The sequence below is a fragment of the Streptomyces sp. NPDC088766 genome (genome assembly GCF_044750845.1).
GTDB lineage: Bacteria > Actinomycetota > Actinomycetes > Streptomycetales > Streptomycetaceae > Streptomyces.
On record NZ_JBIVKQ010000018.1, the window covers coordinates 57,672 to 115,145 of the forward strand.

The 57,474-nt window shown below is 73.3% G+C and carries 45 protein-coding genes (2 of these 45 running past the window's edge); 26 read left to right on the top strand and 19 right to left on the bottom strand.

What is annotated here, in order from left to right:
• From ACIP5W_RS23910 to ACIP5W_RS23925, 4 genes are all read right to left on the bottom strand, one after another.
• Positions 1–56, bottom strand: partial view of a PP2C family protein-serine/threonine phosphatase gene (locus ACIP5W_RS23910; RefSeq protein WP_401477037.1) — the 5' portion only. It extends 1,174 nt beyond the left edge of the window; only the first 56 of its 1,230 coding nucleotides appear in the window; the start codon lies at positions 54–56; its stop codon lies off the left edge, out of view.
• A gap of 444 nt (positions 57–500) precedes the next feature.
• Positions 501–2,249 (bottom strand): cellulase family glycosylhydrolase, encoded by a 1,749-nt coding sequence (locus ACIP5W_RS23915; protein WP_401477040.1) that lies wholly within the window; start codon positions 2,247–2,249, stop codon positions 501–503.
• 260 nt (positions 2,250–2,509) lie between these two features.
• Positions 2,510–3,982, bottom strand: coding sequence for a glycoside hydrolase family 43 protein (locus ACIP5W_RS23920; RefSeq protein WP_401477255.1), 1,473 nt, complete (start codon positions 3,980–3,982; stop codon positions 2,510–2,512).
• A 356-nt stretch (positions 3,983–4,338) separates the two neighbouring features.
• Positions 4,339–4,671, bottom strand: a complete 333-nt coding sequence (locus ACIP5W_RS23925; protein ID WP_401477043.1) for a helix-turn-helix transcriptional regulator — start codon at positions 4,669–4,671, stop codon at positions 4,339–4,341.
• 172 nt (positions 4,672–4,843) lie between these two features.
• Here ACIP5W_RS23925 and ACIP5W_RS23930 point away from each other — a divergent pair, with 172 nt between their 5' ends.
• Together ACIP5W_RS23930 and ACIP5W_RS23935 are read left to right on the top strand one after the other, a co-directional pair.
• The gene (locus ACIP5W_RS23930; protein WP_401477045.1) at positions 4,844–5,869 is read left to right on the top strand and encodes a TerC family protein; all 1,026 of its coding nucleotides are present in this window, start codon (positions 4,844–4,846) and stop codon (positions 5,867–5,869) included.
• A 338-nt stretch (positions 5,870–6,207) separates the two neighbouring features.
• Positions 6,208–6,363: a hypothetical protein gene (locus tag ACIP5W_RS23935; RefSeq protein ID WP_401477048.1), complete on the top strand. Its 156-nt coding sequence runs from the start codon at positions 6,208–6,210 to the stop codon at positions 6,361–6,363.
• Between the two features lie 15 nt (positions 6,364–6,378).
• Here the strand turns inward: ACIP5W_RS23935 and ACIP5W_RS23940 are convergent, their stop codons facing one another.
• The 3 genes from ACIP5W_RS23940 to ACIP5W_RS23950 are packed head-to-tail and all read right to left on the bottom strand — an operon-like array spanning position 6,379 to position 7,927.
• Complete coding sequence (locus ACIP5W_RS23940; RefSeq protein WP_401477051.1) at positions 6,379–6,732, bottom strand: hypothetical protein; 354 nt, start codon at positions 6,730–6,732, stop codon at positions 6,379–6,381.
• Complete coding sequence (locus ACIP5W_RS23945) at positions 6,729–7,346, bottom strand: Asp23/Gls24 family envelope stress response protein (protein ID WP_401477054.1); 618 nt, start codon at positions 7,344–7,346, stop codon at positions 6,729–6,731. Before ACIP5W_RS23945 ends, ACIP5W_RS23940 begins: the two co-directional genes overlap by 4 nt.
• Positions 7,343–7,927: an RNA polymerase sigma factor gene (locus ACIP5W_RS23950; protein ID WP_401477057.1), complete on the bottom strand. Its 585-nt coding sequence runs from the start codon at positions 7,925–7,927 to the stop codon at positions 7,343–7,345. The genes ACIP5W_RS23945 and ACIP5W_RS23950 overlap by 4 nt, the downstream gene beginning before the upstream one ends.
• 337 nt (positions 7,928–8,264) lie before the next feature.
• On the opposite strand from ACIP5W_RS23950, the gene ACIP5W_RS23955 reads away from it, so the two are divergent.
• From ACIP5W_RS23955 to ACIP5W_RS23970, 4 genes are read left to right on the top strand one after another with little or no spacing between them, the layout of a single operon-like run.
• On the top strand, positions 8,265–8,774 hold the full coding sequence (locus tag ACIP5W_RS23955; protein WP_401477060.1) for an Asp23/Gls24 family envelope stress response protein: 510 nt from the start codon (positions 8,265–8,267) through the stop codon (positions 8,772–8,774).
• 53 nt (positions 8,775–8,827) lie between these two features.
• Complete coding sequence (locus ACIP5W_RS23960) at positions 8,828–9,013, top strand: hypothetical protein (protein ID WP_401477063.1); 186 nt, start codon at positions 8,828–8,830, stop codon at positions 9,011–9,013.
• On the top strand, positions 9,010–10,146 hold the full coding sequence (locus tag ACIP5W_RS23965) for a DUF6286 domain-containing Asp23/Gls24 family envelope stress response protein (protein ID WP_401477066.1): 1,137 nt from the start codon (positions 9,010–9,012) through the stop codon (positions 10,144–10,146). The genes ACIP5W_RS23960 and ACIP5W_RS23965 overlap by 4 nt, the downstream gene beginning before the upstream one ends.
• Positions 10,143–10,733 (top strand): hypothetical protein, encoded by a 591-nt coding sequence (locus ACIP5W_RS23970; protein ID WP_401477069.1) that lies wholly within the window; start codon positions 10,143–10,145, stop codon positions 10,731–10,733. The genes ACIP5W_RS23965 and ACIP5W_RS23970 overlap by 4 nt, the downstream gene beginning before the upstream one ends.
• 138 nt (positions 10,734–10,871) lie before the next feature.
• Here the strand turns inward: ACIP5W_RS23970 and ACIP5W_RS23975 are convergent, their stop codons facing one another.
• A complete protein-coding gene (locus ACIP5W_RS23975) occupies positions 10,872–11,597 on the bottom strand; it encodes a TetR/AcrR family transcriptional regulator (protein WP_401477072.1) in 726 nt (241 codons plus the stop codon).
• Positions 11,598–11,736: 139 nt separating this feature from the next.
• Here ACIP5W_RS23975 and ACIP5W_RS23980 point away from each other — a divergent pair, with 139 nt between their 5' ends.
• Positions 11,737–12,960, top strand: a complete 1,224-nt coding sequence (locus tag ACIP5W_RS23980) for a saccharopine dehydrogenase family protein (RefSeq protein WP_401477075.1) — start codon at positions 11,737–11,739, stop codon at positions 12,958–12,960.
• 94 nt (positions 12,961–13,054) lie between these two features.
• Here the strand turns inward: ACIP5W_RS23980 and ACIP5W_RS23985 are convergent, their stop codons facing one another.
• Positions 13,055–15,115 carry a PA14 domain-containing protein gene (locus ACIP5W_RS23985; RefSeq protein WP_401477078.1) on the bottom strand — a complete coding sequence of 687 codons (2,061 nt, stop codon included), beginning with the start codon at positions 15,113–15,115 and terminating at the stop codon, positions 13,055–13,057.
• A 310-nt stretch (positions 15,116–15,425) separates the two neighbouring features.
• On the bottom strand, positions 15,426–16,436 hold the full coding sequence (locus ACIP5W_RS23990) for a helix-turn-helix transcriptional regulator (protein WP_401477081.1): 1,011 nt from the start codon (positions 16,434–16,436) through the stop codon (positions 15,426–15,428).
• A 326-nt stretch (positions 16,437–16,762) separates the two neighbouring features.
• Here ACIP5W_RS23990 and ACIP5W_RS23995 point away from each other — a divergent pair, with 326 nt between their 5' ends.
• The 10 genes from ACIP5W_RS23995 to ACIP5W_RS24040 all read left to right on the top strand — a co-directional run bounded on the left by ACIP5W_RS23995 (position 16,763) and on the right by ACIP5W_RS24040 (position 27,400).
• Positions 16,763–17,326 carry an RICIN domain-containing protein gene (locus tag ACIP5W_RS23995; RefSeq protein WP_401477084.1) on the top strand — a complete coding sequence of 188 codons (564 nt, stop codon included), beginning with the start codon at positions 16,763–16,765 and terminating at the stop codon, positions 17,324–17,326.
• A 313-nt stretch (positions 17,327–17,639) separates the two neighbouring features.
• Entirely contained in the window at positions 17,640–18,143 is a 504-nt protein-coding gene (locus ACIP5W_RS24000) for a radical SAM protein (protein ID WP_401477087.1), read from the top strand.
• A 261-nt stretch (positions 18,144–18,404) separates the two neighbouring features.
• A complete protein-coding gene (locus ACIP5W_RS24005) occupies positions 18,405–19,427 on the top strand; it encodes a LacI family DNA-binding transcriptional regulator (RefSeq protein WP_401477090.1) in 1,023 nt (340 codons plus the stop codon).
• 416 nt (positions 19,428–19,843) lie between these two features.
• A complete protein-coding gene (locus tag ACIP5W_RS24010) occupies positions 19,844–20,971 on the top strand; it encodes a cellulose binding domain-containing protein (RefSeq protein ID WP_401477093.1) in 1,128 nt (375 codons plus the stop codon).
• Positions 20,972–21,126: 155 nt separating this feature from the next.
• Positions 21,127–23,334, top strand: a complete 2,208-nt coding sequence (locus ACIP5W_RS24015) for a glycoside hydrolase family 3 N-terminal domain-containing protein (protein WP_401477096.1) — start codon at positions 21,127–21,129, stop codon at positions 23,332–23,334.
• A 34-nt stretch (positions 23,335–23,368) separates the two neighbouring features.
• A complete protein-coding gene (locus tag ACIP5W_RS24020) occupies positions 23,369–23,638 on the top strand; it encodes a hypothetical protein (protein ID WP_401477099.1) in 270 nt (89 codons plus the stop codon).
• A gap of 141 nt (positions 23,639–23,779) precedes the next feature.
• On the top strand, positions 23,780–24,925 hold the full coding sequence (locus ACIP5W_RS24025; RefSeq protein WP_401477258.1) for a lytic polysaccharide monooxygenase: 1,146 nt from the start codon (positions 23,780–23,782) through the stop codon (positions 24,923–24,925).
• 591 nt (positions 24,926–25,516) lie between these two features.
• The gene (locus tag ACIP5W_RS24030; RefSeq protein WP_401477102.1) at positions 25,517–26,143 is read left to right on the top strand and encodes an HdeD family acid-resistance protein; all 627 of its coding nucleotides are present in this window, start codon (positions 25,517–25,519) and stop codon (positions 26,141–26,143) included.
• Between the two features lie 317 nt (positions 26,144–26,460).
• Entirely contained in the window at positions 26,461–26,925 is a 465-nt protein-coding gene (locus ACIP5W_RS24035) for an SHOCT domain-containing protein (protein WP_401477105.1), read from the top strand.
• Between the two features lie 25 nt (positions 26,926–26,950).
• Positions 26,951–27,400, top strand: a complete 450-nt coding sequence (locus ACIP5W_RS24040) for a hypothetical protein (RefSeq protein WP_401477108.1) — start codon at positions 26,951–26,953, stop codon at positions 27,398–27,400.
• Between the two features lie 106 nt (positions 27,401–27,506).
• Here the strand turns inward: ACIP5W_RS24040 and ACIP5W_RS24045 are convergent, their stop codons facing one another.
• The 4 genes from ACIP5W_RS24045 to ACIP5W_RS24060 all read right to left on the bottom strand — a co-directional run bounded on the left by ACIP5W_RS24045 (position 27,507) and on the right by ACIP5W_RS24060 (position 31,408).
• Positions 27,507–28,835: an MFS transporter gene (locus tag ACIP5W_RS24045; RefSeq protein ID WP_401477111.1), complete on the bottom strand. Its 1,329-nt coding sequence runs from the start codon at positions 28,833–28,835 to the stop codon at positions 27,507–27,509.
• Positions 28,836–29,178: 343 nt separating this feature from the next.
• Positions 29,179–30,186 (bottom strand): HEAT repeat domain-containing protein, encoded by a 1,008-nt coding sequence (locus ACIP5W_RS24050; protein ID WP_401477114.1) that lies wholly within the window; start codon positions 30,184–30,186, stop codon positions 29,179–29,181.
• A 3-nt stretch (positions 30,187–30,189) separates the two neighbouring features.
• A complete protein-coding gene (locus ACIP5W_RS24055; protein WP_401477117.1) occupies positions 30,190–30,861 on the bottom strand; it encodes a HEAT repeat domain-containing protein in 672 nt (223 codons plus the stop codon).
• 166 nt (positions 30,862–31,027) lie between these two features.
• A complete protein-coding gene (locus tag ACIP5W_RS24060) occupies positions 31,028–31,408 on the bottom strand; it encodes a hypothetical protein (RefSeq protein WP_401477120.1) in 381 nt (126 codons plus the stop codon).
• A gap of 434 nt (positions 31,409–31,842) precedes the next feature.
• On the opposite strand from ACIP5W_RS24060, the gene ACIP5W_RS24065 reads away from it, so the two are divergent.
• The 3 genes from ACIP5W_RS24065 (at position 31,843) to ACIP5W_RS24075 (ending at position 33,749) form a co-directional block, all read left to right on the top strand.
• Positions 31,843–32,247 (top strand): ATP-binding protein, encoded by a 405-nt coding sequence (locus tag ACIP5W_RS24065; protein WP_401477123.1) that lies wholly within the window; start codon positions 31,843–31,845, stop codon positions 32,245–32,247.
• A 180-nt stretch (positions 32,248–32,427) separates the two neighbouring features.
• Positions 32,428–32,994 (top strand): ECF RNA polymerase sigma factor SigK, encoded by a 567-nt coding sequence (gene sigK, locus ACIP5W_RS24070; protein ID WP_401477126.1) that lies wholly within the window; start codon positions 32,428–32,430, stop codon positions 32,992–32,994.
• Positions 32,991–33,749, top strand: a complete 759-nt coding sequence (locus tag ACIP5W_RS24075) for an anti-sigma factor domain-containing protein (RefSeq protein WP_401477129.1) — start codon at positions 32,991–32,993, stop codon at positions 33,747–33,749. Before sigK ends, ACIP5W_RS24075 begins: the two co-directional genes overlap by 4 nt.
• 538 nt (positions 33,750–34,287) lie before the next feature.
• On the opposite strand, the gene ACIP5W_RS24080 is transcribed toward ACIP5W_RS24075, so the two are convergent.
• Positions 34,288–35,577 (bottom strand): helix-turn-helix domain-containing protein, encoded by a 1,290-nt coding sequence (locus tag ACIP5W_RS24080; RefSeq protein ID WP_401477132.1) that lies wholly within the window; start codon positions 35,575–35,577, stop codon positions 34,288–34,290.
• A 919-nt stretch (positions 35,578–36,496) separates the two neighbouring features.
• Between ACIP5W_RS24080 and ACIP5W_RS24085 the strand changes: the two genes are divergently transcribed.
• Positions 36,497–37,063: a PAS domain-containing protein gene (locus tag ACIP5W_RS24085; protein WP_401477135.1), complete on the top strand. Its 567-nt coding sequence runs from the start codon at positions 36,497–36,499 to the stop codon at positions 37,061–37,063.
• Between the two features lie 183 nt (positions 37,064–37,246).
• Here ACIP5W_RS24085 and ACIP5W_RS24090 read toward each other — a convergent pair whose 3' ends face one another.
• Positions 37,247–37,765 (bottom strand): RNA polymerase sigma factor, encoded by a 519-nt coding sequence (locus ACIP5W_RS24090; protein ID WP_401477138.1) that lies wholly within the window; start codon positions 37,763–37,765, stop codon positions 37,247–37,249.
• 60 nt (positions 37,766–37,825) lie between these two features.
• Positions 37,826–39,175 carry a protein kinase gene (locus ACIP5W_RS24095; protein ID WP_401477141.1) on the bottom strand — a complete coding sequence of 450 codons (1,350 nt, stop codon included), beginning with the start codon at positions 39,173–39,175 and terminating at the stop codon, positions 37,826–37,828.
• 512 nt (positions 39,176–39,687) lie between these two features.
• Here ACIP5W_RS24095 and ACIP5W_RS24100 point away from each other — a divergent pair.
• The 4 genes from ACIP5W_RS24100 (at position 39,688) to ACIP5W_RS24115 (ending at position 53,935) form a co-directional block, all read left to right on the top strand.
• The gene (locus ACIP5W_RS24100) at positions 39,688–48,483 is read left to right on the top strand and encodes an amino acid adenylation domain-containing protein (protein ID WP_401477144.1); all 8,796 of its coding nucleotides are present in this window, start codon (positions 39,688–39,690) and stop codon (positions 48,481–48,483) included.
• A complete protein-coding gene (locus tag ACIP5W_RS24105) occupies positions 48,476–52,306 on the top strand; it encodes a type I polyketide synthase (RefSeq protein WP_401477147.1) in 3,831 nt (1,276 codons plus the stop codon). Before ACIP5W_RS24100 ends, ACIP5W_RS24105 begins: the two co-directional genes overlap by 8 nt.
• A gap of 70 nt (positions 52,307–52,376) precedes the next feature.
• Positions 52,377–53,606, top strand: coding sequence for a crotonyl-CoA carboxylase/reductase (ccrA, locus tag ACIP5W_RS24110; protein ID WP_401477150.1), 1,230 nt, complete (start codon positions 52,377–52,379; stop codon positions 53,604–53,606).
• 134 nt (positions 53,607–53,740) lie between these two features.
• Complete coding sequence (locus tag ACIP5W_RS24115; RefSeq protein ID WP_401477153.1) at positions 53,741–53,935, top strand: antitoxin; 195 nt, start codon at positions 53,741–53,743, stop codon at positions 53,933–53,935.
• A 277-nt stretch (positions 53,936–54,212) separates the two neighbouring features.
• Here ACIP5W_RS24115 and ACIP5W_RS24120 read toward each other — a convergent pair whose 3' ends face one another.
• Complete coding sequence (locus ACIP5W_RS24120; protein WP_401477261.1) at positions 54,213–55,697, bottom strand: class I adenylate-forming enzyme family protein; 1,485 nt, start codon at positions 55,695–55,697, stop codon at positions 54,213–54,215.
• Positions 55,697–55,957 (bottom strand): acyl carrier protein, encoded by a 261-nt coding sequence (locus ACIP5W_RS24125; RefSeq protein WP_401477156.1) that lies wholly within the window; start codon positions 55,955–55,957, stop codon positions 55,697–55,699. The genes ACIP5W_RS24120 and ACIP5W_RS24125 overlap by 1 nt, the downstream gene beginning before the upstream one ends.
• Before the next feature lie 520 nt (positions 55,958–56,477).
• On the opposite strand from ACIP5W_RS24125, the gene paaA reads away from it, so the two are divergent.
• Positions 56,478–57,474, top strand: the 5' portion of a protein-coding gene (gene paaA / locus ACIP5W_RS24130) for a 1,2-phenylacetyl-CoA epoxidase subunit PaaA (RefSeq protein WP_401477264.1). It continues 41 nt past the right edge of the window; the window shows 997 of its 1,038 coding nt (coding positions 1–997); the start codon lies at positions 56,478–56,480; its stop codon lies off the right edge, out of view.

Genomic DNA, 57,474 nt, shown 5'->3' on the forward strand with positions numbered 1-57,474 from the left:
ACCATGCCGGGAAGGGCCCGGAACACCGCCGCGTAGTCGATCCGCGGTCCATTCATGCGCTGCCGCCTCGACGCCGCCCGTCACCACGTGTGCGGTTCCACGATAGTTCGCGCCTGCCGTCCGAGCTCGGGCACTGCTCCGTCCGGGGTCGGCAGGCACCTGCCCCGCACGATCACCGAGGCTCTCGACGTCGCCTGACGGATCGGACCGGGGTGCGCCCGCAGTACGCCCCCCGGTCCCGCGGGTCAGCGGTACGCGCGTCACCGGACGGGCCGTCCGCACCGGCCCTGCCGTGCCCCGATCGTGACCGGCACCGCGGCACCGCGGCACCGCGGCACCGGGCGGCACTGCGGCCCTGTGCCACGCCGCCTGACCGCCGCGCCTGACCGCCGCGCCGGGCCGGCGGTCGTGCCGCCCGGCGCCTCACCCGTCGGCGGGCCGCCCCCTGCCCGGCACCGGGTCGGCCGGGGAGGGGGCGGCCAGGTCGAGGAGCCGGTCGGTCAGGACGCCGAACCGGTGACCGAGCCTGCGGACTTCGTGACGTGGTAGGTGACCGTGGTGCCGCTCCAGAAGTGGAAGGTCAGCGTCACCGGTGCGCCGTCGCGCAACGCGTTCAGGAAGTCGGCGGTCAGGACGATCCTGCCGCCGGGGTAGTCCGGGGAGAAGGCCCGGTTGAACTCCTGGAACGGGGTCCAGTCGGTCTGGCCGGCGTTGCCGCCGTCGGCGTACCTGGCCTCCATGGTCGCCAGACTGTCACCGCGGAACCGGGCGGGGACGGCGAAGGAGCCGGTGGTGCCGGTCGCGCCCGACAGCACCGGGGTGTCGTGGGTGATGACGTCTATCTGCCAGGGGACGCCGCGGGAGAACCTGGCCCGCAGCGTCGCGTTGACCCCGTGCGCCCGATCACCGACCAGCCGGGTGAGCGCGGTCGCGGTCAGCGTGAGCCGGCTGCCGGAGACGGTGTAGTCCCTGCCGTACGACAGCGGGGTGCCGCCCTGCCACAGGCCCTGGAAGCCGGTGCCGTTCAGGTTCAGGGTGAGCGTCCGCGCCGTGATCGGGGCGGACTTCGGCACGTACACCGTGTCGGAGGAGGCGGTGCCCGAGCGTGTGGTCCAGCTGGACTTGATCAGCTCCATCATGCCCGGGTCCCGCCACTGCAGCGTGTTGCGGTTCACGAACGAACCGGCGTCCCACAGAGCGGTGGTGATCCCGCCGAGGCGTGCCTGGTGGCCCAGGTCCTCGAAGTACTTCAACGCCTCACCGCGCTCGACGGCGTCGGGGCGGGTGTAGTCGGGGTAGCTGAGCAGGCCGTACTCGCCGAGGTAGACCGGAATGCCCTTGGCGACGAACAGGTCGCGCATGCGGGTGAAGGCGTCCGTCATGTCCTTCTGGGCGGTGGCGTCGTACCGGGTGCCGCCGGCGATGTTCACGCTGAACGGCCAGTAGCCGTAGTAGTGCACGGTGGCGACCAGGTTGCTGTCGTGCAGCGCGCTCATCGTGGTGGACAGGTCGTCCATGAGGTTCTGGGAGGGTGTGCAGCCCTCCGTGGGCAGCACGAGCAGGCGGTCGCCGTTCCCGCCGCCCGAGGAGCGGACGACGGTGTGGAAGGAGGTGTTCAGCTCGCGCAGGAGCTGGGCCTTCTGCGCCTCGGTCGCGTTGTTGAAGACGGGTTCGTTCACGCTCTCGAAGAGCAGGGTGCGCGGCGCGTCCCGGAACGTGGCGGAGATCTGGGCCCAGGTCGCGTCGAAGCGGGCGAGCACCCCGTCGTGGTCGGCGGGCATGTCCGCGATCCACTGCCACGAGTCGTGGTGGACGTTGAGCACGACGTACAGGCCGTCCGCGAGCGCCCAGTCGACCACCTGCTCGACACGGTTCATGAAGGTGGCGTCGATGGTGTAGGGCGCGGTGGCGGACTGGTGGTCCTTCCAGGTCACCGGGATGCGGACGCTGCGGAAACCCTTCGCACGGACGGTGTCGAACAGTTCCTCGGTGACGGGCGGGTTGCCCCAGGACGTCTCGTCGGGGATGGCGTCCAGGGTGTTGCCGAGGTTCCAGCTGGGCTGCATCGCGGCCACGGCGTCCACGGCGGCGGCCGCGGCCTTCGGCCGCTCCGACTGCGCCGGGTCGCCGGTCGCTGCGAGCGAGGTGCCGCCCGACAGTCCCACGATGACCAGCACCGTCAGCAGTAGTCCTGCCAGGCGTCCGGGGCCGCGGCTGCGACGGTGCGCGGCGTTCCGTATGTCCTTCACGTGTCGTCCCTTTCGGTGGATGGTGCCTTTCGGTCGAGTGCTGCCTTTCGGTCGGGCAGGGCCTCTTCGGTCGAGTGGCGCCGATCTGCAGGCGGTGCCCCGGGCCGGATGTCCGGCGATCCGGTCCGTGACGGCTGGGCGGGCGAGCAGGAGGGCGGGCAGGTGAGCCGACGGGTCGGCGGCCGGGCGGGCGGGCGGCGACAAGGTGCCGGCCGCCCGCCGCACCCGCCGGTACGGGTCCGCGGGCTGACGCGTGCGGCTCAGCGATCGAGGGGCTCGTAGTCGAACCAGTCGAAGTGGACGGTGCCTGCCGCGGCGTACATGCCGAGGACCCGGCCGCTGAAGCCGCCTGCGACCTCGGTCGACAGGTAGCGGCCGTCGAGCGTCGCGAGCACGGTGAAGGTGCCGTCGGGCTCCTCGACGCCGAGGGAGACGACGTCGGGTCCGGTGACCGGCCCGTGCGGGGGCGGCGTCTCCGTGATCGTGAGGCCGAGAACCACGGGCCCGGCGGGCACGGGGTGCGTGGCCACGACCGTGCGCAGGGAGCCGACGCGCGCGATCACCCGGACCTCGGTGCCGGACGCCTCGATCGCGTAGTGGTGCCGCTCGTCCAGCCGGACGGCGAGCCCGCCGCGCCCCTGCGCGGGGTCGGCCAGGGTGCGCGCCCGGCACGCCAGGTGCTGCTGGCGCCGGCCGGTGAACACCACGTCCGGCTCGTCCAGGGAGCCGCCCCGTGCGCGGAGCGTCAGCCATCCGGGGCGCTCCTCGGTGGTGCAGTGCTCGGCGGGCCGGTCCCGCAGGGAGATCCAGGAGGGCCGCAGTCCGCTCGGCTCGAAGTCGTCCCGGTGCTCCTCGGCGGGCCCGGGGGACAGGGGCCACGGGAGCGTGGCCGGGTCCGGTGCGACCTCGCCGACGACCGGCCAGCCGTCCACCCACGTCACGGGCGCCAGGAAGGTCTCGCGGCCGAGCACGTGCCAGCCGGGGGTGCCGCCGCGCGGTCGTACGCCGAGCAGGACCATCCACCAGGAGCCGTCGGGGCCCTGGACCAGGTCGGCGTGTCCGGTGTTCTGCACGGGGTGGTCGGTGCTCCGGTGGGTGAGGACCGGGTTGGCCGGGCACGGCTCGAACGGACCGTCTGGCGTGCGGCCCCGGGCGATCGACACGCCGTGGCCGCGCTCGGTGCCGCCCTCGGCGATGAGCAGGTACCAGTGGTCGCCGAGCCGGTACAGGTGCGGCGCCTCCGGGGCCTTCGCGCCGGGTGTGCCGGACCACAGTCCGTGCGGTGTCCCGTACGTCCGTCCGGTGGAGGGGTCGATACGGACCTGGGCGATCCCGGCGAACGTGCACCAGCAGGTGCCGTCCTCCTCCCAGGCCAGGTCGGGATCGATGCCCGGCACGCCCGGCACCCGTACGGGATCGGACCAGGGGCCGGCGGGATCGGTGGCCGTGACGATCAGGTTGCCGCCGCCTTCGCTCACATTGGTGACCATCAGCCAGAAGCGGCCGTCGTGGTGGCGCAGGGTCGGGGCGTAGACCCCGCCGGAGGACGGCATGCCGGCCGGCAGCCGCAGTTGCTCCGGCCGGTCCAGGGCGTTGCCGATCTGCGTCCAGTGCACCAGGTCGCGACTGTGGAAGACGGGTACGCCGGGGAAGTACTCGAAACTGGAGCAGGCGAGGTAGTAGTCGTCTCCGACGCGGCAGACGCTCGGGTCGGGGTGGAAGCCGGGGATCACGGGCTCGCCCGGGCGGGCGGCCGGGTGCTGGAGGGGGACCTCCGCGTCGTCGCGGCTTCCACGGTTCAACTGGTGACTCATTGCGGCGGCCCTACCCTGGGGTGAGTGTCGAAGCGCTTCACTTGATGGCAGGCGAACGTAGCGGATCTGTTTCTCGGGAAACAAGAGCCATAACGGCTAGAAACTTTCGCCGCCTGAGGCATTGCCGATCCGTCGGGACGGTGGCAGCGTCGATGCGCTTCGACAGATGGGGTGCGTTCGTCCGGACACCCCCTCGCCCGCTCCGGCCCCACCGTGGGGCCGGGACGGACGTCCTGCGTCCCGGACCCGGTGCGGCCCGGCTGTCCGGCGGCACGTCACAGGGTGTCGAGCTCCTGCCCGGCGGGGATGTCCTCGCGGTGCAGGAAGGTGGCCAGCAGGTCGCCGACGGGATGGCCGGCCTCGGCGGGGTGGCGGAGGGCGACGCTGGGGTCGATGGTGTAGCGGTTGCGGCGGCCGACGCGGGTGCGGGTGAGGTATCCGGCCGCTTCGAGGTCGGCGACGATGAACTGCACGGCGCGTTCGGTGATGCCGATGGCGTCGGCGACGTCCCGCAGGCGGGACTCGGGATCACGGGCGAGGGTGATCAGGACACGGGCGTGATTGGTCAGGAACGTCCACTGGTCACCGCGCGCGGAGGATTGAGTCATGGCCTTCATCATACGAAGCGGGCTTCGTCTGGCCAATATTTTTTCACGAAAAAACATTGACGAAAAACCGTTGACGAAAAAATTTTCGTGTAACTCTTGACCGGTGTCGGGTGGCCGGGTGACGCTGAACACACCCCCGCCATCGCTCCGGCCCGCCGAAGGGAGCCATTCGATGAATGACCTGTCGTTCACCGTCCCGCTGTGGATGTGGGCCGCAGTCACCCTCGTCATCGCCGTCATGCTCGCCGTCGACCTCCTCGCCCACCGGGACGACCACGTGATCGGCTTCAGGGAAGCGGCGATCTGGTCCGGAGTGTGGATCGCCATCGGTCTCGCCTTCGGGCTGGTCCTCCTGGCCTGGCAGGGCGGCGAGGTCTCCTCGACCTACTACGCCGGCTACCTCATCGAGAAGGCGCTGTCCATCGACAACGTCTTCGTCTTCGCGCTGGTCTTCTCCTTCTTCGCCGTCCCCGACGCCTACCAGCACAAAGTCCTGTTCTGGGGCGTCATCAGCGCCCTGATCCTCCGGCTGGCGTTCATCTTCGTCGGCGCCGAGCTGCTGCAGCTGTTCTTCTGGACCGCCTACCTGTTCGGCGCGTTCCTGATCTGGACCGGCTACAAGATGGCCGTCTCCAAGGACGCGGAAGTCCACCCGGACCGCAACATCGTCGTCCGCCTGGTCAAGAAGATCATCCCCACCGACACCCGCTACCACGGCAGCCGGTTCTTCACGAGGACCGGCGGGCGGCGGGTGGCCACCCTGCTGTTCGTGGCGCTGGTCGCGATCGAGGCCACCGACCTGATCTTCGCCGTCGACTCCGTCGCCGCCATCCTCGCGATCACCACCAACACCTTCCTGGTGTGGACCGCCAACGCCTTCGCCGTTCTGGGCCTGCGCAGCCTGTACTTCTGCCTGGCCGGACTCCTGCGCCGCTTCGCCTACCTCCACTACGGGCTCGCGGTCCTGCTCGCCTTCGCCGGCGTCAAGCTCATCCTGTCCGAGACCCCCGTCGGCAAGCTGCCCATCCCCCTCACCCTCGGCGTCATCGTCGTCACCATCACCGTCTCCATCGCCTGGTCCCTCATCGCCACCCGGGGCGACCGCGGTGACTCCGACGGCGGCACCACGGCCGGAACCGACGGGACCGCGGGCGCCGAACCCGCCACCAACCCGCACCACCCGGACACGGCGTCATGAGCACCCCGACTCCTTGACGCCGTCGGAGGAGCGCCTCCGTGCGATGCGGCCCCGCCCCGTCGCACGCGGCGCTCCCCGATCGCCGTACGGCCATGACGACCGGTCTTCCCTCCCCGCAGCCCATGCCCTCCCGTCCCGACCGACGGGACGGAACGGAACGGGAGGGTGCCGCCGCCCCGCGCCCGCGCCCGCCGCGGGCCGTTCCGGCTTCCGGCCCCCTGCGACCGGCGGCGGCTCCCGTCCCCCTGCGGTCGTTGCCGGTCCCCGACGGTCCCTGGTCGGCGTACGCCGGTTCGCCGGCGCTGCCCGGACGGGCGCCGACGGCGGCGGGACGGCCGGTGCGGGCAGGACCCGGTCAGGTCCCGCCCGCACGGCTGCGCGGGTTCCGGCTCACCGCCGCCGCCGTGGCGGTGGGGATCGTCGTCGCGCATCTGATGGCCACCGCGCCCCCGCCGCTTCTCTGGCACCCGGTGACACCGAGTGACGCCGAGTGACGCCGGGCACGGCGCTCAGACCCGGCCCGTGACCGTCACCGTGACCCGCGTGGCGGGCCGTTCGGGCGCCAGGGCGTCCAAGCGGTTCTCGACGCGGGCCCGGACGGCGCGGGCCACGTCCACGGGCCTGGCCTGCCTCAGGACGACGACCTCGATCTCGACGTGCCAGGAGCCCGCGCCGTCCTCCCGGGTCATCCGCACTCCCGCGGACGGGGTCCTGCCGGAGCGCGGCGCCGGCCGGGACAGCGCGGAGCGCAGCCGATCGGCCAGGCCCGGCCTGAGGAAGGCGACACCCGCCACGTCCTCCACGACCCGGGCGACGTCCTCCACGAGCGTCGCGTGCGGGGTGCCTGCGTGGTGCCCGGTCATGGGGTGGGGCCTTCCTGCTCGTCGTCGGAGGGGGCGAGGACGACGTCGGTGACGTGGATGTCCACCACCGTGACGACCACGCCCAGTTCCCGGTCCGCGGCCTCCCGTACCCGCTCACGCACCAGCTCGGTGATCTCCGGCAGGGGAGGGCCGGCCGGGACGCGGACGTCCAGGCGGACCTCGACGGCTCCCGCGGCGCCGTCGGTGGACAGACGGCAGGAGCCGGCCCGCACGCCGGAGACAGTCTCGGCTGCCGCACGCACCGCACGGGCTGCGACCGCCTCCATGATCCACAGGTCCTCCCCGGGCTCCCCCAGGGGCAGCGGGCGTCCCGGACGCAGCTCGAGTCGTACGACGTCCATGACGCGCCGCGTCAGCGGCTCGGCGTCATGGGCGGCAGCGTCCGCGGCCTCCGCACGCAGACCGCGCACCGCGGTCTCCAGCAGGTCGAGTCCGCGCACGGCCTCCCCGCAGTGCGGACAGGACCGCAGGTGGGCCTCGTCGGCCCGCCGTTCCCAGTCGTCCCAGGTTCGCGACAGAAGCCGCCCGCACGGCAGGAGCTCGTCTCCGGCGTCGGCGGACGTGCTGTTCGGCGGATCGGTGTGGGCGGTCATCGCCAGGCCCCCATGGCTTGTGTCAGACAACGGCGTGCGCGGAAGACGCGGGCACGGACGGCTTCCTGGCTGATGCCGACCGTGTCCGAGATGAACTCGTAGGAGCGGCCGTCGAGTTCCCGCAGCACCCAGCACGCCCGCTGTTCGGGCGACAGCAGGTCGAAGGCCTCCCGCAACTCGCGGACCGCGTCACGGGCTTCCGTGATGCGGGCGGGCGACGTGGTGTGCTCGGCCGCCGCCACGTCGCCCGCCGCCTCCAAGGGAGCCACGGGCCGACGGGCTCGCAGCACGTTCAGGCAGCGGTTGGTGACGATGCGGTACATCCAGGTGCCGAAGGAGGAGCGGCCCTGGAATTCGGGAAGCCGCCGCCAGGCGCTGATGAACGCGTCCTGCACGGCGTCCTCCGCCTCGCTGCCGGTCCCGAGGAGGCTGGTGGCCAGCCGGATCAGCGCCGGAGCATGCCGCTGCACGAGCACGGCGAACGCGTCCTCGTCCCCCTCCGCGGCACGCACGGCGAACAGGGCGTCGTCCGTGGCGTCCCTGGTGTCTGGTGGTGCGCTCTGTGTGCGGGCCCCCGCCACTGGGCGGCTCCTCTCGTCCGTCTCTCCACGAGGTTGGACAGCCCGGAGGCGTCCTTGTTACGGAGCACTTCGGGGCCTGGGCCCCGCACGGACGCCGGACCGGGAGGAAACATCCCCTTGATCTCGGTCCTCGCCGGTCCGCGCGTGCTCCGGGCCCGGACTCCCGGAGCGAGGAAGAGGAGCAGCACCGACCGCGTGACGGACGGCCGACGGCTCCCGGGCCGGGAGCCCCGGACTTTGCGCCCGGCCCTTTTTCTCCGAACCCGCGTCACGGATCCGGCCGGAGCGGGTCCACTCAAGTGAGAACGACCGGCAGCCGTAACGAGAGGGATGTGCCATGACCACGACCACGCAAGCCGCACCCACCGCCAAGGACGTCACCACGTCCCGGACCGGCGGTGCGCCGCAGACGACGACGGCCGTCTCCGGTGGCAGGGCGGGAGCCGACCAGCCGGCCGCGAACCGGGGCAGGACGTCGATCGCCGACGTCGTCGTCGTGAAGGTGGCCGGGATCGCCGCCCGGGAGATCCCCGGCGTGTACGACATGGGCGGCGGTCTGTCGCGCACCATCGGCGCCGTGCGCGACCGCGTGCCCGGCGGGCGCCCCAACGTGGGACGCGGCGTGAAGGTCGAGGTGGGCGAACGGCAGACGGCGATCGACCTGGACCTCGTCGTGGAGTACGGCGTGCCCGTCATGGACGTGGCCCGTGACGTGCGGGAGAACGTCATCTCGGCCGTGGAGCGCATCACCGGACTGGAGGTGGTCGAGGTGAACGTCACGGTCAACGACGTCCGCCTGCCCGACGACGAGGACCCGGCGGTCCCGGCCGAGGCCCGCGTGGAGTAGACGCGCCCGGCGGAGAGACCGACAGGAGCGGATCCGGTGAGAGGTGGATCGGGATGAGCACCCCGTACATGGGAATGATCGCGGGCATGGCCCTGGCGTTCGCCGGACACTTCGGCGGGTTCGGCGCCTTCCTGCTGGTCGCCGCGCTCGGCGGCCTGGGCTGGGCGCTGGGCCGGTGGGCCGACGGCGGCGGAAACGTCCGCGACGTGCGGGACGCGTTCGAACGGAGCCGTCGATGACCGCCCCCGAACAGCGGGGCGTCACCGTCGTCTCGGACCGGGCGGTGCGCAGGATCGCCCGGCAGGCGGCCCTGGAGGCTCTGCCACCGGGCCGCAGTGGTCCGCCCGCGCCCCGGGTGGCGGTGTCCGTGCGCGGTGGGAGAGCCGAGCTGTCCCTCGGGGTGACGCTGCCCTGCCGGGCTCCGCTCGCCGACACGGTGAGAGACGTCCAGGAGCACGCGACGGAGCGCACCCGTCTGCTGACGGGCCTCGACGTGCCCCTGGCGCGTGTCGACGTCGCTTCGCTGACACCGTGGACGCGTGTTCCGCCCTCTCCCGCGGGCGAGACCGGTTCCCGCTCCCGTACGCCCCGGCGGTGGTGGTCCGAGCGCCGGGTGCCCGTCGCCGTGCTCACCGGAGCCGCCGCCGTGGCCTGCGGTGCGTTCGCCGCCGACCTGGTCCGGGTGCACACCACGGGACGGCCGGCCGGCGCCTGGCGGACCTGGGCCGTGCGCTGGCTCTCGGGGCACGGGCCAGGTGACCCGGCCGTCGTCGCGGCGGGCGGCCTGACCGCTGCGCTCGGCCTGTGGATGATCCTGCTCGCCCTCACTCCCGGCCGGCGCGGGCAGCGCACCGTCCGCACCTCGGCGCCGCGTGTCGAAGCGGCGGTGGACCGGGCCGCGGTGGCACGCGTGGTCCGACACGCGGCGGCGGGCGTGGAGGGCGTCACGACGGTCCGGGTACGGCTCCGGGGCCGCCGCGTCTCGGTCCGGGCCGGACTCGCGTTCGGCGACCGGGCGAGCGCGCACACCGCCGTCACGGCCGCCGCCCGGGACGTCCTCGACGCCTGCCGCCTGCGCCGCGGCCCCCGGCTGCGCGTCACGGTGACGCCCGGGCCGGTCCTGCGCAAGCCGGTTCCGGGGCCGGGCGCAGAGGGTGGGGGAGCCGCATCGGTACCGGGGTCCGGCGCACACGGCCGGCCGGCCGTGGAGGACGCCGGAACCGCGCTGGCCACGGACGCGGAGCCGGCGGCGGCCGGGACGGCGCGGAGCGTCCCGGCCGCCACGGCGTCCGCGGTCCGCGCGGAGCCGTCCGCGCGGACCGCGCCGTCCGCGCCGTCCGCGTCCGGCGGGACCACGGGAGGCGGCCGGTGACGCCGCGCCCGCGCAAGGTCCTCAACCGCATCGGTCTCTGCGTCGTCGGCCTCGGGCTCCTGGCCTCGGGCACGTGGCTGGCCGCCACGGACCGGGGCGTCGCCCCCCGCCTGCCGTCCTGGTGGCCTGCCGCCGGCAGCGGTTCCGGCGTCCTCCTCGACCGCGACCGGCTGGCACAGCTGCGCGGCGAGGCCTGGTGGACACCGACCGTCTTCGCCGTGGCGGCCGCGCTGACGCTGTTGTTCGTCTGGTGGGCTCTGGCACAGCTCCGCTTCGGCCCCGCCCGGGCAATCGCCCTGCCCACCCCGGGCGGGTCGGTGCGCCCGCAGGCGCTGGCCGAAGCGCTGTCGACGCGTGTGGCGTCCCTGCCTGGCGTGGCCCGCTGCCGTGCTCGTGTGCTGCGCCGTGCCGGAGGCCGGCTGGAGGTCGGCCTGCGGGTCTGGCTGCAACCGGACACGCCGCCCGACGCCGTGGTGGCCGCCCTGGGCGCGGTGACGGCGGAGGCCGAGGCCCTCGCCGCGCCGTACACCGTCCGCAGCCGGGTCCGGCTGAGCGCGGCGACGCTCCGCACGCACCGTGCCCGCTGACCCGGCGCCGCGGCGGCCGGCCGGCTGCGCACCTCGGCCGTCCGCGTCACCGGCCCCGTCCGCGTCACCGGCCCCGGCTGCCCGGACGGACCGCGGGCGTCCCACCGGGCCGCCGCTGCGGTTGCCGGGCCCCCGGTTTCACCCGGTACCGCCGGCCCGGTGCCGCGCGGCGGCCAGCCGGGCCTCCGCCTGGTCCAGGAGGGTGTCCAGTACGACCGGATAGGCGCTGAGGTTCATCCGGTCCGCCAGCAGGTGTGCGGTGGCGGCGATGTGCGGGTGGGTCTCGGCGGGCAGCCGGGCGTAGGTGGAGGTCCACATCCCCTCGTCCGCCCCTCTCGCCTCGTCCTTGACGGCCAGCGCGCCCGCGTCCAGGGCGGCGAAGGCCAGAGTCAGGTCGATGAACGCGTGGTAGACGCCGACGGCGTCCACGTCGCTGAAGCCGGCGCCGCGCAGGATGCCGATGATCGTCTCGTCCACCTGGATCTCCCGCGGCCGGCCCGTGACACGGCTGGCGGTCAGCAGGGCGGCCTGGGGGTGGGCGAGGTAGGAGGTGTGGACGGCCAGGCCCAGGGCGCGCAGGTCGGGGCGCCATCTCCCGGTGGCCGTCCAGCTGTCGAGGGCGCGCCCCATCAGTTCCTCGCCGATGGCACGGGTCAGGTCGTCCAGGCCGGCGAAGTACCGGTAGAGGGTGCTCGGGTCGGCCCCGAGCGCGGCGCCGAGCCGGCGTGCGGTCAGTCCGGCGCTGCCGTGCTCGCGCAGCATCCGCAGTGCCGTCCGCACGATCTGCTTCTCCGACAGCACGGTGCCGTGGCGGGTCGGCCGTCGCCTGCGCCGTTCCGCCTCCGGAACCACCTTCTTGGGCATCGCGCGCTCCCTCGGAAACCCTCGTGCCGAACCCCTTATGCCAACGCCGTAGACCTTAACCGTCGCGGTCGTGTTGCATCGGGGCGTCCCCGGGCGTTCGCCCGGGCTGTCCCGACTCTCGACGAGAACGGTGTGTGACATGCGTGTGCTTCTCGTGGGTGCGGGCGGCGTGGGAACCGCCGCCACCCGTATCGCCGCCCGCCGCGATTTCCTGACCCACATGGTCGTCGCCGACCACGACCTCGCCCGTGCCGAGGCGGCCGTGGCCGCGCTCGGCGACCAGGGGGACCGGTTCAGCGCGCACCGCCTGGACGCCTCCGACGAGACGGCCGTCAGCCGGCTCCTCGTGGCGGAAGGCTGCGAGGTCCTGCTGAACGCGACCGACCCGCGGTTCGTGATGCCGCTGTTCAACGCGGCACTCGCCGCGGGTGCGCACTACGTCGACATGGCGATGTCGCTGTCCGTACCGCACCCGACCGCCCCCTACGAACAGTGCGGGGTGAAGCTCGGCGACGAGCAGTTCGCCCTGGCCGGGGCCTGGGAGCGCGCCGACCGCCTTGCTCTGGTCGGCATGGGCGTGGAGCCGGGCCTGTCGGACGTCTTCGCCCGGTACGCGGCCGATCAACTCTTCGACGAGATCGACGAGATCGGCGTCCGCGACGGCGCGAACCTCACCGTCGAGGGCTACGACTTCGCACCCTCCTTCAGCATCTGGACCACCATCGAGGAGTGCCTCAACCCGCCCGTCGTCTACGAGAAGGGCCGCGGCTGGTTCACCACGGCACCCTTCAGCGAGCCGGAGGTCTTCGACTTCCCCGAGGGCATCGGCCCCGTGGAGTGCGTGAACGTCGAGCACGAGGAGGTGCTCCTCATGCCCCGCTGGGTGGACGCACGCCGCGTGACCTTCAAGTACGGCCTCGGCGACGACTTCATCGCCAAGCTCAAGACCCTCCACGCCCTGGGGCTCGACTCGACCGGGAAGGTCACCGTCCCCGGCACGGACGGGCCGGTCCAGGTCTCCCCGCGGGACGTGGTGGCCGCGTGTCTGCCCGACCCGGCCACGCTGGGCGACCGCATGAAGGGCAAGACCTGCGCGGGCACCTGGGTCAGGGGAACGAAGGACGGTGTCGCGCGCGAGGTGTACCTCTACCACGTCGTCGACAACGAATGGACGATGCGCGAGTACGGCTCCCAGGCCGTCGTCTGGCAGACCGCCGTCAACCCGGTGATCGCCCTCGAACTGATCGCCGACGGCAGGTGGAGGGCGAGCGGCGTCCTCGGCCCCGAGGCCCTGCCGCCCCAGCCCTTCCTCGACCTGCTCGGCGCGTACGGGACTCCGTGGGGCCTGCGCGAGGAGAACTGAACCGCCCGTTCCCCCGGCCCCCCCCAGCCGGGCGGAGACCCGGAGCGGCACGTCCCGCTCCGGGCCCCCGCCCCGAGCTCACCGCCCGGACGCCCTAGACGCGGTCCTGGAAGACGCAGTTCCACACGTGCGTGCCCGTGACGCCGCCGTCGGCGCGCACTGCTTCCAGCGTGTAGAAGTGCGTGGTCCCCCGCGCGGCCGTGGTGTCCGTGTAGGCACGGGTACCGGCCGGCAGCAGGCCGGCGTGCAGCGGCTCGTACGCCTCCGTGGCCGCGTTCCACCGGCTGATCCGGTAGCCCACGACGGTCTCGCACGCGGCCGTCCTGTCGCACCGCCAGTTGATGGACGGCCCGTCCTGGTCGGGCCCGCCGATGATGACGCCGTAGCCCGTGCCGCCGAGGTCCCAGTCCCGGGTGACCGTCACGGACGGCCGGACGTCCAGCTCGGTGGCCTCGACGGCCGTGACCCTCGGGTCGCTCGGAGGCAGCGCGTTGCCCCAGCGGTCCCGGGCGACGACCGCGTACACGTACGTCTCCCCGTCCGGCAGGTCGCCGCACAGGACCGCGAGCGGGTCGCTCGTGCCCTCCGCGCAGGAGGCGGAACCGAGCCACTTGACCGTGCCGTCGGCCTGCCGGACGCCGCTCCAGCCCACGTACTGCTTGACATCGTCCTCGGTCGAGGCCGCCCAGCTCAGCAGTATTCCGTCGGCGCGCGGGGTGGCCAGCAGGCCGGTGACCGGGCCGGGCGCGACGCGGTCGCCGGTGCGGACGACGAGCGGGGCGGACAGCGCCGACTCGTTTCCGGCCGGGTCCACCGCGGCGACCGCGTACGTCACGTATGTGTTCGCGGGCATGTCCAGGTCGTGGCAGACGCCACCGGAGCCGGTCTCGTCGCTCTCGTCGTGGTCGCAGGTCACACGGGTGAGTGCGGCCGGGTCGAGGGTCTTGCCGGGCGAGCGGTAGACGCGGTAGGTCCCGCCGTTGGAGAAGTCCTCGTCGAAGCCGTCGGGCTGCTTCCAGTACACGTCGGTGTGGCCGACCTGGGCGATGGATTCGAGCGAGGCCGGGGACTTGGGCGGCGTCCGGTCGACGCCGTCGCCGGTGACGGTGGCGTACACCGACGGGTTGCCGAACGCGTCGAGGGCGCGGACCCGGTAGTACCGGGCGGTGTTCACGGGTGCGCCGGTGCGGTACGACGTCGTGGTCGTCGCGCCCAGCAACTCGAACGGACCGGTGGCCGCGGAGGCGGCGTACACCTCGTACGTCGCGGCGTCGGCGACCTCCTGCCAGGCCAGGGTGGCCCACCACGCGTCGCCCACGACCGAGAGGCCGGTCGGTGCCGCCGGGCCCGTGCGGTCCACGGTGACCGCGGTGACGTCGAGGCTCCCGGCCGACTCGCGGCCCGCCCTGTCGACGGCGCGGACCTCGTAGAGGAAGGTCTGTCCCGTGGCGGGCGTCGCGTCCGCGAAGAACGTGGAGGTGAGCGGCGACGCGCCGCTGACCTTCGCCCACTGGGCGGTGCCCAGCCGGCGGTACACGCGGTAACCGGCGAGGTCCATCTCCTTGTTCGCGGCCCAGCGCAGGGTTGTCCGCGCGGTGTCCTCCCGGTTGTACACGGCGGTGAGGCCGCCCGGCGCGAGCGGCTTGACCGTGTCGACGGCGGCCTCGGTGCGCGGGGCGTAGGTGAAGGCGGCGAGGGCGATACCGGTCCAGGCGACGTGGTCGACGCGGATCGTGTGCCGGCCGGCCGGGAGGGTCAGGTCCACGGTCCTGCGGGCGGTGGTGGAGACGTTCTTCCACAGGTCGATCTTCCGCACGCCGTCGACGTAGACGCGCATGCCGTCCTGCGTGGCGGCGGAGAACCGGAAGGGGCCGCCGGAGCCGAAGTCCCGGGTCAGGGACCAGCGGACGGAGAAGTTGTCCTTGGGCAGCGCGACGCCGGCCGGGTCGCCGTATCCGTAGTTCTCGCTGATGGCCGAGTCGCAGGCGGTCAGCTTCGGCGTGCCGCTGAAGGTGGAGTTGCCGAAGTACTGCACCTTCCAGACGGGAGAGGCGCAGGTGACGGCCGCGAGGGCCGGCGTGGCGGTGATCAGGCCGCCGGTGGCGGCGAGGGCGGCTGTCGCGGCCAGCGCGGTCAGCCGGGTACGAGTCGACACAGGGAATGGGGCCCTTTCCGGACCAAGGGGGGACAGCTGAAACAGGTGACACCTGTGTGACCCACGAGGCGGGGACAGGGTTGCCCCGCCCCACGCACTTTTCACGGACCGTCACCAGGCGGACGATCACCGGAGGCCGGTGGCGCCCGGTGCCGTGGCGGCCCCGGCGGCCCCGCGCCCGGGTGATCGCCCGGCCGTCACCGCCGGGGGACGAGCGGGACGTCCGGTTCGTGCTGCCGCCGGACTTCGGTGAGGCCGCCCGGCGAGTGCCGGCCCCTGTGCGACAGGAGCACCGCCGGCGAGTGCGGGCCTACACGCGGCAGACGGCGCTCGCGTCGGGACGGGGGGTCGCGGTGGGCGCGTAGTGCCGGGAGAAGATCGCTGCCACCAGGTCACGGCGGCTGCGGACCCCGGTCTTGTCGAACACGGCCTTCAGGTGGTCCTGCACGGTGTGCGGCGACAGCCGCAGCCGCCGGCCGATCTCCTGGGTGGAGTAGCCGTGGAAGACGAGTTCGGCCACCGCGCACTCGCGCGGGGAGAGGCCGTAGGCGCGGACGAGGAAGGCGGCCCGTCCGTGTGGATCGGCGGGCTCCATCGCCACGGCGACGCACGCGCCGAGGTTCTCGTCCAGCGACCAGGCGTGCAGCTGGACGGCCTCCCGGCTGCGCGCTCGGGCCCACGAGGTCACGGACCGCGACGCCTCGTCCGCGCGGGCGGCGGCTCGGACGGAGGCGGCCACCGCGTAGACGGCGATGGGCAGTCCGTGGCTGCCGTTGCCCGACTCCAGTTCGCCGAGCCAGTGGTCGGCGGTGGGCGAGGTGAAGACCGGCTGGTAGTCGGCATCCAGCATGACCAGTCCCGGAGCGGTGGGGTGGGAGGCCGCCCGAGCGCTTTCCTGGACGAGCAGGCGCCGCAGCACCTGTCCCAGAGGTGCGGCGAGTGAGCCGGCCGCTTTGAGTTCCGCCTCGTCGAACGGGGGGAGGTCGGCACTGCGCCCCAGTACGAGTGCGCCCCAACTCCCGTGCCGGTCGCGCAGCACCACCCGTAACTCGTCCCGCTGCCCCAGGGGCTGGCAGATGTCGCGGTAGCGCGGACTGGTCCGCGGGTCGCCCTTCACCTCGCGGCTGAGCAGACCGACCGGTGCGGGCCGGCGGGCGAGGTCCGGGATGTGGTTCACGTCCCCCTCGCGGTACTCGATGTCCAGCATCCGCGGCATCAGTTCGATCGGCACGCCCCGCCGGTAGTTGCCCCCGGTGCTGATCAGCGTCAGCGGATCGAGCGTGACACCCGCCCACACCTCGCAGGGGAAATCCGCAAGCATCACCTCCGTCACCCGGTCGAAGAAAGCCTGCACATCCCGCGCACCCGCGGCCGCTCGCAACGTGTTCCGGTGAATACGAGCGGACCGACCCCCGTCATGGCTCATGGGACGGAGCGTAACGCCGGGCACCGGATCAGGGGCAGTCGCAGGAGAGGAGAGGAGAGGAGAGGAGAGGAGAGGAGAGCGCGCGCAGGCCCCCCAGTTTTCTGGGATTGGCCCGATCCGGCAGGGCTGCCAGCCTTGTCGGGCCGGACGCCGCTCGAGGTCGACGAACGGCACCGGCACCTGCGGACCCGTCGACAACCAGGGGGAACAGCATGACTTCGATGCACAGCAGATTCGCCGTCGGTGCGGGCGCCCTCGCCCTCACGGCGGCCTTCCTCGGCGCCTCACCTGCGCAGGCCGCTCCGGCGAAGGTGCAGGATCCCGTCGCCGCACAGGCCGTTCCCACCGCCGGCGTCAGCATCGTCAACACCTACAACAACCGCTGCCTGACGGCCATGGGCACCTTCAGCGGGGCGAGCGCCCAGCTCTGGGACTGCACCGGTGATGCCCGCCAGAAGTGGTCCGTCAACTGGATCTACACCCCGGCCGGCGGCCACTACGAACTGCGCAACTCCGCCGGCGGACTGTGCCTGGACGCCGACTGGAGCACCATCGGCGGCAACGGCACCCGGGCCCAGGTGTGGGAGTGCGTGTCGGCACAGACCAACCAGCACTGGCGTTTCGAGCCCGCCACGAACCAGCCCGACGTCTACCGGCTCCGCACGGAGTACAACGGTCGCTGCCTGGACGGGAACCACCAGGACCTCGGCGGCAACGGAGGACGGGTACAGCTCTGGGACTGCTACGGGGACTCGCAGGTCAACCAGCTCTGGCGAGTCGTCTGACGCTGCTCACGGAGGACCGCCTCCTCACCCTTCGGTTGGGCCGGAGCAGTGGGCCGGAGCGGCGGGCCGGAGCGGTCACGCTGTACGGCGGAACCCGCCGTACAGCGGCGGGTCCGCGCGCAACACGCGGGCCCGTCCCCGCTCCGGCCCCTCCGTCCGCCACACACCGATCACACAACAGTCCGGGGGACGCATGACCCGCAACGGTCCCGCACAGATCGTCTGGGACATCACCTGCACCTGTCCGCTGCGCTGCGTGCACTGCTACTCCGAAGCCGGACGGCGTCCGGCGTGACAGCTCGACCTGGACGGGGTGCTGCGGGCCGCCGACGGGCTCATCGAGCTCGGGCCCGACAGCATTGCCCCGGCGGGCGGTGAACCCCTCCTGGTCAAGGAGGTGTTCGAGGTGGCGGAACGGCTGGCGCTAGCCGGCATCGAGGTCATCCTCCACACCGGCGGCCGGTCGCTGGAGCCGTGGATGACCGGGCCCGTCGCCCGCCTGTTCTCCCGGGTCAGCGTCAGCGTCGACGGCGGCACCCCCGAGACCCACGACCGGCTCCGCGGCCGGGCCGGCTCGTACGACCGCGCCGTGCGGGCCCTCGGCCTGCTGGCGGAAGCGGCCCGCCACCGCCGCGCAACACACGGGCGCAACCCCTGGCTCGGCATCGACTACGTCGTCGTACGCGCCAACTTCTCGCACCCGCGGTACGAAGGAGGGAGGCGAACACCATGGAGAACGAAACGGAGTTCAGTGTGGACGCCCTGCAGATGCTGGAGGAGGAGGAAGCCGGCCTCGGCCCGTTCCCGTGCACGGTGACGACGACATGTGACCTCAGGACCGTCTGAGACGCCCGACTGCTCCGGTCCGCCCGCCGAACCCGGCGGGCGGACCGGAGCGCCGTCCCCCCCCACGGCTGCGCGAGCCGGTCGGGGAGGGGCCCGGCGTCTGCCGCGGGGGCCCGGGACCCCACCGCGCAGGAGGAACCACGGGTAGGAGCGGTGCTCCTGACGCACCGTCGGGGCATTCGGTCGAGGCGCACGTCGGGCCGTAGGATCGGGTGCCCTTGGGGGTGGGACTGTGGTCAGACGGAGTTCGGGCACGCCGACGCTGGAAGAGGTGGCCGCCCTGGCCGGAGTGGGCCGGGGCACGGTCTCCCGGGTCATCAACAACGCGGCGGGCGTCAAGGAGTCCACGCGCCGGGCCGTGCGGCGCGCCATCGACGAACTGGGCTACGTGCCCAATCTGGCGGCGCGTTCACTGGCCGGGCGGCGTGCGGACGCCGTCGCGCTGGTGATGACGAACACGGACTGGCGGTTGTTCGGGGAGCCGTTCTTCTCCGAGGTCGTGCGGGCGGTCGGGGACGCCCTGTCCGGTACGGCGGTACAGCTGCTGCTCACCCTGGTCCGCACGGACGCCGACCGGAAGCGGTTCGTGGAGTACGCGCGCGGCGGCCGGGTCGACGGGGTGCTGCTGATGTCCGTGCCGGCCGAGGACCGGCTGCCGGACATGCTCGCCGACGCCGGGCTGCCCACGGTGCTGCTGGGCCGTCGCTCGGGCGACGAGCGGATGACGTACGTGGACGCGGACAACGTCGGCGGGGCGCGTACGGCGGTCCGTCATCTGGTGGCCGGCGGCCGGAGGGCCGTCGCGGCCATCACCGGCCCGCCCGACATGTACGTCGCCCGGTGCCGGCTGCGAGGCTACCGGGAGGCACTGGCCGAGGCCGGGCTCGACGACGGGTCGGCCCTGGTGGTCCAGGGCGACTTCACCGAGGCCAGCGGGCGTCGGGCGATGGCCTGGCTCATCGAGCGGCACCCGGAGGTCGACGCCGTCTTCGCCGCGTCGGACGCCATGGCGGCCGGGGCACTGGACGCCCTGCGTGCGGCGGGGCGCCGGGTGCCACAGGACGTGGCGGTGATCGGCTTCGACGACTTCGAGCTGGCCGAGCAGACGGATCCACCGTTGACGACCGTCCGCCAGCCGCTGGAGGAGATCGGGCGGACGATGGTGCGGCTGCTGCTGGAGGAGATCGAGCAGCCGGAAGTGGCCTGGCGCCATGTGATCCTGCGGACGCGGCTGGTGACGCGCGAGTCGGCGTGAGTCCGCCACGGGTGCGCTGAAGCGACCTGCGACCTGCGACCTGCGACCTGCGACCTGCGAGCGGCGAGCGGCGTCCGGCGTCCGGCGTCCACGGGCCGCGGGTTCACGGGCCGCGGGTTCACGGGTCCACGCCCAGGGCCGAAGCCGCTCACGGGCCACGACAGCGAAACTTTCGGGAGCGCTCCCAACTCCCTTGCATATGAAAGGTGTTGGCCGTCCGCATCTTTGCCCGCCGCTGACCTGTGGCTTCGAAATCCGTTCGACGCATTCGGTTCCCGAGGGTTGTCAGGGGAGCGGGCGACTCCTAATGTCCCACCCGAACCAGTGGATGGGAGCGCTCCCAGTCATAACGGGCCGGGAGCGCTCCCGAGGTCCTGTCGGCTCCATCCGGTTGTCCCTCCCAGAGAGGCCCCCACATGCGACCGTCACCGCACCGCCCCGGAACCGCGCGCGGCCTGCTCGGCGCGCTGCTCACCGCTCTCGCCACCGTCGCGGCCCTCCTGGCCGTCGCGCCGGCGGCGCACGCGGACACCCTGGTCTGCGAGCAGTTCGGCTCGACCACGATCCAGGGCCGCTACGTGGTCCAGAACAACCGCTGGGGCACCAGTGCCCCCCAGTGCGTCACCGCCACCGACACCGGCTTCCGGCTGACCCAGGCCGACGGTTCCGTGCCCACCAGCGGTGCCCCGAAATCGTACCCGTCGGTCTTCAACGGCTGCCACTACACCAACTGTTCGCCCGGCACCAACCTCCCGGCGCAGCTCAGCGGCATCGCCGGCGCCCCCAGCAGCATCTCGTACGGCTATGTCGGCGACGCCGTGTACAACGCGTCGTACGACATCTGGCTGGACCCCACGCCCAGGACCGACGGGGTGAACAGGACCGAGATCATGATCTGGTTCAACAAGGTCGGCCCGATCCAGCCGATCGGCGCCCAGGTGGGCACCGCCACCGTGGGCGGGCGCTCCTGGCAGGTGTGGACGGGCAGCAACGGGTCCAACGACGTGATCTCCTTCGTCGCCCCGTCGGCGATCACCGGCTGGAGCTTCGACGTCATGGACTTCGTGCGGGAGACCGTCCGCCGCGGAATGGCCCAGAACAGCTGGTACCTGACGAGCGTTCAGGCCGGGTTCGAGCCGTGGCAGAACGGTGCGGGGCTCGCGGTGAACTCCTTCTCCTCCGCCGTGAACCTCGGTACTCCCGGCGACCCCGGAAACCCCGGCGACCCGGCGACGGCCTGCAAGGTGACGTACGCGACGAACGTCTGGACCGGTGGCTTCACCGCCGACGTCACCGTCACCAACACGGGTACGGCTCCGGTCGACCCCTGGAAACTGGCCTTCACCCTGCCCTCCGGGCAGCGGATCACCAACGCCTGGAACGCCACCGTCACCCCGTCCACGGGGGCGGTGACGGCGACCGCCCTCGCGCACAACGCGCGGATCGCGCCCGGCGCCGGACAGACCTTCGGCTTCCAGGGCACCTACAGCGGCTCGTTCGCCCAGCCGGCCGGCTTCAGCCTCAACGGCACCGCCTGCGCGTGAACTGACCCCCGCCTCCCGCTGCCGCGATCCGACGCCCGCCCGTGCCCGTCCGTGGGCCCCGCCCCCTCGCCCCGCCGTGCCGGGCCGGGGGCGGGCCCCGGGACGACCGACGCCGCTGCTCCGCTCCTCCGGCCGCACCCGGAAAGGCCCACGCCATGAGCCAGAGCCCCGCCCCCTCTCCCCGCCGGCCCGCGATCGTCGCCGCGCTGTGCGCCGCAGCCCTAGCCGTCACGGGCCTGACCGCGGCCGCCCCGCCCGCCGAACCCGCGCCGTCCGCCGCGGTGCTGCCGTACCAGGACCCGTCGCTGCCCGTCGCGGACCGGGTCGGCGACCTGCTGTCCCGGATGACGCTCGACGACAAGCTCGGGCAGATGACGCAGGTCGAGAAGGACTCCCTCGTCCCGCAGTCCGACCTCGCCACCCACCGCATCGGCTCGGTGCTCTCCGGCGGCGACTCCACGGTCAGCCCCAACAACGCCCAGACCTGGGCGGACACCTACGACTCCCTGCAGCGCACCGCCCTGGGCACCCCGCTCGGCATCCCCGTCGTCTACGGCATCGACGCGGTGCACGGTCACAACGCGGTGCGCGGCGCCACGATCCACCCGCACAACATCGGCCTCGGCGCCACCCGCGACCCCGCCCTGGTCCAGCGCGTCGGCCGGGCCGTCGCCGAGGAGATGGCCGGCACCGGCATCGACTGGGACTTCGCGCCCTGTCTCTGCGTGGCCCGCGACGACCGATGGGGCCGCACCTACGAGTCGTTCGGCGAGAAGCCCGAACTGCCCACCGCCATGGCCACGTTCGTCACCGGTCTCCAGGGCGCCACCCTCGGTGCCGATCCGGCCTCGGTGCTCGCCACCGCCAAGCACTACATCGGCGACGGCGGCACCACCGGCGGCATCGACCAGGGCGACACCCGGCTCACCGAGGCGGAGTTGCGCGCCCTCCACCTGCCGCCCTTCCAGGAGGCCGTGCGGCGCGGCGTGGGCTCGGTGATGCTGTCCTACAGCAGTTGGAACGGCGTACGGTCGCACGCCCACAAGTACCTGGTCACCGACGTGCTGAAGGGCGAACTGGGCTTCACCGGGTTCGTCGTCTCCGACTGGGCCGCGGTCGACCAGCTCGACGGGCAGTCCGGCTTCACCGGCGCCGAGATCACCACGGCCGTCAACGCCGGCGTCGACATGGTGATGGTCCCGTACGACTACAAGAAGTTCCTGACCCTGCTGCGCGGGGAGGTGGACGCCGGACGGATCTCCCCGGCCCGCGTGGACGACGCCAACCGGCGCATCCTCACCAAGAAGTTCCAACTGGGCCTGTTCGAGCGCCCGTTGACCGACCGCTCGTACACCTCGGGTGTCGGCTCCGCCGCGCACCGGGCGATCGCCCGGGAGGCCGTACGCGCGTCACAGGTGCTGCTGAAGAACGACGGCGGGATCCTGCCCCTCGCGAAGGGCGCCAAGCTGTTCGTCGCCGGCAAGTCCGCCGACGACATAGGCAACCAGAGTGGCGGCTGGACCGTGGGCTGGCAGGGCCGCAGCGGCCCGGTCACCGAGGGCACCACCATCCTCCAGGGCATCCGCGCCGCCGCCACCGACCCCTCACGGGTCACCTACGACCGCCACGGCAACGGCATCGACGGCAGCTACACGGCCGCCGTGGCCGTCATCGGCGAGACGCCCTACGCCGAGGGCCGTGGCGACCGGCCGAACGGCATGGGCCTCGACCAGGAGGACCTGAGCACCCTCGCCAGGCTCAAGGCGAGCGGCGTGCCCGTCGTCGTGGTCCTGGTCTCAGGACGGCCGCTCGACATCGCCGACCGACTTCCCGACTGGAGGGCCCTGCTGGCCGCCTGGCTGCCCGGCACCGAGGGCAACGGCGTCTCCGACGTGCTGTTCGGCGATCACGCCCCGACCGGCAAGCTGCCCGTGACCTGGATGCGCGGCGCCTCCCAGCAGCCGATCAACGACGGCGACGGCAAGACCCCGCTCTTCCCCTACGGCCACGGACTCACCTACGGCGCCACCCCCGACCCGGACCCCGAGCCCGACCCGGAGCCCGCGCCCGGTGCCTGCACCGCCCAGTTCAGGACGGTCTCCGCCTGGTCCGGCGGCTACCAGGCGGAGGTCACCGTCAAGAACACCGGCACCGGGCCGCTCACCGGCTGGACCGTCGCCTGGGACCTGGGCGGCTCCACGATCAGCAGCCTCTGGAACGGCTCACCGACCGTGTCCGCGGGCCGGGCCACCGTCCGCAACGCCGCCCACAACGGCGCGCTGTCACCGGGCGCCACCACCTCGTTCGGCTTCACCGCCGGCGGCCCCACGGGTACGCCCGCGACACAGTGCACCGGCTCCTGACGCACGACCCCCGCGTACTCCCGAGGAGGGCACGATGAACCGTCCGACCGGTTCCGGCGCCGCCCGCCCGCGCCTGACCCGCCGACGGTGCCCGGCGGCCCTGGCCACCGCGCCGGCCGGCCTGCTGCCGGGCGCCGCCGGCCGGCTCACGGGCCCGCCCGCCGAGGCGGCGGAGACCCATCCCGACAACCCGTTCGCCGGGGCCGACCTCCACGCCGACCCCGACCGCACGGCCCGCGCCGACGCCCCGGCCTTTCCCGCCCACGTCGGCACCGCACGCGCCCGGGGTGCACCGCCCGCCTGATCCGCGCACGTCCACCCAAGATCTCCCCGCCCGTCCGGCGGTTTCCTCCCCGGACGGGCGGGGCTCCATCACCGGACGGTGAGCAGCGAAGGAGAGAAGAGCGACCGGAAGACGATCCCCACACAGGCACAGGAGAACACCATGGCTCGACGCAACAACCGACTCGTCCCGCTGGCGGCCGCGGTGCTGGCGACGCTGCTCGGCGGACTCGGTCTGGCCCTGCTGGGCCAGGGCGACGCGCAGGCGCACGGCGTCACGATGACGCCCGGATCGAGGACCTACCTCTGCTACCTGGACGCCAAGACCAGCACCGGTTCCCTGGACCCGACCAACCCGGCCTGCCGGGCCGCGTTCAACGAGAGCGGCGCGACCGCGCTGTACAACTGGTTCGCCGTGCTCGACTCCAACGCCGGTGGCCGCGGACCCGGTTACGTCCCGGACGGGAAACTGTGCAGCGCCGGCGACCGGTCGCCGTACAACTTCACCGGCTACAACGCCGCCCGCTCCGACTGGCCCCGGACGCACCTCACCTCCGGGAGGACGATCCAGGTCAAGCACAGCAACTGGGCCGCGCACCCGGGGTCCTTCCGGGTGTACCTGTCCAAGCCGGGCTACTCGCCCGCCACCGAACTGGGCTGGGACGACCTGGACCTGATCCAGACGGTCACCGACCCGCCGCAGACGGGCTCGCCGGGCACCGACGGCGGCCACTACTACTGGAACCTGAACCTCCCCTCGGGCCGCTCCGGTGACGCGGTGATGTTCATCCAGTGGGTGCGCTCGGACAGCCAGGAGAACTTCTTCTCCTGCTCCGACATCGTCTTCGACGGCGGCAACGGCGAGGTGACCGGCATCCGGGGCTCGGGCAGCACCCCGACCCCGACTCCCACACCGACCCCGACCTCCACGCCTACCTCCACCCCGACCTCCACCCCTACCTCCACCCCGACCCCCACCCCGACGTCGTCCGACCCGCACACCGGGTGCATGGCCGTGTACAGCGTGACGAACTCCTGGAGCGGTGGCTTCCAGGGCTCGGTCGAGGTCATGAACCACGGCACGGCGGCGCGCGACGGCTGGGCCGTGAGGTGGACGCCCGGCGCGGGCACCAAGATCAATAGCGTCTGGAACGGCGCACTGAGCAACGGATCCGACGGCACGGTCACGGTCGGAAACCTCGACTACAACCGGACCGTCCCGCCGGACGGCAGCGTCACCTTCGGGTTCACCGCGACATCGACCGGCAACAACTTCCCGGTCGGCTCGATCGGCTGCGTCAATCCGTAGGGTCGCTCCTTCGGATCGGGCCGGGCTCGCGGGGTCTGCCTGATCCCGCCCGATCCGGGCGGAACACCCCGGCCGCCGGCCGAGGCGGTGCCGGCTTCCGCATCTCGCGGGAGCCGGCACCGCTGTGCGTCCGCACGCAGCGCCGGTCCGCCCGTGGGACCCGTGCGGCCGGCGGCGGCCGTGCTGTCCTCGCCCGTGGCGGGCCGGCGCCGACGACGACGCAGCCGGGGCGGCGCCCGGGCCCGCGACGGAGATCGTGATGTCCCGGACCGGCCATGCCGCGGCCCGCACGGCCGAACGCCGGGCGCACGCCGACTGCACCGGAGGCGTCTACGGCTCGATGCCCGCGGCCTCGCTCGTGATCGGTGCGGGACCGCGCGAACCCGGCGAGTGCACGGCCGAAACGTTCACTTCCGCCCGGGTGGGCGGCGACGGCGATGGGATCCCGGAGCGGGCGTGGCCCCGGCCGCAGTCACCCGCCGGGGGTGATCCGGCACCCCAGGGGCGCGCAGGATGCTGGCACGGTGTGACGCCACACACCGTCCCGTCGGCGGTCCGGCCGACGACGCGCCGGTGTCACGAGGAGGAACCATGACCGAATCGCATGGTGCGGCGCCGCCGACCGGACCGGGGTCTCCTGTCGGCGGGACGGTTCCGGACCGGACGGAAGACCCCGCCGATCTGCTGGCACAGCTCGGCGGCTCGTGGACCTGGCTGCTGGGGTCGGCGGTGGCGACCCTCGTGCCGGGCGTGCTGGCGCTGGCCTGGCCGGACGCCACCCTGCACGTGCTCGCGGTGATCATCGGGTTGTACCTGCTGGTGACCGGTGTGTTCCGGTTCGTCTCCGTCTTCGCCCGGCGCGAGCCCGGCGAACGGCTGCCGGGGCTGCTCATCGCGGTGCTGTACGTGCTGGCCGGGGTGCTGTGCCTGCGGCACCCCCTGCAGACGATCACCGCGCTCTCGCTGATCGTCGGGATCAGCTGGCTAGTCACCGGCATGCTGACCGCCTACACGGCCCTCGCGGCCAGAGGCCTGCCCCACCGCGCCTTCATGTTCGGTGCAGGGGCGCTCGGCATCGTCGCCGGTGTCGTCGTGCTGGCCCTGCCCACCGAGTCGGTCGTCGCCCTCACCCGGCTCCTCGGGCTGTGGCTGCTCCTGCTCGGCCTGGTCGAGCTGGGCGTCGCCTTCGCCTGGCGGGCCGCACTGCGCAGGGCATGAGCCGTGTCCCCGGCCTGCCCCACGACGAACGGTGCCGGCATCTGCCCGGATCACCGATACGGGTCGCGGCCCGGCGCCGGCTGCTCCGGCCCGCCGTCCTCCCGGTGGCCGCCGCGGGACCGGCCCTCGGCCGGTGGATCGCAGGCTCCGCCGGTACCGCACCGCCGTCGTCCCCCGCCCACCGGACGGCGACCGGTGAACACGCTGCCGGGAACGATCTCACCCGTCCCGGGTGAGGCCCTTCGTGGCCGGCGTGCGCACGCTGAAGACGGCAGGAACCGGCGGTCGGGCACCTCGCCCGGAACGGAGCACCGAAAATGGGCACACAGACATACCTCGCCTACGACTATCCGCTGCTGAGCATTTTCTGGACCATGCTGTGGTTCTTCCTGTGGATCATGTGGTTCATCCTGCTCTTCCGGATCATCGGCGACATCTTCCGCGACGACACCCTGAGCGGGTGGGGCAAGACCGGCTGGCTCGTGTTCGTCATCGTCCTGCCCTTCCTCGGTGTGTTCGTCTACGTCATCGCCCGCGGCAAGACCATGGGCCGCCGGGAGATCACGCACGCCCGCCAGCAACAGGAAGCCCTCGACGCCTACATCCGCGAGACCGCGGGCGGCACCGGCGGCACCGGCCGGGCCGACGAACTCAACCGTCTGTCGGAGATCCGCGCCCGCGGCGACATCTCCGACGAGGAGTTCCGGCGGGCCAAGGAACTCGTCCTGAGCGACCACGGCGCGTCGACCCCCTCGGACCGCGGCGCCGCATCCCGTCACTGAGCCCGGCCAGGAAAGCGAGACAGAGATGACCGCTGCACACACTCCCCGCACACACACGGCGAAGTACGAGTGGGCGGCGGGGCTGATGGTCTTCGCCGCCGTCATGCTCGCGCTCGTGGGCATCCTCGACGTCTTCCGCGGCATCATGGCGATCGCCGAGGACGACGTCTTCCTCACCACACGCAACTACGTCTTCGAGTTCGACCTCACCGGCTGGGGCTGGATCCATCTCGCCCTGGGAGCGGTCGCCGTCGTCGTCAGCGTCGGACTGTTCCAGGCGGCGACCTGGGCGCGAGTCGGCGGCGTCGCCATCGCCGGACTCGTCATCATCGCCAACTTCCTGTCCCTGCCGTACTACCCGGTGTGGTCGATCGTCATGATCGCGATGTCGGGGTTCGTCATCTGGGCCCTGTGCGTCGCCCGGAAGGAGGACTTCGCCGACCCCTTCGACACCATGCCGCCCGGCGACCGGTGAGCCGCCCGTCCGGTGGCACCGACGCACTTGGTAGCCGCCCGGCCGGTCGCCGCCCGCAGTCCGGTGATCGTCGCGACGACCTCGATCCGGGTGGCCGCGATCCGGTTCAGCAGGAACCGGGCCGGTCCCGCCTCCTCGGCGCAGCGGTGGTGTCCCGCGGGGTCGGGAGCGCCCGTCCCAGGTGTACGAGCGGGGACAGGGCCATCAGCACGGGAGACAGCAGCATGCCCGCCGCCGTCACCAGGAGGCTGGTGCGCAACCCCCACTCCTCCGCGAGGAATCCGCCGAGCAGAGAACCGAGCGGGGTCAGCCCCATGCCGGCGAACGTGATCGTCGCGGCCACGCGGCCCTGCATCCCGTCCGGGGTGACGGCCTGCCGGACAGCCGTCACCGTGACGTTCACCAACTGGCTCCCGGCCCCGAACACGAAGCCGACCGCGAGGAGCACGGCAACCGTCACCGCGGAGGAGCCGTGCAGCGCGGGCACGCACAGGAACGCGCCGTCGCCCAGTGCCGCCGCGGTCACGAGTACCGCACCGTGACCGAACCGGTTCGGCAGGCGGGCGGCCAGCAGCGAGCCCAGGAGCGCACCCGGTCCCGCCGCGGCGAGCGCGAGCCCCACGACGGTCCCCGACAGGTGCAGTTCCCTGGGCAGGAAGAGCAGGTAGACGGTCATCGTCGCCGCGAAGCAGGACTGGAAGGCGGCCGAGGCCAGGCACACGGTCCGCAGCGAGGTGTCGCCGGCGACGAAACGCAGGCCCTCACGAATCCGCGGCCAGAGCCGGGGAGGACGCTCCGAGCGTTTTGGGACCGGCTCGGTCCGACGGATGCGTCGCACCGACAGGAACGACAGCGCGAAGAACAGTGCGCCGGAGGCCACGGCGACCGGCGCCGACAGCAGGCAGACCAGCGCACCGCCGAGGGCGGGGCCGCCGATCTGGGCGGCGGACCGGCTGCCCTCGAGCGCGCTGTTGCCCCGAACCAACCGATCGCGTTTCACGAGCCGTACGAGAGACGACTGGTAGGCCACGTCGAAGAACACGGACAGGGCGCCGAGAACGAGGGTGACCACGAGCAGCGCGGGCATGCCGAGCAGGCCGAGGCCGCCGGCCACGGCGGTGGTGCCCAGGGCCAGGGCCCGGCCGGCATCCGTGAGCACCATCGTCGTACGGGTCCGCCACCTGTCCACCCACGCCCCGACGAAGAGCGAGAGCAACAGGATCGGCGCCTGCCCCACCGCACGGAGGAGACCCAGCTGACCGGCACTGGCGTGGAGCGTCAGGACGGCGAAGAGCGGCAGAACCACCAGACTGGCGTGCTCGCCGAGTTGAGAGGCCGTCTGCCCCGACCAGAGCCTGCGGAAGTCGGCGTCCCGCCACAGGCTTGACGGAACAGGCCGACCGGAATCGGATGGTGCGTGAGTGGTGGACGGCACGCGAATCCCTTGTGTTGCGGACGAGGCCCGCCACCGGGCACACAAAGGCGCACCGGTGGTTCGGGAAGGGGAAGGCTCGCTGTGCCGCGACGTCAAAGGCAGCACGCGATGACAGGCCGGTCACGGCCTGCGACGTCAACGCGCGCTCGGAAAACCGACCATGTCGAAGCTCCTCGTGGGGCGCTCGCCGCTCCTCGTGGGGCGCTCGCCGTACTCGCACGCTAGCCGCCCCGCCGCCCGGTGCGGAAGGCGAAAACCCGTCGTTCGAGCACGCTTGCCTCATGCGGAGCGGTCTTCCTCCGTGCCGCGGGCGGCGTGTGCGGTGGCCCGAGGGAGAAGTCCGTCACCGCCCTCCGCGTAGGTGCAGGAGGTAGGCCGCGGTCAGCGCGACGGCGTTGTCCCCGTCCTGCGACAGCTCCACGAGCGCACGTGACGCCGTGGTCCCCGGGATGTCCGCCAGCGCCTGGGTCAGCCGTACGCGCGCGTCGGTTGAGGCGTGGGCGAGGCGGTCGACGAGTCCGGTGGCGATCCGCTCCGTCGTCGCGGTGTCGCTCGCCGCCAGCACGCTCAGCGCGTCGGCCGCGTCGGTGTCGTTCCTTCCCCGCACGATCATGTCGGTGAGCGTCGGAATCGCATCGGTCACGCCGCGTGTCCCGAGGGCCAGAGCCGCGTGGCCGCGGACCACGGCATCGGGGTGCGTGAGGGCGTCCCGCAGCCGGGCGGCAGCCTCACCACCGGTCATCTCGGCGAGGCACCGAACGGCGCGTTCCCGCACCGCGGCCACCGGTGATCCGAGGCCGTCCGCCAGCAGCGCGGTGGCGCCGGCGCCGTCGTCCGATCGCGCCAGCGCCCAGCGGAGGGCTCCGGCGACGTTCGGTTCGGTCTCGCTCAGAACCGCCTCGACCAGGGCCTCCACCGGCACCGGGATCTCGTCGACCGAGGAAAGGGCCGCGCGTTGACGTGTGTTGGCGCTCTGCGACCCCAGCGCCTGCAGAAAGGCGACGACCTGGAGGACGTCCTCCCAGCCGGCGGGTTCCGCGGCGTCGATCCGGCGGAGCCGCGTGAGCAACCCGGTCTCGGCCGCGATGCGTTCACGCGTCCGGCGGATGAGGTCGTCGACGAGCGCCGAGGGCGTGAAACCGGGGTCGTCGAGCGCGCGCCCGACCTCCCGCAGCGGCAGCCCCAGCGAACGCAGGCTCTCGATGTGGAAGATCCGCCGGATGTCCTCGCCGGAGTACTCCCGATAGCCCGAACCCGTGCGGCCCGACGGCCGGATCAGGCCGAGCGACTCGTAGTGCCTGAGCATGCGGGCACTGACCCCGGACCGTCGCGCCACCTCACCGATCAACACCTCCTATCGTCCCTCCGGGCCCGGCCCGCCGAGGGCCACGACACGCTTCGCCTCCTCGACCGCGTGGTCGAATCCGGTGTCCGGGTCGCGCAGCAGGCGTTCGGTGGCGAGCGCGTGCGCGCGCACCCGCGGATCAGGGGCCGTCATCGCGGCACGCAGAGCCGGCAGAACGACGTCACCCAGCTCCACCAGCGCCCGGCTCAGGCTCAGTTGCGTCTCCCGCCCACCACGCCCGAGCTGCGCCGCCAGTGACGCGGCCAACCCGGACTCCTCACCTTGCGGCACGAGTACGACCGCTGCCCGCCATGCGCTCCGCGCCACCTCCTCGTCGGCGTCGGACAGGAGCGCACCGGTGATCGCCGGCCACGCCTGACGGTCCCCGATCTTGGAGAGCGTGTGCAGCGCCTGGCTCCGTGCCTGCGCACGCTCCGAGCGGACTTCGCGGAGCAGCCCGGGAAGCGTCATGGACACCGGGTGGCGGGTGAGCGCCCAGGTCAGCATGTCGCGGACGAAGAACTCGGGCTCGACCGCGCATCGTTCCAGCAGCTTGCCGACGAAGCGCGGATCCGGCGCCGTACCGACCGCCAGAGCCGCCCGCAGCCGCACGGACGAACTGCCGTCCTCCAGGCCCCGGAGCGCTCCTGCCGTATCCGTGTCCTGTCTCGCCGTGGTCATCGGACCACCTCCTCGGCAAGCAGTGAAGGCCTTGTCACCGTGTCAAGGTCAAGGTCCAAGGGGCTCGCCGCTCGACCGGGTCGTCCTGTCGTCCCGCGGCCGATGTCACTCGCCCGCAGGCAGGCCGGGTCGTGGCGCGACCCGGCCCTCACCCGCGAGGTTCACCTCAGTGGTGCTTGCAGTCCCAGTGCCCCTTGACCCAGTGGTGGTCCCAGTGCCCGGGTACGTAGACCCACTTGTAGGAGTGGTGGTGCTCCCAGTGGCCCTTGTGCCAGGTGCCGTGCTTGTCGTAGTGGCCCTTCTGCCAGGTCTTGTGATGAACCTGCTTCTTCTCCCAGTGGCCCTTGACCCACTTCTTCTCCCAGTGGCCTTGCTTCCACTCGCACCTGTCGTGGTGGTCGCCGGTGACGGTGCTGACGGCGGACGTGGGGGCGGGCGCAGGAGCCGCGCCGGCGGTGCCGGACATGCCGAGCGCGGCGCCTCCGGCCAGCAGTCCCGTCGCGGCGGCCCCGGCCACCAGGCGGCGGACTCGCATGGATGCAGTCATCGACATATCTCCTTCGACAAGTGGAGAGATGAGCACGTCGAGGAGCCGTCCTGCCCGGGCCCGCCGGTCACACGGGTGGCTCGGCCGGGGTGTCGGGAGGAGCGCTGCCTTTCGCCTCGCTGTGCCGGACATGAGGGATTCGAAGCCGTCGGCACGACAGATGAGGAGACGGGACAGAAATTTCGAAGCCGCGGGGAACAACCATGGCCCTGGCGGGCTGCGGGGAGGTGGTCCGTGCCGGGGTGACGCTGCTGCCACGGCGTCCTCCGCCGCCGGGCGGCCGCGTCGGCACACGGAATGAGGCGACGTGAGCAGGGGAGCGCTGGTTCCGTCGGGCGCTCGGCCGGCCACTCCGTGCCATCCGCAGGCTTCTCGGCTACGAATCACCCTCAAAGGGTGCTTTCGCATCGAATGAGTCGTTCGGAGGAGCGGCCATGCCTGCCACCGCATCACTGCCAGTGACGACGCAGCACGTCGTCTGCCTGCCCTACGGCCTGCACGCGCCGGCCGTCGCCCGCCACATCACCGAACGCTGGCTGAGGGCAACCGCACCGTCCGGCCATGTGGAGGACGCCGTGCTCGTGGTCTCCGAACTGGTGTCCAACGCCGTCCGTCACACACGTGAGGCTTGCCGACTGACGCTCACCGTGCGCGAAGGACAGCTGGACATCGCCGTCGCCGACCACAGCGAGGACCTGCCCGACCTGCGACAGCAGACGACCGGCGACGAGCACGGCGGCTTCGGCTTGGCGATCGTCCGCCAGGTGGGCGGGCCGATCACCGTGGTCCCCGCGATCGGTGGCAAGACAGTGCATGTCGTGATCGAGTTGGAACCGTGACCAGGACACCCCGGGCCGGACGCGCTGAATCAGCTCACGTGCCTTTCCGCGCCGGTCTCCCTCCCTGCCTCACCCGCGTGCCACCGCCGCACTGCGCCTTGTGTCGACCGGTGCCAGAGTCGGACCGGGCGGGCGGCGGGACACGGCAGCTGAGAGCACAGGGCGCAAGGAGAGCAGGGCTTGCTACACGGAACCGAGCCGGGCGCACGAGCGGAAGACCTGCTGCCCCGTGTCGCCGGTGGGGACAAAGACGCGTTCGCCGGTGTCTACGACGCCTTCTCCGCCACGGTCCTCGGACTGGTCTGCCGGATCCTGCGGGACGCCGCCCAGGCGGAGGAGGTGACCCAGGAGGTCATGGTCGAGGTCTGGCGCACCGCGGGCCGCTACGACCCCGAACGCGGGACGGCCAAGGCGTGGGTGCTCACCCTCGCACATCGCCGTGCGGTGGACCGGGTACGTGCCGCCCGCGCCGGCTCCGAACGCGAGCGGCGCGCCGGACAGCTCCTGACGGAACGAGCCTTCGACCAAGTCGCGGAAACCGTGCAGGAGCGTGACGAGCAGAGGCGCGTCCACCGGTGCCTGGCCGCACTGACACCCCCGCAGCGGGTCCCTCTCGTGCTCGCCTTCTACCAGGGCCTGACCTACCTCGAGGTGGCCGACGCGCTGTCCACCCCCGAGGGCACGGTGAAATCACGCATGCGAGCGGGACTGCGGCAGCTGCGCGCCTGCCTGGAGGCCGGCACATGACATCCGGGGAAGACCTGCACCTCGCCGTCGGCGCCTACGTTCTGCACGCCCTGCCTCCGGCCGAGGAAGCCGCGTTCGAGGAGCATCTGGCCGGCTGCGAGGAATGCCGCGCGGAGGTGGCCGCACACCTGGAGATCATCACGCGTCTCGCCGACGCGGAGTCCGTCTCCGTGCCGCCGCACGTGCGCGTCCGCACCCTTGACGCCATCAGCCGGATCGCCCAGGACCGGCCTCGTCGTCTGCCGGAGGCCGGGCACCGTACCGGACGCCGAGCCGGGCACCGGGCCGTGCGCTTCGCGCTGGCCGTGAGCATCGCCGCGGCTGCCCTTCTCGGCGGCGTCGCCGCATGGCAGTACTCCCGGGCCGACGACGCCCGCGCACAGGCCGCCCGCGCGCACACGGCCAACCGAGCGCTCACCGAGGTCGTGACCGCGCCCGACGCCACCCTCCACACCGGAACGCTGACCGGCGGAGGCACGGCAGCCGTCGTCGTGTCCCGCTCCGAGGCCCGGGCGGTCTTCGCCGCCCAGGACCTTCCAGCGCTGACGGGAGACAGGGTCTACGAACTCTGGTACGCCGCCGCAGCGGGCGACCTGCGTTCCGCCGGCCTTCTGCCGGGCGCCGCGGGGCAGGCCTCCCGTGTCCTGCGGGACCCACCGGCCGGTGCTGTGGCTGTCGGCATCACGATCGAACCCGCCGGCGGCTCCCGACAGCCCACCACCGACCCCCTCGTCGTCATTCCCCTCACCGCCTGAACGACTGCTTCCGCAACGGTGGGGCCGACGTCACGGCTGGCACGGCGGAGAAGGCGACCTTCCCGACCGCCATCACCGCCAGGAACAACTCGGGCGTGAAGGGGCTCACCCGCGTCAGTGCCTGCAACCGCTCCAACCTCTACGGCTTCTTCGGCCGGACGGGCACGACGTGAGAGAAGAAGTCCTCGACGACGCCGGTGCGCACGGCGGCCATGCCGGTGGACCGGCCCGGATCGCGGCCGGTGACGACATCTACTCCAACGGGATCACCGGGCTCTGGACGGTGAACGCCACCGTCGAGGCGAACGACGGAGACTGCCGCGCTTCGTTCTGCCTGGCCTTCGAACGTGCGTCCAGGCGCGCCGGCAGAGACACCGCGGCCGCAAGCGTTTCCCGCTCGTCGGAGCTGAGGGCTTCGGCGATCGCCGTGCCGAGCCAGTCTGCGCGTCCACGGCACGGCCGCGGTCGCTGCGGGCGTCACCGCCACCGCCGGTCCAGGTGTGCGGGCGGTCGGTGACCCACCGACCGCTGCGCGGTCTCACCCGCTCGACTCCGGGCGGCTGCCGCCGGGCTGCCCCCGTGCCGGTGCCCCCGTCGGTGCCTGGGGGGAGCGGACGTCGGCCAGGGTGGTGGCGAGGGACTGCCAGACGTGGGCCGCCAGGTCGAGGTTCTTCGATTCCGTAGCCTGCCGGCCGAGCCGTTGCAGGACCGCTATGCCCTCGTCGACGCGGCCCGCCAGGATCATCAGCCGGCCGTCGAGGACCGACAGCCGTACCCGGTCGCGGTAGGACAGGCGCAGGTCCTCCTCGGACAGCAGGGCGTGGCTGAGAGCGCGGGCGTCGTCCAACCGGCCCTTGTGGAAGGCGAGGTGGGCCTGAAGTGCTCGTAGTTCCTGTACCTGCAGGGGAGTGCCGATCAGGCCGAGGACACCCGCGGCCTCGCTCAGCCAGCGGTCGGCGGCGGCCACCCGGGGCGGTGACATCTGCAGCGCAGCGGCGGTGGCGGCGGCCCGCAGGCGGGTCCACAGGACCAGGTCGTCCTTGCCCTGGAGCAGGTCCAGGGCCGTTTCCAGCCTGGTCTGGGCGGCCGCGTGGTCGCCCTGGCGGTTGCTGACCATGGCGGCCGTCCACAGTGCCTCGGCCGCCAGGGCCGGCGCGGCCCCGGGCAGCAGGTCCCGCTCCAACTCGTCGACGTGCCGTCCGGCCGCTTCGAGCCTGCCGAGTTCCGTCTCGATGCTGATCAGCACCATCACGGCGGCCATGGTGTCGGCCACCGACAGCTTCTCGGCGCGGGCGATGGACAGCGCCTCCACGGCCGCCGGTTCCGCTGCCCGCATGTCACCCAGGGCACGGGTGCAGCGGGCGTACTGGACGAGTGACCGCGCCCGGAGTTCCGCAGCCTCCAACAGGTCGCTCAACTTGATGAGTTCCAGCAGTTGTACGCGCTCCCGCTCGCAGTCGCCGTCGTGTCCGGCGGCGCGGCTCAGCAGCCACAGGGCCTGCCAGCGGGCGGCGGGATCGTCGCCGGCGTCCTCCTCGACCGCGCGGCTCAGGGCCGCGGTGCCGTCCGTACCGGGCGGCGCCGACGTCACCGCGGCCAGCACCGCGGTCAGGGACCTGCCGTCCGAAGGCCCGGCCAGCGCGGACGCGTCGACGCCGAGACGCTGGGCGAGATAGGTCACGGCGCGTTCGGTGGGGCGTCGTTCACCCGACTCCAGACGCGACAGGTAGCCCGTCGACAGGCCCTCACCGACCAGGTTGGCCTGGCTCATGCCTCGTTCGAGCCGAAGTCTCCTCAGCCGACGGCCGAAATGCGGCTGTTCGAGCATCTCTCCCCTCTGGTCCGTTGGTGCGGTCTGCGGGGCTTTCGTCCCGGACCGCCCGCTCGTGCGGATGGAGTTGTCAACACTCTAGGAAGCACCCGGAAGGTGGGCAAGTCGTTTTGTCCATGTCAATTTCGCTGCTCAGCGCAGTCGCCGGCCTTCCGGTGCCCGACCCTCCGGCCGGTGGGCATGCGGGCCGAAAACACGCCATGTGCAAGGGAGTTGACAGGTTGTCCGGTTCGCTTGGCAAACCTTGTCAAGGCGGTTGCCACCCCCTTAGTCTCGAACGTGCCGTCCTGATGCGATTCCCTTGCTCGTCTCGTGGAGGTATTCGTGCTGCGTCACGCCCGACCGGGCTCGTCGCGAAGGTCGATCGTCCGGCTGGTCGTGGTCGCCGGTTCCGCGGGGACCACGACCGACCCGGTCCACCACGCGTTCGAACCCTTGGTTCCCGGCGCCGCGGGCCCGCCCCCGACCCCTGTGCCGGACGGCTTTCCCGCAGGGCCGAGCGGCGAGATCGAATGGCCCTGACAACGTTATCGAGGTGTCGGCCCTCCCGGTGCCGGCACCGTTGCCCCTGATCTGCCCCGGGAGTCCGGCGCCTGCCGCCGGCGGTCCGGGGCGACGCGGAACACCCGGCTCCCGGCCACCGACGAGGTGGCGCGCGCCAGCACGGGGCGCCCGCCGACACCCAGGCATCGGCGCACCCGGTCAGTTCCGCGACAACGACCCTTCCCAGCCCCCCATGCGCAGGAAGAAGGACGGTACGTCCGTGGCGACCACGAGTTTCCCCGACGCTTCGCCCCGCAACAAGAACCAGGCCGCCCAGCCGGCTCCACGCACCCACCGCGGCATCACCCGGAGCAGCACACCGCGTGACGGTGCGTCACCGGCCGTCTGCGCGGCCCACGCGTCCCCCGGTGACGTGGTCGTCAGGGCCGCCGACCCCGAATTCGCCCGCCAATTCGGTTTGAGCGCCGACGAAATACGCGGGTCGGGTCTTCTCGGCCTTCTCCGTACGTCCGTTCCCGCGCGGCTGCGAGAACAGTTCGCCGCGCTTTCCTCGGGCCGGCGAAGGCGATTCACGGAAAGGGTCACCGGCCGGGACGGCAACGGCCACACCTTTTCCGCGGAGATCACCGTGACCGCCGTCGGCAGACCTTCAGGCGAGGTCGCCGGTCTCCTGGTCCTTCTGCGCCGTACAGGAGAGGCGCAGCGGCCGGAGAAGGACCATGAGCCGGTGCTCTCCGGGGGGCCTGTGCTCAGCGCCCTCGACGCACAGGTCCTGGAAGGAGTGGCCAGTGGTGAGTCCACGGTGCAGTTGGCCTCCCGTCTTTATCTGAGCCGTCAGGGGATCGAGTACCGCGTCGGGCAGATGCTGCGCAGGTTCGACGCGCCCAACCGGCCGGCCCTGGTGGCGCGTGCGCACGCACTCGGGATGTTCGCCGTCGGCCAATGGCCGCCGCGCGTCCTGCCGGAACGCGTGAAGTAGGAAGGAGCGGCAGTTCGTCGACTGCCGCGGAGCTCCCCGGGCGGCGGCCGTGACGGTGCCCACCGTCACGGCCGCCCTGGCAGGGGTACCGTCACGGCCGCCGCCGCCCGGGCACAGCCACGGCCGCCGTCGTACGGGCACACCCTCGCCGGACGCCGGCCCCGGCGACCGTGGGCGTCCGCCTCATGCCGCCGAGGGCTGCCACGCCTCCTGGAAGCGGCGGCGGGCGCGGAAGAGGCGGGAGCGGACGGTGCCCACGGGCAGGGAGAGGACCTCCGCCATCTCCTCCTCGTTGAGTCCGTAGGCACGCAGGGTGAGGACCTGCCGGTGCGCCCGGGACAGGCGTTCCAGCACGTCGCTGATGTGCACCGCGTCCAGCGGGTTCGTCTCCTGCCGCGACTCCAGGTGCGAGCAGGTCCTTTCCTCGCCGCTGCGCTTGGCGACGCGGATCGCCTCGCGGATCGTCACCGAGCGCACCCAGCCGTAGAACGCCGCCGGCTCACGCAGCGTGCCCAGACCGCGGTAGACGGCGAGCAGCGCCTCCTGCGCGGCGTCCGCTCCGTCGTCGTGGGTGATGGAACGGCAGATGCGCGCGACGTAGGGCGTGATGGCGGTCAACAGGTGGTTCATGGCGTGCTCGTCGCCCGACTGGGCGCGGGGGAGCAGCGTCAGGGGGGAGGGGAGTTCGCTCACGGTGGTCATGTCGGGGTGGGGCTCCTTACGGCGCCGGGTCGGCGGGTGAGTGAGCGGGAGGGGCGGTGCTCAGCCCGCGGCCGCGCGGGCGGGCTCGGTCTTCGCCGCGTCCGCCAGGCCGGGCAGGCCGAGCAGGCCGTCCCGTACGTCGTCGCGGAACGCCCGCATGAAGGACGGGCTGAAGCAGGCGGTGTGGTGCGGGAACTCGATGGCGAGCCGGCCCTCGAAGGAGACCACGCACGCCATGACGGGACTGCGTCCTGCCTGCGGGAAGTACTGCTCGCGGGCCGGCGCCAGACGGACGTCGACGGCCTCCAGTCCGCTCGGCAGCCGCGGGCCCGGGACCACGCCCATGTTGGTGACGATCACCGTGGCGAGTTGCAGCGTGGGGTTCCGGGGGATCTCCGGCGTGATGCGCATCTCGTGGAAGTGGTCGCCGCGCGAGATGAAGTCGCCCAGACGCGCGTGGACGGTGCGTGCCAGGTCCAGGGGGTCCGGGGTTCCGGACACCTCGAGGGTCTGGAGGTGGGTGGTGACCGCGGGCACCATGTCGGACGCGGGCAGCGGCGGGGAGAGCCGGGAACGCAGGTCGACGGGGGAGAGGCAGCCGAGCGTGCGGGCGCCGTCGCCGTCCAGGCGCCGCCTGGCCGTGGTCAGCAGCGTCGCGGCGATCAGCGCGTGCACCGAGACGCCGCCGGCGCGTGCCGTGTGGCGCAGGCGGGTGGTGGTCTCCGCGTCCAGGGCCAGCCGGCAGACCTCGATGTGCCCGTCCCCGGCCGTGCCTTCGTCTCCTTCGCCGACCGCCCGGCCGGTCGTGGACGGCCGCCGCACGTCGTACGGCACCAGTTCGACCGGGTGCCGCCGCGCCTCCTCGACACGGCCGTCGAGGTACTTGGCCGTGTCGGCGTCGTCGGCCGCGGGCAGCAGCCGGCTGACGGGCTGCGGCCACCGGGGCGTGCCGGACCCGGAGGCCTCGACGCCGTGTTCCCCTTCGACCAGCGTCCGGTAGCGGTCCCACAGCGCGTTGTGCACCGCGATGGCGCTGTGGCCGTCCGTGACGGTGTGGTCGACCACCAGGACGAACAGGTGGCTCCCGCCGCCCGGCGCGCTGACCAGGACGGCGCGGCTCAGCGGCCCCCCGACGGGCAGGGGGTCGTTCAGCTCCGCCGCGTAGGCCTCGTCCTCGGCGCCGGTACGGGTGACCAGACGGGGCCGCTCGTCCTCGTCGAGCAGGCGCAGCGCGTGGCCCGTGCCCTCCTCGACGATGCGGGAGCGAAGCGTCGGGTTCGCCTGCGTCGTCGCGTCGAACGCGGCCGACAGCGCCTCGACGTCGACGGGGCCGCGCAGGGAGCAGGACAGCACGGCCCTGCTTCGCTGGCCCACGTAGAGCGACTCGACCGGACACAGCGCACGGTGCATGCCGTCAGCCTTCTTTCCGTCGTTCATCTCGTGTGTCCACATCGTTCGTTTCCTGCGTTCACGTCATGTGCCCATGACCCGGGAGCGGCCTGTCGCCGCCTGCTGTCCGCCAGAAGCGGGGCCTTTCGAGGGTGCACCGGAAAGCGCGGTGGAATCCACACGGGAACGCGGTGCACGGCGAAGTCGCGTGTTTTCCCTAAAAGTTGATTTGGCCGGCGGACTCCCTCGCGCCGCGGTCATTAGGGAAACACCTGAATCGGGTCCCGGGGGACCGTCTCGGCTTGACCCGGTCGGGCCCGGTGTCCCACCGTGAGGTCCAGTGGAACCGGGGCCGGGCGACACCCGACACCCCTTCCCCCGCCCTTGGTGTGCGACCTCCCTTTCCCGCCCCGTGAGCCCGCCCGGCGCGTACCCGCACGCGAGGGCGGCACGGAGCGGTGGCCGCACCCGTCCGATCCGGCCGGGCCCTCGTCCGTCCGGGACATTACGGCTCGTCACGTGAGGGTTGTGCTATGTCACTGCAGGAGGACGACCGCCGACCGCTGTCCGGGGCCCAGGAGGGCCTCTGGTACGCCGGGCGGCTCGCGCCGGACAGCGCCGCGTACAACACCGCGGAAGCGGTGGAGATCCACGGGCCCCTGGACACCGGCCTGTTCGAGGCCGCGCTGCGGCGCACCGTCGGTGAGGCCGACACCTTCGCCCTGCGTTTCGTGGACACCGACGACGGCCCCCGCTGCCACCGCGCTGCGGACGCGGCCGACTGGAGTCTGCACCGGGTCGACGTCAGCGGCGCCGAGGACCCCGAGGACGCCGCCTGGGCCTGCATCCGCACCGACCTGGCCACCCCCGTGGACACGGAGAAGGGCCCGCTGTTCTCGCACACCCTGCTGACCCTGGCCCCCGACCGCTTCGTCTGGCTGCTGAGGGCCCATCACATCCTGCTCGACGGCTACAGCTACAAGCTCCTCGGGCGGCGCCTGGCGCAGACGTACAACGCCCTGGCCGAAGGGCGCGAGCCCGGCCCCTGCGGGTTCGAACCGGTGAGCCGGCTCCGGGCGGAGGAGGAGGCCTACCGGGACTCCGAGCGGTACGTCCGCGACCGTACCCACTGGGCGCGGCGCCTGGCCGGACTGCCGGAGCCGGCCCGGCTCACCTCCCGGACGGCCGCCCCCACCGCCCCCTTCCTGCGCCGCACCGCCGAACTGGAGCCCGCCGAGGCCGCCGCCCTCGACACGGCGGCGGCCCGCCTCGGCGTCTCGCGCACCGACCTGCTGACCGCCGCCACCGCCGTGTACCTGCACCGGATGACCGGCGCGGGGGACCTGGTGCTCGGTCTGGCGACGATGAGCCGGCTCGGCAGCGCCGCCCTGCGCACCCCCGGCACCGCCTCCGACGTCCTTCCGCTGCGGGTGACGGCCGTCCCCGGCACGCCCGTCGCGGAGCTGGTGCGCGCGGTCGCGGACGAACTGAAGGCCCTGCGCCGGCACCAGCAGTACCGCGGCGAGTTCCTGCGCCGCGACCTGGGCCTGCTGGGCACCGGACGCCGGCTGTACGGACCGGTCCTGAACATCGTCCCGTTCGACGAGTCGCCGGTCTTCGGCGGCTACCCCACCACCTGGCACCACCTGTCCGGCGGAGCCGTCGACGACCTCCAGATCTCCGTACGGCCCGGGGCACGGACCGGCGGCATGTGGCTCGCCTTCGACGCCAACCCCGCCCTGTACGAGGAGGACGAACTCGCCCTGCACCGCGACCGGTTCCTCACGGTGCTGCGCCGACTGGCCGAGGCCGGGCCGGCCACGCCGCTGCGCGACCTGGACGTCCTGCTGCCGGGCGAGCACCCTCGCGACACTCCCGTACGCACGTATCCCGTCGAGCGGACCCTGACGGAACTGTTCGAGGAGCAGGCGGCGCGCGTGCCCGGGCGAACCGCCGTCACCTGCGAGGACGAACACCTCACGTACGCCGAGCTGAACGCCGAGGCCAACCGTCTGGCCCGGCTGCTGGCCGAACGCGGCGCGGGCCCCGGCCGGGTGGTGGCACTCGCCCTGGAACGCGGCCCCCGGCTGCTGCCGGCGCTGCTGGCCGTCCTCAAGACGGGCGCGGCCCACCTCCCCCTGGACCCCGGCCATCCGGCCGAGCGGCTGCGACTGGTCGTCGAGGACACGGCCCCCGTCGCCCTCGTCACCGAGCACGCCCACGCCCACCTGGCCGGGCACACGGTTCCCGCCGTCCTCCTGGACGACCCGGAGGTCACCGCCGACCTCGCCCGCCGGTCCGCCACCGACCTCACCGACGCCGACCGGCACGGGCGGACGAGCCCGTCCGACATCGCCTACGTCATCCACACCTCCGGCTCCACCGGCCGCCCCAAGGGCGTGCCCGTGCCGCACGCGAACGTCGTGCGGCTGTTCGCCGCCGCGGCCGAGCACTTCGACTTCGGCGCGGACGACGTGTGGACGCTGTTCCACTCCTACGCCTTCGACTTCTCGGTCTGGGAGATGTGGGGCGCCCTGCTGCACGGCGGCCGGCTCGTCGTCGTCCCGTACGCCGTCAGCCGCTCGCCGAAGGACTTCCTGGAACTGCTGCACCGGGAGGGCGTCACCGTCCTCAGCCAGACGCCGTCCGCGTTCGAGCAGCTGATCGACGCCGACCGCGAACGCGGCGGTGACGCCGGGGCGTTGCGCCACGTCGTCTTCGGCGGCGAGGCCCTGCGCCCGGCGGCCCTGCGCCCCTGGGCCGACCGGCACGGCCTGGACCGCCCGGCGCTGGTGAACATGTACGGCATCACCGAGACCACCGTGCACGTCACCCACCACCGCGTCACCCGGGCCGACCTGGACGACCCGCGCCGCGGCAGCGTCATCGGCACCCCGCTCGCCGATCTGCGCGTCCACCTGCTGGACCCCGAGGGCCGCCCGGTGCCGCCCGGCGCGACCGGCGAGATGTACGTCTCCGGCGCCGGCGTGGCCGCCGGGTACCTGAACCGGCCCGAGCTGACCGCCGAACGCTTCCTCGACGACCCCCACGGCCCGCCCGGAACCCGCATGTACCGCTCGGGCGACCTGGCGCGGCGCCGCCCCGACGGCACCCTCGACTACCTGGGCCGGGCCGACGCACAGGTGCAGCTGAGGGGCTTCCGCGTCGAGCCGGGCGAGATCGAGGCGGTCCTCACCGCCCACCCGCGCGTCGCCCGGGCCGCCGTCGTGGTCCGCCGCGCCGACAACGGCGCCCGCCAGCTCGTCGCCTACACGGTGGCGGCGGGCGACGGGCCGGCGAGCCCCGCCGAACTGCGCGCCCACGCCGCCGCCCGCCTGCCCGAGTACATGGTCCCGGCCGCCTGCGTCCCCCTGGACACCCTGCCGCTCACCGCCAACGGCAAGCTCGACGTGCGGGCGCTGCCCGCCCCGGACTTCACCACCGAGGCGTCCGGCACCCGCCCCGGGACGCCGCAGCAGAACGTCGTCTGCACGCTGTTCGAGGACGTCCTGAAGCTGCCCCGGGGGACCGTGGGCATCGACGTGAACTTCTTCGACCTCGGCGGCGACTCCCTGCTTGCCACCCGCTTGCTGGCCCGCCTGCGGCACGAGACGGGTGCCGAGATCCCCATCACGGCCCTGTTCGGGACGCCGACACCGGCCGCCCTCGCCCACCGGCTGGCCGCGCAGTCGGACGCCGCCCTGCCGCGGCCCGCCCTCGGCGACGCCGTACGCCCCGAGCGCGTACCGCTGTCCTTCGCCCAGGAACGCATGTGGTTCCTCAACCGGCTCGACGACGGCGCGGCCACCTACAACATCCCGCTCCTCGTCCCGCTGGACGCCGACCTCGACGCCGAGGCGCTCCAGGCGGCCCTCGGCGACCTGGCCGACCGCCACGAGAGCCTGCGCACGGTGGTCGCCGAGCACGACGGAGTGCCGTACCAGCGGATCCTGCCGCCCGGCGGGCTGCGGCCGCGGCTGCACCGCGTCGACTGCCCCGCCGCCGAGACCGCCGCCCACGTCACCGCCGCACTGCGGCACCGCTTCGACCTGACCGCGCAGAGCCCGCTGGCCGCCTGGCTGCTGGGCACCGGCACCGACCGGACCCTGCTGCTCGTGCTGCACCACAGCGCGGCCGACGGCTGGTCGCTGCGGCCCTTCGCCGACGACCTCGGTACCGCGTACGCCGCCCGCCGCGCGGGCCGGGAGCCCCGGTGGGACCCGCTGCCGGTGCAGTACGCCGACTACGCGCTGTGGCAGCGTGCCCTGCTGGCGCCCGAACCGGACGGGACGGGCCGGCTGGAGCGGCTCACCGCCCACTGGCGCACCGCGCTGGACGGTGCGCCCGAGGAGTGCGCCCTGCCCGCCGACCGCCCGCGTCCCGCCGCGCCGCGCGGCGGCGGCGCGCACGTCGAGACCGTCGTGGACGCCGCCGTGCACCGCGACCTGCTGAACCTGGCCGACCGCGAGAACACCAGCCTGTTCATGGTGCTGCACGCCGCCGTCAGCGCCCTGCTCACGCGCTGCGGCGCCGGCGAGGACATCGTCCTCGGCACCCCGGTCGCCGGCCGCACCGAACCCGCCCTCGACCACCTCGTCGGCCTGCTCACCAACACCCTGGTCCTGCGGGCCGACACCTCCGGCGACCCCGCCTTCCGCGACCTCCTCGCCCGGCTGCGCACGGCCGACCTGGCCGCCCTCGACCACCAGGACCTGCCCTTCGACCGGCTGGTCGACGAACTCAACCCGCCCCGCAGGGCCGGGCGGCACCCCCTCTTCCAGGTGATGCTGGCCCTGCAGAACAACGAACCCGCCGTACTCGAACTGGACGGCCGGCGGACCGAGTTGCGACCGACCGCCACCGGCACCGCGAAGTTCGACCTCTTCGTGGACGTCCTGGAACGCCGCACTCCCGACGGGGCCGCCGACGGCCTCGCGCTGCACGTCGAGTACGCCACCGAGCTGTACGACGCCGGTACGGCCGAGGCGTTCGCCCACGCCCTGCACGACGTCCTGCGCACGGTGTGCGCCGACCCCGGGGTCCGCGTCGGGCGACTGCCGGCGATCCCCGACCGCACCCCCGCCCCGGCCGCGGCCGGCACCGCGGAGCTGGAGGAGACGGCACGGGCCGTGCCCGGCATCCGTGACGCCGGCGCCCTCGCCGGCGCCGACGGTGAGCCGCCGCGCCTGTACGTGGTGCCCGGACGGGCGGACGCCGCGGAACGCGTCGAGGACGCCCTGGACCGCGCCGGCCACGGCACGGTCCGCGTCACGGCGGTCAACGCGCTGCCCCTCGACGCCGCCGGCGCCGTCGACACCGGGGCGCTGCGTGCCCTGCCCGTCGTCGACCGCACCGCGGCCGAGGCCTGGCGGGAACGGCTGGCCCGCCTCCCCGGTGTCACCGCCGTCGAGGTGACGGCGGAGAACACCCCCGAGGAGCTCGGGCGCCGCCACGCCGGCCTGCCCGACCGCACGGCGGTACCCGCCCCGGCCGCGAGCACCGAAAGCACCGTCACGGCACCCTTCGTCCCGGCGCTCAGCGAGGGCCCCGCACTGTCCGAGCCGTCCGTGTCCGGCTGGGCCCAGGCCCTGCGCCGCGCCGCCGAGCTGGACCGGGGCGACATCGTCCACGTCCACCCCGACGGCAGCGAACACCGGCGCAGCTACGCCTCCCTGATCCCGGAAGCCTCACGGGTACTGGCCGGTCTGCGCCGGGCGGGCCTGCGCCCCGGCGACCAGGTCGTCCTCCAGTGCGACGTGAGCGAGGACTTCCTCGCCGTGCTGTGGGGCTGCGTCCTCGGCGGCTTCGTCGCCGTCCCGCTGACCGTCCCCGCCTCCTACGACACCCCCTCGGCGGCGCTCACGAAGCTGGAGGGCATCTGGCGGATGCTGGGCCGGCCCTGGATCGTGTGCTCCGCCGGCCGCGAGGCCGGGCTGCGCGACGTGGCCGCCCGGCAGGCGTGGTCCGGGCTGCGGCTGACCACCGCCGACGCCCTGCGCGAGGCGCCGGAGGACCACGACTGGCACCCCGCCCGCCCCGACGACCTCATCCTGATGCTGATGACGTCCGGCAGCACCGGCCTGCCCAAGGCGGTGCGCCTCACCCACCGCAACGTGCTGACCCGCTCCGCGGCCACCGAGCAGATGAACGGGCTGGACGCCACCGACGTCTCGCTGAACTGGATCCCGCTGGACCACGTCACCGGCGTGGTGATGTTCCACCTGCGCGACGTCTACCTCGGCTGCCGCCAGATCCACGCCCCCACCTCCTGGATCCTCCAGGACCCGCTGCGCTGGATGGACCTGGCCGACCGGCACCGGGTCACCGTCACCTGGGCGCCCAACTTCGCCTTCGGACTCCTCGCCGAGGAGTCCCACCGCTTCACGGACCGCACCTGGGACCTGTCGCCGATGCGGCTGGTGATGAACGCCGGCGAGGTCGTCGTGGCCGCCGCCGCCCGCCGGTTCCTGCACGCGCTCAAGCCCTTCGGCCTGCCGCAGGACGTGATGCACCCCGGCTGGGGCATGTCCGAGACCTGCTCGGTGGTCACCGACGCCGTCCTGCCCGGCGAACCCGCCGGGAACGAGGGCACGTTCGTCAGCTGCGGCCGCCCCTATCCCGGCTTCGCCATGCGGATCGTCGACGAACAGGGCAGAGTCCTCGGCGAGGGCGAGGCGGGCCGGTTCCAGGTCCGCGGCACCTCCGTGACCGGCGGCTACCACGACAACCCGGCGGCCGACGCCGAGGCGTTCACCGAGGACGGCTGGTTCGACACCGGCGACCTGGCGTTCCTGCGCGAGGGCGAGCTGTACATCACCGGCCGCGCCAAGGACGTCATCATCGTCAACGGCGTCAACCACTACAGCCACGAGATCGAGGCCTGCGTCGAGGAACTGCCGCACGTGGAACGCAGCTTCACCGCCGCGGTCGCGGTGCGCTCCGATCCCTCCTCGCCCACCGACGAACTGGCCCTCTTCTTCCACCTCGCCTCCGGGGTCCCCGACGCCCCCGACGCCCCCGACGTCTCCGACGCCGACACGGCGGCGGCCCTGCGGGAGATCGCCGGCAAGGTCACCCGGGAGATCGGCGTCAGCCCCGCCTTCCTCGTCCCGGTCGGGCCGCACGACATCCCCAAGACCGAGATCGGCAAGATCCAGCGCACCAGGCTGCGCAAGAGCTTCGAGGCGGGCGCCTTCGACGACGCGGTCCGCAGGGCACAGCTGCTGCTGGGCACCGCCGCCACCGTGCCCGACTGGTTCCTGCGGCCGGTGTGGCAGCGTGCGGAACGCCCCGGCGCACGCGCGACCCCCGCCGGCCGCCACACCCTCGTGCTGACCGGCGCCGACCCCCGGGTCCGGCGACTCGCCGACCGGCTCGCCGACGCCCTGCGGTCCGGCGGCGGCCTGTGCACGGTGGTCGGCGACGGACCCGCGTACGCCCGGCTCGACGCGGCCCGCCACCGCGTCCGGCCCACCGAGGAAGCCGACTACACCGAGCTGCTGCGGCAGTTGGAGCGCGACCGGCGCCCGGTCGACGCCGTCCTGCACCTCGACGGACTGCACCTCGATCGCCCGCGCGGCGCCGGGGCGCCGGAGCAGCCGCCGTACGACACGACCGGTACGGAGCGGTTGCTCGCGCTGGCCCGCGCCCTCGCCGCCCGGCCCGGCCGGCCGCGCCCCGTCGACCTGGTCCACGTCTCGACGGGCGCCCAGGCCGTGCGTCCCGAGGACCGCCCCTGCCCGACGCACGCCATGGCGGGCGCCCTGCTCAGGTCGCTGGGCGAGGAGTTCGGCTGGCTGCGCGGAGCGCACCTCGACCTCGCGCCGGACGAGGACGCGGACCCGCTGCCCGTCCTGCTGGCCGAGTCGACGGTCGCCGCGGACGGCGCGGAGGTGGCGTACCGCGACGGCCGTCGTCACGTACGCCGCCTCGCACCCCTGCCCGACACGCCGTCCCGCGCCGAGGCGCCCGCGCACGACGGCTTCACCCTGATCACCGGAGGGCTCGGCGGTGTCGGCGCCGAGGTCGCGGCCCACCTGCTGCGCACACCCGGTACGCGGCTGCTGATCGTGGGCCGCACCCCGCAGCCCGGACCGGACCTCCGGGGAGCCGGACCGGCCCGCGGGGAGGTCCTGCGGCGGCTGCGCGAGCTGGGCGAGGTCCGCTACGCCTGCGCCGACGTCACCGACGAGCGTCAGGTGCGGGCCGCGGTGGACGCGGCCACCGCGGCCTGGGGCGTGCCGCTCGCCTCGGTCCTGCACCTGGCCGGAACCCTGGTCGAACGTCCCGTGGGCGACCTGGACACGGCCACCTGGCGCCGTGCCCTGGCCGCGAAGGCGCGCGGTGCGTGGGTCCTGCACCGCCTCACCGCCGACCACCCGGCCGTCTCCTTCACCGTGTTCTCCTCCGTCAACGGCTACTTCGGCGGTGCCATGAACGCCGCCTACGCCGCCGCCAACGCCTACCTGGACGCCCTCGCCCAGTACCGCCGAAGCCTCGGTCTGCCCGCCCGGTCCCTGGCCTGGAGCATGTGGCGCGAGCACGGCATGAGCCGCGGCTACCGGCTCACCGCGCTCACCGAGGCCCGCGGCTACCGGCTGCTCGACGCCCCCGCCGCGCTGCGCTCGTTCGACCTGGCCCGCACCCTGGACGAGCCGCATCTGCTGATCGGTGCCGACCGCACCGCTCCCTGGGTCCGCAGCCACGTGGTGGCCCCGGTCCGTCAGGTGCGGCGCCTGGCCGCGCGCGTCGGCCTGGAGGACGGCACCGACCTGGGCGCCCTGTACCGCGCGGCGGCCGACGGCGCCCGCGCGGCCGGCCTGGGCGACGACTGGACACTGCGCTCCGCGGGCACCACCGGACACCGCGACCGGACGGACCCGGGGGAGGGGCTGCGGGGGCTGGAGAGCCGGCTCGCCGAGGTGTGGTGCGCCGTACTGGGCCGCGACCGGGTGGGGCGGGACGAGAACTTCTTCGACCTGGGCGGCAACTCCCTGCTCCTCGTCACCGCCCAGAGCGCCGTGAACAGCGCCTTCGACGCCGACCTCTCGGTCGTCGACCTGTTCGCGCACCCCACCGTGCGGGACCTGGCCCGCCACCTGTCGACGCACACCGGCACCGGGACGGCCGCGAAGCCGTCGGCACAGTCCGAGTCCGAGTCCGAGTCCGAGTTTGAGTCCGCGTCCGACTCCGCAGGACGGCGGGCGGCACCACGGTCCTCCGGGACCGCCCCCAGCGGCCTGGACCGCGCCAAGGAACAAGCACAGCGCCAGCGTGCGGCCCGCGCACGCCGTACCGCCCGGCAGGGGAAGGACCGAGGCCATGCCTGAGATCACCGAACCGTACGACGAGCAGGTCCCCGCCGTCGCCGTCATCGGCATGGCGGGCCGCTTCCCCGGCGCCGCCGACCTCGACACCTTCTGGGACAACCTCGCGGCGGGCCGGGAGTCGGTACGGCCCGTCCCCGACGAGGAGTTCCTCGCCGCGGGCGGCGACCCGCGCGACCTCGACGACCCCTCACTCGTACGCATGGCCTCCGTCGTCGAGGACATGGACCGCTTCGACTCCGGCTTCTTCGGCTACAGCCCCGCCGAGGCCGCCGTGGTCGACCCGCAGCAACGGCTGCTGCTGGAGACGGCCTACCACGCCCTGGAGGACGCCGGCTGCCTGGGCGGGGACCCCACGGGCGAGGCGTTCGGCGTGTACGCGGGCAGCGGCGACAGCCGCTACTACCCCGCCCACGTGTACCCGCGCCACGCCGGGCAGCCCGGCTCGGTGGCGCTCGTGCACGCGGCCACCGCCAACTCCCTCGGCACCCTCGCCACCCGCGTCTCCTACGAGCTGGGCCTCACCGGCCCGAGCGTGTCGCTCCAGACGGCCTGCTCCACCGCGCTGGTCGCCGTGCACACCGCCTGCCAGGACCTGCTCGACCACCGCTGCGACACCGCGCTGGCCGCCGCCGTCTCCCTCAACCCCTCGGCCGCGCTGGGCTACCGCCACGTGCCCGACGGCCCCTTCTCACCCGACGGCCACTGCCGAGCCTTCGCCGCGGACGCCGCCGGCACCTCCTCCGGCGACGGCGTGGGAGCCGTCGTGCTCAAGCGTCTGGAGGACGCCCTCGCCGACGGCGACCGCATCCGTGCCGTCATCCGCGGCAGCGCCGTCAACAACGACGGCCGCCGCAAGGTCGGCTTCAGCGCGCCCAGCGCCGCCGGGCAGACCGAGGTCGTCCTCGCGGCGCAGGCCCAGGCGGAGGTCGACGCCGGCACCATCGGCCTGATCGAGGCCCACGGCACCGCCACCAGGCTCGGCGACCCGATCGAGGTGGCCGCGCTGACCGAGGCCTTCCGGCAGAGCACGCGGCGCACCGGGTTCTGCGCCCTGGGCTCGGTCAAGACCAACATCGGCCACCTGGGCGCCGCCGCCGGCATCGCCGGGCTCATCAAGGCGGTCCTGGCCCTGGAACACCGGCAGATCCCGCCGAGCCTGCACTTCGACCGGCCCAACCCGCTCATCGACTTCGCCTCCGGCCCCTTCCGCGTGCCCACCGCCCTGGAGGACTGGCCCGCGGGCGACCAGCCCCGCCGGGCCGCCGTCAGCGCCTTCGGGATCGGCGGCACCAACGCCCACGTCATCCTGGAGGAGGCCCCGCCCGCCGCCCCGGCCGCGCCCCGCCCGCCCGCGGACGGGCACCGCCTGGTGCTGCCGCTGTCCGCGCGGACCGCCGGCGCCCTGCGCGGCCAGGCCGAAGCCCTCGCCCGGCACCTGGAGCGGCGGCCCGAACTGCGCCTGGACGACATCGCGCACTCCCTGCGCGCCGACCGGCCCGCGCTGCGCCACCGCCTCACCGTCACGGCGGTCACCCGCGAGGAAGCCCTCGACGCCCTGCGCACCGCCGCACCGGGCACCCCGCCGCCGTCCGACGAGCCCGCCCGCGTGGCGTTCCTGCTGCCGGGCGGCGGCACCCAGTACCCCGGCATGGGAGCGGAGCTGTACCGCGACCACGGCGTCTACCGCGACACCGTCGACGAGTGCGCCCGCATCCTGCGGCCCGCACTCGGCGCCGACCTGCGCACCACGCTGTTCGAGAAGGGGCAGCCCGACGACACCGCCGCGTTCCTCGGCCTCGTGGTGACCGAGTACGCCCTGGCCCGCACCCTCATGGAACAGGGCGTGCGCCCGGACGCGCTCATCGGCCACTCGCTCGGCGAGTACACGGCGGCCTGCCTGGCCGGGGTCGTCGACCTGGAGGACATGCTGCCCCTGGTCACCGAACGCATCCGGCTCATCGCCTCCGCGGGCGGCGCCACCGTCGGCGTGGCCGCCCCGGCCGAGGACGTCCGGCCCCTGCTCGACGACGAGCTGTCCCTGGCCGCGGCCAACGGCCCCGGCGCCTGCACCGTCGCCGGACACCTCGGCCCCATCGCCCGCTTCGAGGCCGAACTCACCCGCCGGGGCGTCCCGTTCCGCCGCCTGCGCATCCCCGTCGCGGCGCACTCCCACGTCCTGGACCCGGTCCTGCCGGCCTTCGAGACCCACCTGCGCCAGGTCACGCTGCGCCCGCCGCGGATCCCGTACGTCACCAACGTCACCGGCACCTGGATCACCGACGCGCAGGCCACCTCCGTGCGGCACTGGCTCGACCACACCAGGAACACCGTGCGGTTCGCCGACGGCATCACCGCCCTGTGGGACCGCCTGCACCCCGTCCTGGTGGAGATCGGGCCGGGGGACACCCTGACCAAACTGGCCACCGGGCGGCTCACCGACGAGACGCCCGTGACGGTGACCACCATGCGGCACGCCAAGGCCGAGGCCTCCGACGGGTTCGTCCTCGCGCAGGCCCTTGGCCGGCTCTGGAGCGCAGGCGTGGACACCGCCCTCCCGCCGGCGCCGGACACCGCCCGACGGGTCCCGCTGCCCCCGTACGCCTTCGAACGCCACCGCCACTGGATCGACGCCCCCGGCGCCCGCACGCACCCCGACGCGCCCGACACCCCGGCCGCGGCGGAAGCGGCCCCGGCCCTCGCCCCACGGCCCCGGCTGACCACCGAGCACGTGCCGCCGCGCTCCGAACGCGAACAGGCGGTGACCCGGCTGTGGGAGGAGGCCCTCGGTATCGGCGGCATCGGCGTGCACGACAACTTCTTCGACCTCGGTGGCGACTCGATGCGCGCCGTGCTGCTGGCGGGCCGGCTCCGCCAGACCGGCATCCTCGACGTACCGGCGGCCGAGCTGCTGGCCGCGCCCACGGTGGCCGGGATCCTCGCCGCGTCCGACGAGGCCGCGTCCGACACTCGGGACCCGGACGCGCGGGGGGCCGCCCCCACCGCGCTCGGCCCGCTGCTGCCGCTGCGCGCGGAGGGCACCGCCACCCCCCTGTTCTGCCTCCACCCCGGCGCGGGCGTGTCCTGGCGCTACACGGGCCTGCTGCCCCACCTCGGCGGCGACCAGCCCGTGTACGGCATCCAGGCGGTCGGCCTCGACGGCACCAGGCCGCCCGCCGCGGACGCCGCCGCCATGGTCGGCACCTACCTGGACCTGGTGCGGCAGGTGCAGCCGCACGGCCCGTACCGGCTGCTGGGCTGGTCCTACGGCGGTTTCGTCGCCCACGCCATGGCCTGCGCGCTCCAGGCGGGCGGCGAGCGGGTCGAACTCCTCGCCATGCTCGACGCACCGCAGCCGCACGGCACGACGTACGACCCCGCCGCGGCGGAACGACAGGTGGCGGCCCTGCTGTCGCGGGTGACCGGACTGCCCGTCGAACCGGGGGCCGCGCCACCGGACGTCGACACCGTCCTGGACCGTATCGAGGCGAGCCTCGCGGCCGACCCGTCCGGTTCGCCCGTCACGCGTGCCGAGGCGGCCGCCATCGCCGCCGTCATGCGCAACAACCTGCGCCTCGCACCGCAGTTCGCGCCCGGTGCCTTCCGCGGTGACGTGCTGTTCTTCAGCGCGGCCCGGGAGGAGCCCACCGACTTCCCGGCGGACCTGGCGGTACTGCCCGGCAAGGCCGACAGCTGGCGACCCCACGTCGACGGCACCCTCCACGACCATCAAGTGCCGTGCGGCCACTACGAGATGACCGAGCCCGAGCCGATCGCCCGCATCGGCGAGGTGGTCGCCAAGGCCCTGCGCGGACTCCAGGCGTGAACCGCAGGACGGCGTCCACCCCCGTTCCCGACCCCCACCGAGTACGCCCCGACCGTTCAGGAGATTCCGCGTGACCGCGACCCAGGACCTCTACGAGCTCGGCGACGCGCCCGAGATCGGCACCGCCCCCGAGAAGATGTACGCCTCGCTCATCCGCCGCGAGCGCTACGGCCGGCCCGTCGACGCCTTCCGCACCGAGGTGGTCGACGTCCCGCCCGTCGGCCGCGGCCAGGTCCTGGTGAAGGTGATGGCGGCCGGCATCAACTACAACAACGTGTGGGCGGCGCTGGGCTCGCCGCTCGACGTGATCGCCGCACGGCAGAAGGCGGGCGCCACCGAGGACTTCCACATCGGCGGCTCCGACCTGTCCGGGATCGTGTGGGCGGTCGGCGAGGACGTGCGCGGGGTGAAACTCGGCGACGAGGTCGTCGTCCTCGCCAGCCGGTGGGACGAGAAGGCCGAGGACATCCGCCTGGGCGGCGACCCCGCCTTCTCCACCAGCCAGCGGGTGTGGGGCTACGAGGAGAACTACGGCTCCTTCGCACAGTTCGCGGTCGTCGACGACTACATGTGCCACCCCAAGCCGGCCCGGCTGTCCTGGGCGGAGGCGGCCTGCTACATGGCGACCGCCGCCACCGCCTACCGCCAGCTCTTCGGCTGGGAACCGCACACGGTACGCCCGGGCGACCCGGTGCTGATCTGGGGCGGCGCCGGCGGACTGGGCTGCATCGCCATCCAGCTGGTCCGGCACGTCGGCGGCATCCCGGTCGCGGTCGTCTCCGGCGAGGAACGCGGCGAGTTCTGCCTCAAGCTCGGTGCCAAGGGGTGGATCGACCGGCGGGAGTTCGACCACTGGGGCCGGCTGCCGGACACCTCCGACGAGGCCGCGACGGCCCGCTGGCTGACCGGCGCCCGCGCCTTCGGCCGGCGCTTCTGGGAGGTGCTCGGCGAACGCCGCAGCCCGCGCATCGTGCTGGAGCACTCGGGCGCCGACACCATCCCCACGTCCATGTACCTGTGCGACAACGGCGGCATGGTCGTCATCTGCGGCGGCACCACCGGCTACAACGGTGACGTGGATCTGCGCTTCCTGTGGATGCGGCAGAAGCGGCTCCAGGGCTCGCACGTCGCCGGCGCCCGCGAGGCACGGGAGGTCACCCGGCTGATCGACCAGGGCGTCGTCGACCCCTGCCTGTCACGGACCTTCGGCTTCGACGAGATCGGCCTGGCACACCAGCTCATCCACGACAACCGCCACCCGGCGGGGAACATGGCGGTGCTGGTGAACGCCCGGGTGTGACGGGCCGCGGGCGGCCCCGGCCGCCCGCGGAGCGGATCCCGTCGTCCCCCCCCCGGACCCCCGGATGATTCGCCCCCGGCCCGCGGGGTACCCGCCGCCAGGTACGACGCACGCGCTATCGCGGGAGGTACCCCATGGGCAAGCTGGGCGACATGGCGAAGAAGGCCAAGGAAATGGCCAAGGGGCACCCGGACCGGGCCGACAAGGGAGTCACGAGCGCCGAGCGGATGGCCGACGAGCGGACGGGCAACAAGTACGACGCCCAGACCGACAAGGCCGCCGACGCGGCCCGTCGTACCTACCGGGACGGCGGTCCGACGGAGCGCTGATCCTCATGTCCGGCTTCCGGCCCCCCGCGCACGGCGCGGGGGGCCGGAAGCGTGCGGCCGTTCCGGAAGAGCGTGCCCGGCCCGCTGTGCCGGCCCGGACCGGGTCCGCGGCGGCCGGCGGCGCCCGCCCCCGGCCGCCGCCGGGCGCCCAGGACCTCCAGGGCGGTGTGGCCCCTCGGCGCCGGAATCCGGGGAAGGACCGGGCCGGCCGGAGCTGAGGCAGCTCCGGCCGGCCCGGTCCTCGTGGGGCGCCCGGCCCCGGCGTCTGCGCGCGCCCTCACACCCGCAGCAGCTTCTTGACGATCTTTCCTGCGGGATTGCGCGGCACCTGCTCGATGAACTCCACGCGTCGCGGCCGCTTGTACGGTGCGAGCAGCCCCGTCACGTGCGCCAGCAGCTCCGCCGGGCCCGCCTCCGCGCCCGGCTCCAGGACGACGTACGCCAGGGGCACCTCGCCGTAGTCCTCGTCCGGCATCCCGACGACCGCGGTGTCCCGCACGGCCGGGTGGGTCATCAGGGCGCGTTCGATCTCCGAGGGGTAGACGTTCTGACCTGCGCGGATGATGACGTCCTTGGTGCGGTCCACGAGGCTGACGCGGCCCTGCCCGTCCACGAACCCCAGGTCGCCGGTCCTGATCCAGCCGTCGAGGGTGATCTCGCGGGTGGCCTCCGGGTCGTTCCAGTAGCCCTGCATGAGGCCGGGCCCGCGCACGACGATCTCGCCGATCTCGCCGCACGGCAGATCCCGGCCGCCCTCGTCCACCGCGCGCACCGACATGCCCGGCACGACCCGCCCGCACGGGATGCGGGCGGTGACGTCCCCGGGGGCGGGGTGCTCGTCGGGGCCGAGGGTCACGAACGGGCCGCCCACCTCGGTCATGCCGTACACCTGCCGGAAACCGCAGCCCAGCCGCTGGACGGCGTCGGCGTACACGTCGAGCGGCATCGGGGCGGCGCCGTACAGGATCTCCCGGAGGGAGGACAGGTCGGTGCTGCGGGACGCCTTGGCCTGCAACACGAAGCGCAGCATCTGCGGCACCATCCACAGGTGGGTGGCGCGGTGCCGTTCCACCGCGGAGAGCGCCCGCTGCGGGGTGAAACCGGGCATCAGCACGACCGTGGCGCCGGCCGCCATGTAGGTCAGGGACACGACCATGCTGCCGTGGTAGAGCGGGCAGCAGTTGACCATGACGATGTCGTCGGTGGGCCGGGCCATGACCAGCCAGCCCAGGGCGATGGCCCGGAAGGACCCGCTGTCGACGGTGACGCCCTTGGCCTGCCCGGTGGTCGCCGAGGTGTGCAGCACGGCGATCGGGTCGGTGTCGGCCACGGCGGGCAGGTCCCGCTCGGCGGCCAGCGTGCCCAGCGCCTCGAAGGCGGGTTTGTCGAAGGCCAGCCGCATCCGCACCGACCCCGGCAGCTCGGTGTGCCGGTCCAGCAGTTCGGACTCGCCGAGGACGGCCACCGCTCCGACGCGTTCGACGATGCCGGTGACCTCGGGCACGGCCAGGCTGTGGTTCAGCGGCACGAACAGCGCGCCGAGCCGGGCGAGCGCGAAGTACGTCTCCAGGACCTCGACGCGGTCCTTGGAGAGCACGGCGACCCGGTCACCGCGTGCGATGCCCAGATCGGCCAGCCCGCGCGCCAGTTCGGCCGTCCGGTCGTGGAACTCGGCCCAGGTGACGCTGCGTCGCTCGTCCACCAGCGCCGTCCGGTCGGGAAAGCACTGGCGGTTGCGCTCCAGCAGCTGAGTCAGCCACATCACGCACCGCCGGTGGCACCGCCGGTGGCACCGGCGGCGGAGTGCTCGGAGACGAAGCGCTCGTAGTCGGCGATCGTGCGCAGCTTCTCCATGTCCTCCGCGGTGATCTCCACGCCGAGCCGCTGCTCGACGAGCAGGACGAGACGGACCAGGTCCCCGGAGTCGATGCCGCTGGCGGCGAGGTCGACGTCGTCGCCCACCGTGTCCGCGTACTCGGTCGTGCCGGTGAGTTCGACCAGCAACTCCCTGATGGTGCTCATGGTTTCCCCTTTCGCCCCGGCGTGCCGGCCGCCGTGCGGATCTCGACTGTCACCCCCTCAAGAGGGGGAATCGGCCGGTCCCACTCCCCGGACCGGCTCGTGACCTTTGTCACGCGCGCGAACGGCGTGCGGCAGGGATAGCCGGCGCCTGCGTCCGGCCTCTTACCGCAACGAAGAGACGTGTTCCGGGAGATGCGTTCCGGTACGGCGCAGACGGAGAAGGAGAAGGAGTGATGCGAGTGCTCAGGCAGCCGGTACCGGTCCGGGCCGCGGGAGGGCGCCCGGCGCGCCGCGTCACCGCGGGACGCACCGCTCGTGGGGGCGGTGCCGCGTGAACGCCCGGGCCACCGCTGCCGTGTCCGCGGACGAGGGTGCCCCGTCCGCGGGACGGGGTGCCGTGCGGGCGGACCGGACAGCGGCGTCCGGGGGCCGGGGAGCCGCGCCGGCGGACCAGGACGGGCTGCTCGCGCACTTCGACGCCCTCATCGCCGACGGCGAGACGATCGAACCGCGCGACTGGATGCCCGACGGATACCGCCGCATGCTGATCCGCCAGATCGCCCAGCACGCCCACTCCGAGATCATCGGCATGCAGCCCGAGGGCGCCTGGCTCACCCGGGCCCCGTCCCTGCACCGCAAGTCGGTCCTCATCGCCAAGGTCCAGGACGAGGCCGGCCACGGCCTGTACCTGTACTCGGCCGCCGAGACGCTGGGGGTGGACCGCGCCGACCTGCTGGAAGCCCTGCACCGGGGACAGCAGCGGGCCTCCGCCACGTTCAACCACCCCGCCCTGACCTGGGCCGACACCGGGGCCATCGCCTGGCTGACGGACGGCGCCGCCGTCATCAACCAGGCCCCCCTGTGCCGCACGTCCTACGGGCCGTACGCCCGGGCGATGCGCCGCGTCTGCCAGGAGGAGGCCTTCCACGTGCGGCAGGGCTACGACCTGATGCGCGCGCTGTGCGAGGGGACGCCGGAGCAGAAGGAGATGGCGCAGGACGCGGTGAACCGCTGGTGGCTGCCGGCCGTCGCGCTGATGTTCGGCCCACCCGACACCGAGGCCGGCGGTGCCGACGCGCGGACGGCCGCGCTGGGCGCCGCGGTCTCCCGCCGCGCGATCGCCTGGGGCATCAAACGCCACACCAACGACGAACTGCGCCAGCGCTTCGTCGACAGTTGCGTCCCGCAGGCCGAACGCCTCGGCCTGACACTGCCCGACCCGGCCATCCGCTGGAACGACGAGCGCGGCCACTACGACTTCACCCCGATCGACTGGGACACCTACCGCGAGGCGCTGGGCGACGACACGCACTGGGCGCGGCAGCGGATCGCGCACCGGAGTGCCGCGCACGACGAAGGCGCCTGGGTGCGGGAGGCGGCCGCCGCGTACGCCGCCCGCGCGGAAGCGGAAGCGGAAGAAGCGGAAGAAGAGGAGGCGGAAGCGGGCGCCGGTGCGTCGTCGGCCGGAGCGCCCGCCGGGGAGCGGACGGGCACCGGCGGCACGGACGGGGCGCAGT

What these genes read in the sequence shown, in the direction of transcription:
- ACIP5W_RS24030 (WP_401477102.1), top strand. Translation starts at nt 25,517, where the DNA reads ATGACCGAATCGCATGGTGCGGCGCCGCCGACCGGACCGGGGTCTCCT.
- ACIP5W_RS24105 (WP_401477147.1), top strand. Translation starts at nt 48,476, where the DNA reads ATGCCTGAGATCACCGAACCGTACGACGAGCAGGTCCCCGCCGTCGCC.
- ACIP5W_RS23980 (WP_401477075.1), top strand. Translation starts at nt 11,737, where the DNA reads ATGCGTGTGCTTCTCGTGGGTGCGGGCGGCGTGGGAACCGCCGCCACC.
- ACIP5W_RS24020 (WP_401477099.1), top strand. Translation starts at nt 23,369, where the DNA reads ATGAACCGTCCGACCGGTTCCGGCGCCGCCCGCCCGCGCCTGACCCGC.
- ACIP5W_RS24125 (WP_401477156.1), bottom strand. Translation starts at nt 55,957, where the DNA reads ATGAGCACCATCAGGGAGTTGCTGGTCGAACTCACCGGCACGACCGAG.
- ACIP5W_RS24100 (WP_401477144.1), top strand. Translation starts at nt 39,688, where the DNA reads ATGTCACTGCAGGAGGACGACCGCCGACCGCTGTCCGGGGCCCAGGAG.
- ACIP5W_RS23960 (WP_401477063.1), top strand. Translation starts at nt 8,828, where the DNA reads ATGAGCACCCCGTACATGGGAATGATCGCGGGCATGGCCCTGGCGTTC.
- ACIP5W_RS24010 (WP_401477093.1), top strand. Translation starts at nt 19,844, where the DNA reads ATGCGACCGTCACCGCACCGCCCCGGAACCGCGCGCGGCCTGCTCGGC.
- ACIP5W_RS24095 (WP_401477141.1), bottom strand. Translation starts at nt 39,175, where the DNA reads ATGCACCGTGCGCTGTGTCCGGTCGAGTCGCTCTACGTGGGCCAGCGA.
- ACIP5W_RS23925 (WP_401477043.1), bottom strand. Translation starts at nt 4,671, where the DNA reads ATGACTCAATCCTCCGCGCGCGGTGACCAGTGGACGTTCCTGACCAAT.
- ACIP5W_RS23995 (WP_401477084.1), top strand. Translation starts at nt 16,763, where the DNA reads ATGCACAGCAGATTCGCCGTCGGTGCGGGCGCCCTCGCCCTCACGGCG.
- ACIP5W_RS24080 (WP_401477132.1), bottom strand. Translation starts at nt 35,577, where the DNA reads ATGCTCGAACAGCCGCATTTCGGCCGTCGGCTGAGGAGACTTCGGCTC.
- ACIP5W_RS24120 (WP_401477261.1), bottom strand. Translation starts at nt 55,697, where the DNA reads ATGTGGCTGACTCAGCTGCTGGAGCGCAACCGCCAGTGCTTTCCCGAC.
- ACIP5W_RS24060 (WP_401477120.1), bottom strand. Translation starts at nt 31,408, where the DNA reads ATGACTGCATCCATGCGAGTCCGCCGCCTGGTGGCCGGGGCCGCCGCG.
- ACIP5W_RS23930 (WP_401477045.1), top strand. Translation starts at nt 4,844, where the DNA reads ATGAATGACCTGTCGTTCACCGTCCCGCTGTGGATGTGGGCCGCAGTC.
- ACIP5W_RS23965 (WP_401477066.1), top strand. Translation starts at nt 9,010, where the DNA reads ATGACCGCCCCCGAACAGCGGGGCGTCACCGTCGTCTCGGACCGGGCG.
- ACIP5W_RS24055 (WP_401477117.1), bottom strand. Translation starts at nt 30,861, where the DNA reads ATGACCACGGCGAGACAGGACACGGATACGGCAGGAGCGCTCCGGGGC.
- ACIP5W_RS23940 (WP_401477051.1), bottom strand. Translation starts at nt 6,732, where the DNA reads ATGACCGGGCACCACGCAGGCACCCCGCACGCGACGCTCGTGGAGGAC.
- ACIP5W_RS24075 (WP_401477129.1), top strand. Translation starts at nt 32,991, where the DNA reads ATGACATCCGGGGAAGACCTGCACCTCGCCGTCGGCGCCTACGTTCTG.
- ACIP5W_RS24115 (WP_401477153.1), top strand. Translation starts at nt 53,741, where the DNA reads ATGGGCAAGCTGGGCGACATGGCGAAGAAGGCCAAGGAAATGGCCAAG.
- ACIP5W_RS23975 (WP_401477072.1), bottom strand. Translation starts at nt 11,597, where the DNA reads ATGCCCAAGAAGGTGGTTCCGGAGGCGGAACGGCGCAGGCGACGGCCG.
- ACIP5W_RS23945 (WP_401477054.1), bottom strand. Translation starts at nt 7,346, where the DNA reads ATGACCGCCCACACCGATCCGCCGAACAGCACGTCCGCCGACGCCGGA.
- ACIP5W_RS24065 (WP_401477123.1), top strand. Translation starts at nt 31,843, where the DNA reads ATGCCTGCCACCGCATCACTGCCAGTGACGACGCAGCACGTCGTCTGC.
- ACIP5W_RS23955 (WP_401477060.1), top strand. Translation starts at nt 8,265, where the DNA reads ATGACCACGACCACGCAAGCCGCACCCACCGCCAAGGACGTCACCACG.
- ACIP5W_RS24035 (WP_401477105.1), top strand. Translation starts at nt 26,461, where the DNA reads ATGGGCACACAGACATACCTCGCCTACGACTATCCGCTGCTGAGCATT.
- ACIP5W_RS24025 (WP_401477258.1), top strand. Translation starts at nt 23,780, where the DNA reads ATGGCTCGACGCAACAACCGACTCGTCCCGCTGGCGGCCGCGGTGCTG.
- ACIP5W_RS24040 (WP_401477108.1), top strand. Translation starts at nt 26,951, where the DNA reads ATGACCGCTGCACACACTCCCCGCACACACACGGCGAAGTACGAGTGG.
- ACIP5W_RS23990 (WP_401477081.1), bottom strand. Translation starts at nt 16,436, where the DNA reads ATGCTTGCGGATTTCCCCTGCGAGGTGTGGGCGGGTGTCACGCTCGAT.
- ACIP5W_RS24090 (WP_401477138.1), bottom strand. Translation starts at nt 37,765, where the DNA reads ATGACCACCGTGAGCGAACTCCCCTCCCCCCTGACGCTGCTCCCCCGC.
- ACIP5W_RS24015 (WP_401477096.1), top strand. Translation starts at nt 21,127, where the DNA reads ATGAGCCAGAGCCCCGCCCCCTCTCCCCGCCGGCCCGCGATCGTCGCC.